This window comes from Escherichia sp. E10V5 (assembly GCF_004212315.1).
In the GTDB taxonomy this organism is placed as follows: Bacteria; Pseudomonadota; Gammaproteobacteria; order Enterobacterales; family Enterobacteriaceae; genus Escherichia.
Genome location: NZ_RHJM01000024.1, coordinates 1 through 57671 on the forward strand (window position 1 = coordinate 1; position 57671 = coordinate 57671).

General features: G+C 50.0%; 55 protein-coding genes (1 of these 55 running past the window's edge). 29 read left to right on the forward strand and 26 right to left on the reverse strand.

The window, feature by feature from the left end; genetic code table 11:
• Positions 1-1674 (reverse strand): DUF3300 domain-containing protein (locus tag D9738_RS17180; protein ID WP_130260720.1); only part of this gene is annotated, 1674 nt, incomplete at its 3' end.
• A gap of 354 nt (positions 1675-2028) precedes the next feature.
• On the opposite strand from D9738_RS17180, the gene acnB reads away from it, so the two are divergent.
• Positions 2029-4626, forward strand: a complete 2598-nt coding sequence (gene acnB / locus D9738_RS17185; RefSeq protein WP_130204951.1) for a bifunctional aconitate hydratase 2/2-methylisocitrate dehydratase — start codon at positions 2029-2031, stop codon at positions 4624-4626.
• Between the two features lie 175 nt (positions 4627-4801).
• Positions 4802-5164: a protein YacL gene (gene yacL, locus D9738_RS17190; protein ID WP_130260721.1), complete on the forward strand. Its 363-nt coding sequence runs from the start codon at positions 4802-4804 to the stop codon at positions 5162-5164.
• Positions 5165-5201: 37 nt separating this feature from the next.
• Here the strand turns inward: yacL and speD are convergent, their stop codons facing one another.
• From speD to D9738_RS17205, 3 genes are all read right to left on the reverse strand, one after another.
• Positions 5202-5996 carry an adenosylmethionine decarboxylase gene (speD, locus tag D9738_RS17195; RefSeq protein WP_130260722.1) on the reverse strand — a complete coding sequence of 265 codons (795 nt, stop codon included), beginning with the start codon at positions 5994-5996 and terminating at the stop codon, positions 5202-5204.
• Positions 5997-6011: 15 nt separating this feature from the next.
• Positions 6012-6878, reverse strand: a complete 867-nt coding sequence (gene speE / locus D9738_RS17200; RefSeq protein ID WP_130204953.1) for a polyamine aminopropyltransferase — start codon at positions 6876-6878, stop codon at positions 6012-6014.
• 105 nt (positions 6879-6983) lie between these two features.
• A complete protein-coding gene (locus D9738_RS17205; protein ID WP_000846617.1) occupies positions 6984-7331 on the reverse strand; it encodes a YacC family pilotin-like protein in 348 nt (115 codons plus the stop codon).
• Positions 7332-7495: 164 nt separating this feature from the next.
• Between D9738_RS17205 and cueO the strand changes: the two genes are divergently transcribed.
• Positions 7496-9046 carry a multicopper oxidase CueO gene (cueO, locus tag D9738_RS17210; protein WP_130260723.1) on the forward strand — a complete coding sequence of 517 codons (1551 nt, stop codon included), beginning with the start codon at positions 7496-7498 and terminating at the stop codon, positions 9044-9046.
• Between the two features lie 201 nt (positions 9047-9247).
• Here the strand turns inward: cueO and gcd are convergent, their stop codons facing one another.
• Positions 9248-11638, reverse strand: coding sequence for a quinoprotein glucose dehydrogenase (gene gcd, locus D9738_RS17215; protein ID WP_130204957.1), 2391 nt, complete (start codon positions 11636-11638; stop codon positions 9248-9250).
• A gap of 387 nt (positions 11639-12025) precedes the next feature.
• On the opposite strand from gcd, the gene D9738_RS17225 reads away from it, so the two are divergent.
• The 12 genes from D9738_RS17225 (at position 12026) to D9738_RS17280 (ending at position 21465) form a co-directional block, all read left to right on the forward strand.
• On the forward strand, positions 12026-13225 hold the full coding sequence (locus D9738_RS17225; protein ID WP_000986899.1) for a site-specific integrase: 1200 nt from the start codon (positions 12026-12028) through the stop codon (positions 13223-13225).
• 16 nt (positions 13226-13241) lie between these two features.
• The gene (locus D9738_RS17230) at positions 13242-14294 is read left to right on the forward strand and encodes a hypothetical protein (RefSeq protein ID WP_000174596.1); all 1053 of its coding nucleotides are present in this window, start codon (positions 13242-13244) and stop codon (positions 14292-14294) included.
• Positions 14295-14389: 95 nt separating this feature from the next.
• Positions 14390-14710, forward strand: coding sequence for an AlpA family phage regulatory protein (locus D9738_RS17235; protein ID WP_000194273.1), 321 nt, complete (start codon positions 14390-14392; stop codon positions 14708-14710).
• Positions 14711-14902: 192 nt separating this feature from the next.
• Positions 14903-15430 carry a host cell division inhibitor Icd-like protein gene (locus D9738_RS17240; protein WP_130260724.1) on the forward strand — a complete coding sequence of 176 codons (528 nt, stop codon included), beginning with the start codon at positions 14903-14905 and terminating at the stop codon, positions 15428-15430.
• Positions 15423-15605 (forward strand): hypothetical protein, encoded by a 183-nt coding sequence (locus D9738_RS17245; RefSeq protein ID WP_130260725.1) that lies wholly within the window; start codon positions 15423-15425, stop codon positions 15603-15605. Before D9738_RS17240 ends, D9738_RS17245 begins: the two co-directional genes overlap by 8 nt.
• A gap of 2 nt (positions 15606-15607) precedes the next feature.
• On the forward strand, positions 15608-15796 hold the full coding sequence (locus tag D9738_RS17250) for a hypothetical protein (protein WP_032235518.1): 189 nt from the start codon (positions 15608-15610) through the stop codon (positions 15794-15796).
• Positions 15793-16011, forward strand: a complete 219-nt coding sequence (locus tag D9738_RS17255) for a hypothetical protein (protein WP_130260726.1) — start codon at positions 15793-15795, stop codon at positions 16009-16011. Before D9738_RS17250 ends, D9738_RS17255 begins: the two co-directional genes overlap by 4 nt.
• A 67-nt stretch (positions 16012-16078) precedes the next feature.
• Positions 16079-16378: a hypothetical protein gene (locus D9738_RS17260; RefSeq protein WP_130260727.1), complete on the forward strand. Its 300-nt coding sequence runs from the start codon at positions 16079-16081 to the stop codon at positions 16376-16378.
• Between the two features lie 48 nt (positions 16379-16426).
• Complete coding sequence (locus D9738_RS17265; RefSeq protein WP_130260728.1) at positions 16427-19096, forward strand: toprim domain-containing protein; 2670 nt, start codon at positions 16427-16429, stop codon at positions 19094-19096.
• Between the two features lie 2 nt (positions 19097-19098).
• Positions 19099-20103: a tyrosine-type recombinase/integrase gene (locus tag D9738_RS17270; RefSeq protein WP_130260729.1), complete on the forward strand. Its 1005-nt coding sequence runs from the start codon at positions 19099-19101 to the stop codon at positions 20101-20103.
• A gap of 692 nt (positions 20104-20795) precedes the next feature.
• Entirely contained in the window at positions 20796-21068 is a 273-nt protein-coding gene (locus tag D9738_RS17275) for a hypothetical protein (RefSeq protein WP_130260730.1), read from the forward strand.
• A 214-nt stretch (positions 21069-21282) separates the two neighbouring features.
• On the forward strand, positions 21283-21465 hold the full coding sequence (locus D9738_RS17280; protein ID WP_001314430.1) for an ogr/Delta-like zinc finger family protein: 183 nt from the start codon (positions 21283-21285) through the stop codon (positions 21463-21465).
• Positions 21466-21515: 50 nt separating this feature from the next.
• Here D9738_RS17280 and D9738_RS17285 read toward each other — a convergent pair whose 3' ends face one another.
• Entirely contained in the window at positions 21516-21749 is a 234-nt protein-coding gene (locus tag D9738_RS17285) for a hypothetical protein (protein WP_130260731.1), read from the reverse strand.
• Between the two features lie 165 nt (positions 21750-21914).
• Between D9738_RS17285 and D9738_RS17290 the strand changes: the two genes are divergently transcribed.
• Together D9738_RS17290 and D9738_RS17295 are read left to right on the forward strand one after the other, a co-directional pair.
• Positions 21915-22625, forward strand: a complete 711-nt coding sequence (locus D9738_RS17290; RefSeq protein WP_130260732.1) for a hypothetical protein — start codon at positions 21915-21917, stop codon at positions 22623-22625.
• A complete protein-coding gene (locus tag D9738_RS17295; protein WP_130260733.1) occupies positions 22625-23896 on the forward strand; it encodes a P2 family phage major capsid protein in 1272 nt (423 codons plus the stop codon). The genes D9738_RS17290 and D9738_RS17295 overlap by 1 nt, the downstream gene beginning before the upstream one ends.
• Positions 23897-23939: 43 nt before the next feature.
• On the opposite strand, the gene D9738_RS17300 is transcribed toward D9738_RS17295, so the two are convergent.
• Together D9738_RS17300 and D9738_RS17305 are read right to left on the reverse strand one after the other, a co-directional pair.
• Positions 23940-24284 carry a type II toxin-antitoxin system PemK/MazF family toxin gene (locus D9738_RS17300; protein ID WP_000497967.1) on the reverse strand — a complete coding sequence of 115 codons (345 nt, stop codon included), beginning with the start codon at positions 24282-24284 and terminating at the stop codon, positions 23940-23942.
• Positions 24284-24532 (reverse strand): hypothetical protein, encoded by a 249-nt coding sequence (locus tag D9738_RS17305; RefSeq protein WP_001260304.1) that lies wholly within the window; start codon positions 24530-24532, stop codon positions 24284-24286. Before D9738_RS17305 ends, D9738_RS17300 begins: the two co-directional genes overlap by 1 nt.
• 262 nt (positions 24533-24794) lie before the next feature.
• On the opposite strand from D9738_RS17305, the gene hpt reads away from it, so the two are divergent.
• Positions 24795-25331, forward strand: coding sequence for a hypoxanthine phosphoribosyltransferase (gene hpt, locus D9738_RS17310; RefSeq protein ID WP_130260734.1), 537 nt, complete (start codon positions 24795-24797; stop codon positions 25329-25331).
• A 40-nt stretch (positions 25332-25371) separates the two neighbouring features.
• Here the strand turns inward: hpt and can are convergent, their stop codons facing one another.
• Positions 25372-26034, reverse strand: coding sequence for a carbonate dehydratase (gene can, locus D9738_RS17315; RefSeq protein ID WP_130204959.1), 663 nt, complete (start codon positions 26032-26034; stop codon positions 25372-25374).
• Positions 26035-26142: 108 nt separating this feature from the next.
• Here can and D9738_RS17320 point away from each other — a divergent pair, with 108 nt between their 5' ends.
• The 4 genes from D9738_RS17320 to D9738_RS17335 all read left to right on the forward strand — a co-directional run bounded on the left by D9738_RS17320 (position 26143) and on the right by D9738_RS17335 (position 29664).
• Positions 26143-27069, forward strand: a complete 927-nt coding sequence (locus D9738_RS17320; RefSeq protein WP_000150638.1) for an ABC transporter ATP-binding protein — start codon at positions 26143-26145, stop codon at positions 27067-27069.
• Positions 27066-27836, forward strand: a complete 771-nt coding sequence (locus tag D9738_RS17325; RefSeq protein WP_064525104.1) for an ABC transporter permease — start codon at positions 27066-27068, stop codon at positions 27834-27836. The genes D9738_RS17320 and D9738_RS17325 overlap by 4 nt, the downstream gene beginning before the upstream one ends.
• Before the next feature lie 104 nt (positions 27837-27940).
• A complete protein-coding gene (locus D9738_RS17330; RefSeq protein WP_130260735.1) occupies positions 27941-28381 on the forward strand; it encodes a PTS sugar transporter subunit IIA in 441 nt (146 codons plus the stop codon).
• Between the two features lie 56 nt (positions 28382-28437).
• Positions 28438-29664 (forward strand): polysaccharide deacetylase family protein, encoded by a 1227-nt coding sequence (locus tag D9738_RS17335; protein WP_130260736.1) that lies wholly within the window; start codon positions 28438-28440, stop codon positions 29662-29664.
• Between the two features lie 3 nt (positions 29665-29667).
• On the opposite strand, the gene panD is transcribed toward D9738_RS17335, so the two are convergent.
• Complete coding sequence (gene panD, locus D9738_RS17340; RefSeq protein WP_130260737.1) at positions 29668-30048, reverse strand: aspartate 1-decarboxylase; 381 nt, start codon at positions 30046-30048, stop codon at positions 29668-29670.
• A 273-nt stretch (positions 30049-30321) separates the two neighbouring features.
• Here panD and D9738_RS17345 point away from each other — a divergent pair, with 273 nt between their 5' ends.
• Entirely contained in the window at positions 30322-31254 is a 933-nt protein-coding gene (locus D9738_RS17345) for an Rpn family recombination-promoting nuclease/putative transposase (RefSeq protein WP_130260738.1), read from the forward strand.
• Positions 31255-31335: 81 nt separating this feature from the next.
• Here the strand turns inward: D9738_RS17345 and panC are convergent, their stop codons facing one another.
• The 15 genes from panC to thpR all read right to left on the reverse strand — a co-directional run bounded on the left by panC (position 31336) and on the right by thpR (position 45243).
• Entirely contained in the window at positions 31336-32187 is an 852-nt protein-coding gene (gene panC, locus D9738_RS17350) for a pantoate--beta-alanine ligase (RefSeq protein WP_130260739.1), read from the reverse strand.
• Positions 32188-32198: 11 nt separating this feature from the next.
• A complete protein-coding gene (gene panB, locus D9738_RS17355) occupies positions 32199-32993 on the reverse strand; it encodes a 3-methyl-2-oxobutanoate hydroxymethyltransferase (protein ID WP_130204969.1) in 795 nt (264 codons plus the stop codon).
• A gap of 134 nt (positions 32994-33127) precedes the next feature.
• On the reverse strand, positions 33128-34258 hold the full coding sequence (locus D9738_RS17360; RefSeq protein WP_130260740.1) for a fimbrial protein: 1131 nt from the start codon (positions 34256-34258) through the stop codon (positions 33128-33130).
• An 11-nt stretch (positions 34259-34269) separates the two neighbouring features.
• Positions 34270-34857 carry a fimbrial-like protein gene (locus tag D9738_RS17365; RefSeq protein WP_130260741.1) on the reverse strand — a complete coding sequence of 196 codons (588 nt, stop codon included), beginning with the start codon at positions 34855-34857 and terminating at the stop codon, positions 34270-34272.
• A 20-nt stretch (positions 34858-34877) separates the two neighbouring features.
• Complete coding sequence (locus D9738_RS17370; RefSeq protein WP_130260742.1) at positions 34878-35480, reverse strand: fimbrial protein; 603 nt, start codon at positions 35478-35480, stop codon at positions 34878-34880.
• 14 nt (positions 35481-35494) lie between these two features.
• Complete coding sequence (locus D9738_RS17375) at positions 35495-36052, reverse strand: fimbrial protein (RefSeq protein WP_130260743.1); 558 nt, start codon at positions 36050-36052, stop codon at positions 35495-35497.
• 13 nt (positions 36053-36065) lie between these two features.
• On the reverse strand, positions 36066-38666 hold the full coding sequence (locus D9738_RS17380; RefSeq protein ID WP_130260744.1) for an outer membrane usher protein: 2601 nt from the start codon (positions 38664-38666) through the stop codon (positions 36066-36068).
• A gap of 40 nt (positions 38667-38706) precedes the next feature.
• The gene (locus D9738_RS17385; protein ID WP_130260745.1) at positions 38707-39432 is read right to left on the reverse strand and encodes a fimbrial chaperone; all 726 of its coding nucleotides are present in this window, start codon (positions 39430-39432) and stop codon (positions 38707-38709) included.
• Between the two features lie 88 nt (positions 39433-39520).
• Positions 39521-40117, reverse strand: coding sequence for a fimbrial protein (locus D9738_RS17390; protein WP_130260746.1), 597 nt, complete (start codon positions 40115-40117; stop codon positions 39521-39523).
• Between the two features lie 347 nt (positions 40118-40464).
• Positions 40465-40944 carry a 2-amino-4-hydroxy-6-hydroxymethyldihydropteridine diphosphokinase gene (gene folK, locus D9738_RS17395; RefSeq protein ID WP_130260747.1) on the reverse strand — a complete coding sequence of 160 codons (480 nt, stop codon included), beginning with the start codon at positions 40942-40944 and terminating at the stop codon, positions 40465-40467.
• Positions 40941-42338, reverse strand: a complete 1398-nt coding sequence (gene pcnB, locus D9738_RS17400) for a polynucleotide adenylyltransferase PcnB (protein WP_205712960.1) — start codon at positions 42336-42338, stop codon at positions 40941-40943. The genes folK and pcnB overlap by 4 nt, the downstream gene beginning before the upstream one ends.
• 59 nt (positions 42339-42397) lie before the next feature.
• Entirely contained in the window at positions 42398-43294 is an 897-nt protein-coding gene (gluQRS, locus tag D9738_RS17405) for a tRNA glutamyl-Q(34) synthetase GluQRS (RefSeq protein WP_135383394.1), read from the reverse strand.
• Between the two features lie 66 nt (positions 43295-43360).
• Positions 43361-43816, reverse strand: coding sequence for an RNA polymerase-binding protein DksA (dksA, locus tag D9738_RS17410; protein WP_001155227.1), 456 nt, complete (start codon positions 43814-43816; stop codon positions 43361-43363).
• Positions 43817-43993: 177 nt separating this feature from the next.
• Positions 43994-44698: a DNA/RNA nuclease SfsA gene (gene sfsA / locus D9738_RS17415; protein ID WP_130204989.1), complete on the reverse strand. Its 705-nt coding sequence runs from the start codon at positions 44696-44698 to the stop codon at positions 43994-43996.
• Positions 44699-44712: 14 nt separating this feature from the next.
• Entirely contained in the window at positions 44713-45243 is a 531-nt protein-coding gene (gene thpR / locus D9738_RS17420; RefSeq protein ID WP_130204991.1) for an RNA 2',3'-cyclic phosphodiesterase, read from the reverse strand.
• 73 nt (positions 45244-45316) lie between these two features.
• Between thpR and hrpB the strand changes: the two genes are divergently transcribed.
• The 6 genes from hrpB (at position 45317) to fhuB (ending at position 56610) form a co-directional block, all read left to right on the forward strand.
• The gene (hrpB, locus tag D9738_RS17425) at positions 45317-47746 is read left to right on the forward strand and encodes an ATP-dependent helicase HrpB (RefSeq protein ID WP_130260749.1); all 2430 of its coding nucleotides are present in this window, start codon (positions 45317-45319) and stop codon (positions 47744-47746) included.
• Between the two features lie 162 nt (positions 47747-47908).
• Positions 47909-50431 carry a bifunctional glycosyl transferase/transpeptidase gene (gene mrcB / locus D9738_RS17430; protein ID WP_130257830.1) on the forward strand — a complete coding sequence of 841 codons (2523 nt, stop codon included), beginning with the start codon at positions 47909-47911 and terminating at the stop codon, positions 50429-50431.
• 218 nt (positions 50432-50649) lie between these two features.
• Positions 50650-52893 carry a ferrichrome porin FhuA gene (gene fhuA, locus D9738_RS17435; protein ID WP_130260750.1) on the forward strand — a complete coding sequence of 748 codons (2244 nt, stop codon included), beginning with the start codon at positions 50650-50652 and terminating at the stop codon, positions 52891-52893.
• Between the two features lie 50 nt (positions 52894-52943).
• Positions 52944-53741 carry a Fe3+-hydroxamate ABC transporter ATP-binding protein FhuC gene (gene fhuC, locus D9738_RS17440; protein ID WP_096319580.1) on the forward strand — a complete coding sequence of 266 codons (798 nt, stop codon included), beginning with the start codon at positions 52944-52946 and terminating at the stop codon, positions 53739-53741.
• A complete protein-coding gene (fhuD, locus tag D9738_RS17445) occupies positions 53741-54631 on the forward strand; it encodes a Fe(3+)-hydroxamate ABC transporter substrate-binding protein FhuD (protein ID WP_130260751.1) in 891 nt (296 codons plus the stop codon). The genes fhuC and fhuD overlap by 1 nt, the downstream gene beginning before the upstream one ends.
• Positions 54628-56610: a Fe(3+)-hydroxamate ABC transporter permease FhuB gene (fhuB, locus tag D9738_RS17450; protein WP_130260752.1), complete on the forward strand. Its 1983-nt coding sequence runs from the start codon at positions 54628-54630 to the stop codon at positions 56608-56610. The genes fhuD and fhuB overlap by 4 nt, the downstream gene beginning before the upstream one ends.
• A 235-nt stretch (positions 56611-56845) precedes the next feature.
• Here the strand turns inward: fhuB and hemL are convergent, their stop codons facing one another.
• On the reverse strand, positions 56846-57671 hold the 3' portion of the coding sequence (gene hemL / locus D9738_RS17455; protein ID WP_130260753.1) for a glutamate-1-semialdehyde 2,1-aminomutase. It continues 455 nt past the right edge of the window; the window shows 826 of its 1281 coding nt (coding positions 456-1281); its start codon lies off the right edge, out of view; the stop codon is at positions 56846-56848.

Genomic DNA, 57671 nt, shown 5'->3' on the forward strand with positions numbered 1-57671 from the left:
GGCATCTCTTTGCTGTTGATTCTGCGGGCTAGTCTGCATTTTCTCGCGGGCCGCCTGACGCTGCTCAGGCGAGGCCGACTGGATACGCTGACGCGCCGCCTCTCTTCGCTGCTGGTTCTGCGGGTTAGTCTGCATTTTCTCGCGAGCCGCCTGGCGCTGTTCAGGCGAGGCAGATTGATAACGCTGACGCGCCGCCTCTCTTCGCTGCTGGTTCTGCGGGTTAGTCTGCATTTTCTCGCGGGCCGCCTGGCGCTGCTCAGGCGAGGCAGACTGATAACGCTGGCGAGCGGTGTCCTTTTGCTGCTGGGTCAGTGGTTGGTGGCGGCTGAACTCGCGGAAGTCGTCATAATTGCCATAGTGTTCCGCTTCATTAAACCGCTGTGCCGCAGCCTGACGCTGGGTATCTCGCGTAGTGACTGGTGCTGCGTGTGTTCGTTGCTGAAACTGGCTTGCTGCCGCCTGGCGCTGGCTATCGCGCGTTGGGGCCGGTAATTGTGTGGCACTCATGCCGCCTTTAACATCGGTTTGGTGAAACCGTTTTGCCATATCCTGATCATGATAGGGCACACCATCGCGGTAGTTTGGATTGTGCCGCCATGCCATATTCTTGTCAGTAAGATGCTCACCAGTAATACGGTTGAAATTGTTGACGTCGATATTGATGTTGTCGCCGTTGTGTTGCCAGCCATTACCGTCACGATGACCGCCATCGTGGTGATTATAATCATCATCGTCATGATGATGATGGTCATGATCGTCATCGTCCCAGTCGATGCTGCTGAATAGTGCATACGTGGTAGCAACGCCCATGCTGTAGCCAAATCCGCGCACGAAGCTGTCAACAAACGGTTCTCCGGCTGGCGGCGACAGGTAAACCGGCGGATAAGCGGTATTGGCCCAACTGCCGTAAACCACGGTTGGGTTGTAGTTGGGAATATAAACTACATCCGGATTGGCGGGCTCAATGGTTATTACGGTCGGCGCAGGTTCAGCGACGACGGGGCTGGATGTAGAAACGGTATTTGATTGTGTAACAGGGGCGCTGGCGGGCTGATTTGCCGGTACGACTTTTTTCGTTGTCGTGATGACCTTTTGTTCAGTTGATGACTTCAGTGACCCGGTTTGTTGCGCCAGTTGCCGCAAACGTTGTACCGAGTCCATCACATCCTGCGGCTGCGCCAGAAACGCGTCGCCAAGATTTTGTACCCATTGCGGGTTTTCCCCCATCAACGCCATCAATTGCGGAAAAGCCACAAGTGATTTGACGCTGGCATCCCACGGTTGGTCGGATACTGCCTGAATAGCGGCATCACCTTGCTTGAGCGGGGTGTCGTGCGACCACTGCACGGCCTGGGCGACATTTGCCGGATAGGTCGATGCCATCAGCACCTGCGAAAGCAGAGCGTCGGGATATAGCGCGACGGGCGCGACCCATTGATCGATTTGTGCAGTGCTGAATGCGGATTTAACGACGGCAGGCGTTACGGGGGGCGCGGAAACCGTTGCAGGAAACGTAACTGCGGTGATGTCAGGCGCAGTCTGTTGTGTCGATTGCGGTTCCACAGGCGCTTCCACTGTGCGGCTTTTTATATATAGCCCGGCAGAGGCGGCACAAAGCCCGGCACTGCAAATTAGCGCCAGCACATGGGGTTTAAACGGCAAAGTCATTTTCATAATTCGGATCTCAAGGAAATCGCAATGGTCGGCGAACTGCCACCCGCAGGTGCTGTGAATCCGAGTATAAAGAGGCGGTAGTTTAAATTTTGACTAATCTTGGGATTCGTTGAGAAAGGTGATTATCACAATGCGAATTAACGAAGTTTTTACGGAGGGAAACAATCTCTAGACCATCCTTAACGATTCAGCCACTTTTTTATGTTGCTTTTTTGTAAACAGATTAACACATCGTCAAAATCCTGCTATTCTGCCCGTTGCGGTACTGGGCATTTACCCTACAAACTGCTGTCTCACAGGAGCGTGAAGAGAATCGCCTGCCGCACTATGACAATGAGAGCGAGGAGAACCGTCGTGCTAGAAGAATACCGTAAGCACGTAGCTGAGCGTGCCGCTGAGGGGATTGCGCCCAAACCCCTGGATGCAAACCAAATGGCCGCGCTTGTAGAGCTGCTGAAAAACCCGCCCGCGGGCGAAGAAGAATTCCTGTTAGATCTGTTAACCAACCGTGTTCCCCCTGGCGTCGATGAAGCCGCCTATGTAAAAGCAGGTTTCCTGGCTGCTGTCGCCAAAGGCGAAGCCAAATCCCCACTGCTGACTCCGGAAAAAGCCATCGAACTGCTGGGCACCATGCAGGGTGGTTACAACATTCATCCGCTGATCGACGCGCTGGATGATGCCAAACTGGCACCGATCGCTGCCAAAGCACTGTCCCACACGCTGCTGATGTTCGATAACTTCTATGACGTAGAAGAGAAAGCCAAAGCAGGCAACAAATACGCGAAGCAGGTAATGCAGTCCTGGGCGGATGCCGAATGGTTCCTGAATCGCCCGGCGCTGGCTGAAAAACTGACCGTTACCGTCTTCAAAGTAACTGGCGAAACCAACACCGATGACCTTTCTCCGGCACCGGATGCGTGGTCGCGCCCGGACATCCCATTGCACGCGCTGGCGATGCTGAAAAACGCCCGTGAAGGCATTGAGCCAGACCAGCCAGGCGCTGTTGGTCCGATCAAGCAAATCGAAGCTCTGCAACAGAAAGGTTTCCCGCTGGCGTATGTCGGTGACGTTGTGGGTACGGGTTCTTCGCGTAAATCCGCCACTAACTCCGTACTGTGGTTTATGGGCGATGATATTCCGCATGTGCCGAACAAACGCGGCGGTGGTCTGTGCCTCGGCGGTAAAATTGCACCAATCTTCTTTAACACGATGGAAGACGCGGGTGCACTGCCAATTGAAGTGGACGTCTCTAACCTGAATATGGGCGATGTGATTGACGTTTACCCGTACAAAGGCGAAGTGCGTAACCACGAAACCAACGAGCTGCTGGCGACCTTCGAACTGAAAACCGACGTGCTGATTGATGAAGTGCGTGCTGGTGGTCGTATTCCGCTGATTATCGGGCGTGGCCTGACCACCAAAGCGCGTGAAGCACTTGGTCTGCCGCAGAGCGATGTGTTCCGTCAGGCGAAAGATGTCGCTGAAAGCGACCGTGGCTTCTCGCTGGCGCAGAAAATGGTAGGTCGCGCCTGTGGTGTGAAAGGTATTCGTCCAGGTGCGTACTGTGAACCGAAAATGACTTCTGTAGGTTCTCAGGATACCACTGGCCCGATGACCCGTGATGAACTGAAAGACCTGGCGTGCCTGGGCTTCTCGGCTGACCTGGTGATGCAGTCTTTCTGTCACACAGCGGCTTATCCGAAACCAGTTGACGTTAACACGCACCACACGCTGCCGGACTTCATTATGAACCGTGGCGGTGTGTCGCTGCGTCCGGGTGACGGCGTAATCCACTCCTGGCTGAACCGTATGCTGCTGCCGGATACCGTCGGTACCGGTGGTGACTCCCATACCCGTTTCCCGATCGGCATCTCTTTCCCTGCGGGTTCTGGTCTGGTGGCATTTGCTGCCGCAACAGGCGTAATGCCGCTGGATATGCCGGAATCTGTTCTGGTGCGCTTCAAAGGCAAGATGCAGCCGGGTATCACCCTGCGCGATCTGGTACACGCCATTCCTCTGTATGCGATCAAACAAGGTCTGCTGACCGTTGAGAAGAAAGGTAAGAAAAACATCTTCTCTGGCCGCATTCTGGAAATTGAAGGTCTGCCGGATCTGAAAGTTGAGCAGGCCTTTGAGCTGACCGATGCGTCCGCCGAACGTTCTGCCGCTGGTTGTACTATCAAGCTGAACAAAGAACCGATCATCGAATACCTGAACTCCAACATCGTCCTGCTGAAGTGGATGATCGCGGAAGGTTACGGCGATCGTCGTACTCTGGAACGCCGTATTCAGGGCATGGAAAAATGGCTGGCGAATCCTGAGCTGCTGGAAGCCGATGCAGATGCGGAATACGCGGCAGTGATCGACATCGATCTGGCGGATATTAAAGAGCCAATCCTGTGTGCACCTAACGATCCAGATGACGCGCGTCCGCTGTCTGCGGTACAGGGCGAGAAGATCGACGAAGTGTTTATCGGTTCTTGCATGACTAACATCGGTCACTTCCGTGCTGCGGGTAAACTGCTGGATGCGCACAAAGGCCAGTTGCCGACCCGCCTGTGGGTGGCACCGCCAACGCGTATGGACGCCGCGCAGCTGACAGAAGAAGGCTACTACAGCGTCTTCGGTAAGAGCGGTGCGCGTATCGAGATCCCTGGCTGTTCCCTGTGTATGGGTAACCAGGCGCGTGTAGCAGACGGTGCGACGGTGGTTTCCACCTCTACCCGTAACTTCCCGAACCGTCTGGGGACTGGCGCGAACGTCTTCCTGGCTTCTGCGGAACTGGCTGCTGTTGCGGCGCTGATTGGCAAACTGCCGACGCCGGAAGAGTACCAGACCTACGTTGCGCAGGTGGATAAAACTGCCGTTGATACTTACCGTTATCTGAACTTCAACCAGCTTTCTCAGTACACCGAAAAAGCGGACGGGGTGATTTTCCAGACTGCGGTTTAATAAGTAAGCGCACGCGCTGCGCATAAACGACACAATGCCCGGTGAATGTGATTCCCGGGCATTTTTTTATCTCTAAACCACCGTCGCTCCGCTGTTTTTCTCCGATAAGGCTGCGATAATTACATCAATGGCGCAATGCGATTTCGGCGCATTGCCGGGAGCAGAGGAACACACTATGGATTACGAATTTCTGCGCGATATTACCGGAGTGGTAAAGGTGCGCATGTCCATGGGGCATGAAGTGGTCGGGCACTGGTTTAATGAAGAGGTGAAAGAAAACCTGGCCTTGCTTGATGAAGTGGAAGACGCCGCGCGCACGCTCAAAGGTAGCGAACGTTCCTGGCAGCGGGCAGGGCATGAGTACACGCTATGGATGGACAGCGAAGAGGTGATGGTTCGCGCCAATCAACTGGAATTCGCTGGCGATGAAATGGAAGAGGGGATGAACTACTACGACGAAGAGAGCTTGTCGCTGTGCGGCGTTGAGGATTTTCTTCAGGTAGTGGCGGCGTACCGTAATTTCGTGCAGCAGAAGTAAATAAATCAGGCGGAGCCTCCGTGCTCCGCCAGGGCCGTTAAACGGCGGGCATATTGCGCCCGTAATAAATCTCGCGCATTTCTTTCCACAGCGCAGCGGTAATTTCCTGGCGCTCGCTGTCGGTTAAATCTTCCGGTTTGGTGTGGAACATGTAGTGCTTAAGGTCGAACTCTTTAAGCAACATCTTGGTATGGAAGATATTTTCCTGATAGACGTTTACATCCACCATGTCATACAGCGTCTTTATATCTTCGGACATAAAGTTCTGAATCGAATTAATCTCATGGTCGATAAAGTGCTTCATACCGTTAATGTCGCGGGTAAAGCCGCGCACGCGATAATCAATGGTCACGATATCGGACTCAAGCTGGTGGATCAGGTAATTCAGTGCCTTCAGCGGGGAAATCACGCCGCAGGTAGAGACTTCAATATCGGCGCGGAAGGTACATAAACCGCCTTCAGGATGGCTTTCCGGGTAGGTATGTACGCAAATATGACTTTTATCGAGATGGGCAACGACCGTTTCTGGCAGTGGGCCGGGGTGTTCTGTTTTGTCGATAAGTTTTGGGTCGACCGGTTCTTCACTCACCAGAATAGTGACGCTGGCACCCTGTGGTTCGTAATCCTGGCGGGCGATGTTAAGAATATTGGCCCCGATAATGGAACAGGTTTCTGACAGGATTTCGGTCAGACGGTTGGCATTATAGAGTTCATCGATATAAGCAATATAACCGTCGCGCTCTTCGGCAGTTTTGGCGTAGCAGATATCGTAAATACAAAAACTCAGACTTTTGGTCAGATTATTAAAGCCATGCAGTTTCAGTTTTTTCAATTTCTTATCTTCTCCTTAGAGCGCCTGTGAAGCCAGTGCGTCTTGCAGATACTGAGGTAAGGCAAAAGCTGCCGAATGGACTGCCGGATTGTAATAACGGCATTTCAGGCCAGAGGCGAGAAAACGCGCCTGAATAATTTCGGTTGAGAGATGGCGTAAGGCGTCGTTATCTGTCGCCCATGCAAAGGTCATGATGCCGCCGTAATAGGTCGGGATCGCCGCCTGATAAAAGCCAACATCACTGAAGTAATGGCTGAGTTTACGATGGCTGCCGATGGCCTCTTCCTGCTGTAAAAAGCAGACACCGTTTTGTGCGACGAAGATACCGCCAGGATTCAGGCAACGTTTGCAGCCTTCATAAAATGCTGAGGTGAACAGACTTTCGCCGGGGCCGATAGGATCGGTGCAGTCGGAGATAATGACATCAAAGGTCTGGCTGGTTTGATTCACGAAATTGACGCCATCGTCGATCACCAGCTTAAAGCGCGGATCGTCGTAGCTACCGGCGTTGTGGTTGGGCAAATACTGACGGCAGAACGACACCACGCCCGCGTCGATTTCCACCATCGTGATTGACTCAACGTTTTTATGTCGGGTCACTTCACGCAGCATTGCGCCGTCACCGCCGCCGATAATCAGCACATGTTTCGCGTGACCGTGGGCCAGTAGCGGAACATGGGTCATCATCTCATGATAGATAAACTCGTCGCGCTCGGTGGTTTGTACTACGCCATCCAGCGCCATCACGCGACCAAATGCGGCGTTCTCAAAAATGATCAGATCCTGGTGATCGGTCTTTTCATGATACAGAACGTTATCTACCGCAAAGTACTGCCCAAACTGGTCGTGTAGCGTTTCATGCCACAGTTTATTTTCGGCCATGGGTTGATACCTCCTTTGTTAACACTCGTAAAAAAAGAGCGCAACATAATAGCTAACATTGACCGTGGTTGCACGGTCAATGTTTCTACAAAAAGGTATCAGGGATTATTTGACGTAGGCAAGCAGGCTTAAGGAATCGCGGGCCAGGGCTTTGCACTTTTTCGCGACGGGAATACCGATACCGCTGAGATCGCGGTAGCTGTCTTCACCGAGGGATTTCATGTCGAAGGTGTCGTAGTTGCTGAGATCCCACTGGTTTTGCTGGGCGAAAAAGACCAGTGCGCGACGAATTTGCCCATTAGGTAAGTTCTGGTAACCACAATCGTTCTTCAGAAAAACAAAAACTGCCGTTAAATCGGCCATATCTTCGGCTTCAGACTCGCTGAGCGCGTAACTGTTTGCGCAAACGGCCATCAGGCTGCCGAATAACACTGTTCTGAAAAACGTCTTCATTGCTTCTACCAGGACTTAAAGAAGATAAACGTTAGCACACTGTGAGCGAGGCGACGACCATTATTGTCGATTAAATTGTGTCTGCGGCTTGACCTTCCCGTAAGGGGAAGGGCTATGCTCAACGTTTGATTTTGTTTCGCCTGCTTGAGAATAAGGAAATAACTATGCAACGCCGTGATTTCTTAAAATATTCCGTCGCGCTGGGCGTGGCTTCGGCTTTGCCGCTGTGGAGTCGAACAGTTTTTGCCGCAGAACGTCCAACACTGCCGATCCCCGAACTCCTCACTTCTGATGTTCGTGGCCGCATAAGATTATCGATCATGCCAGGTCAGTCCACCTTTGCCGGGAAAACGGCGACCACCTGGGGCTATAACGGTAATCTGTTAGGGCCTGCGGTGAAGTTACAGCGCGGTAAAGCGGTAACGGTTGATATCTATAACCAACTGACGGAAGAGACGACGTTGCACTGGCACGGGCTGGAAGTGCCGGGAGAAGTGGACGGCGGCCCGCAGGGAATTATTCCGCCAGGCGGTCAACGCACGGTGACGCTGAACGTCGATCAACCTGCCGCTACTTGCTGGTTCCATCCGCATCAGCACGGCAAAACCGGGCGTCAGGTGGCGATGGGGCTGGCAGGTCTGGTGGTGATTGAAGATGACGAGATCCTGAAATTAATGCTGCCAAAACAGTGGGGTATCGATGATGTTCCGGTGATCGTTCAGGATAAAAAATTTAACGCCGACGGACAGATTGATTATCAACTGGATGTGATGACCGCCGCCGTGGGCTGGTTTGGTGATACGTTGCTGACCAACGGTGCAATCTACCCGCAACACGCAGCCCCGCGTGGTTGGCTGCGCCTGCGTTTGCTCAATGGCTGTAATGCCCGTTCGCTCAATTTCGCCACCAGCGACAATCGCCCGCTGTATGTGATTGCCAGCGATGGTGGTCTGCTGCCTGAACCGGTGAAGGTGAGCGAGCTGCCCGTGCTGATGGGCGAGCGTTTTGAAGTGCTGGTGGAGGTTAACGACAACAAACCGTTTGACCTGGTGGCGCTGCCAGTCAGCCAGATGGGGATGGCGATCGCGCCGTTTGACAAGCCGCATCCGGTAATGCGGATTCAGCCGATTGCCATTAGTGCCTCTGGTGCTTTGCCAGACACATTAAGTAGCCTGCCTGCGTTACCTTCTCTGGAGGGGCTGACGGTACGCAAGCTGCAACTCTCTATGGACCCGATGCTCGATATGATGGGTATGCAGATGCTGATGGAGAAATATGGCGATCAGGCGATGGCCGGGATGGATCACAGCCAGATGATGGGCCATATGGGGCATGGCAATATGAATCATATGAACCACGGCGGGAAGTTCGATTTCCACCATGCCAATAAAATCAACGGTCAGGCGTTTGATATGAACAAGCCGATGTTTGCGGCGGCGAAAGGGCAGTACGAACGTTGGGTTATCTCTGGCGTGGGTGACATGATGCTGCATCCGTTCCATATTCACGGCACGCAGTTCCGTATCTTGTCAGAAAATGGCAAACCGCCAGCGACGCATCGCGCAGGCTGGAAAGATACCGTTAAGGTAGAAGGTAATGTCAGCGAAGTACTGGTGAAGTTTAATCACGATGCACCGAAAGAGCATGCTTATATGGCGCACTGCCATCTGCTGGAGCATGAAGATACGGGGATGATGTTAGGGTTTACGGTATAAAAAGACCGTAATCGGAAATATGCCCGGATCTCTCCGGGCATTAAACTGATGGCAAACGCAAAACTGCCTGATGCGCTACGCTTATCAGGCCTACGTTACCTGTTCAATCCATTGATTTTGCACAATTTTGTAGGCCGGATAAGGCGTTCACGCCGCATCCGGCATGAACAACGTGCACGTTGTCAGCAATATGAGTCAATCTTACTTCACATCATCCGGCAACGCATAAGCCACAATATAGTCGCCCATCTTCGTACCAAATGAACCGTGACCGCCCGCGGAGATCACCACATATTGCTTACCATTCACTTCATAGGTCATCGGCGTTGCCTGACCACCCGCTGGTAAACGGCCCTGCCACAGTTTTTCACCGTTGCTCATGTTGTAAGCGCGCAGGTAGTTATCTGCCGTAGCGGCGATAAACAGCACGTTACCCGCCGTGGAGATTGGCCCGCCCAGCATCGGCATACCCATATTGAATGGCACCGGAACAGGCATCGGGAACGGCATGCTGTCCTGCGGCGTACCAATACGTTTCTTCCACACCACTTCATTGGTTTTCAGATCCAGCGCCGAGATATAACCCCATGCTGGCTGTTTACATGGCAGACCAAACGGTGAGAGGAACGGGTTGAGCGTGACGCCATACGGCACACCGTACTGCGGCTGAATGCCGGATTCCGTACCCGTGCCTTTGGCATCTTTCGGCTGTTCCATCGGATTACCCGGACCGCGCGGGATCAGTTTCGAAACAAACGGCAGTGCCATTGGGTTGGCAATCGCCACTTCACGATTCGGATCAACGGAAATCCCGCCCCATTCGAACATCCCCAGGTTACCCGGGAAGACCAGCGTACCCTGTTCAGATGGCGGGGTGAAAATGCCTTCATAGCGCATCTGGTGGAACATCACGCGGCACACCAGCTGGTCAAACATGGTGGCGCCCCACATATCCGCACCGCTCAAATCTTTCGTCGGACGGAAGCTCAGTTCCGAGAATGGTTGAGTAGGGGTAACGTAATCGCCTTTCGCTGCACCTTGTGGCACTGGTTTTTCCGGGGCCGGAACCACCAGTTCACCATTACGACGATCGAGCACAAAAATGTTGCCGGTTTTCGCCGGAGCATAAATGACCGGAACTTTCTGACCATTGACGGTGATATCCGCGAGCGTCGGCTGTGCCGGAAGGTCCATATCCCACAGGTCATGGTGAACGGTCTGGTAACTCCACGCCAGTTTCCCGGTGGTGGCATTCAGCGCCAGAATCGAGCTGGCATAACGCTCCTGTTCCGGTGTGCGATTACCGCCCCAGATATCTGGCGTAGTCACGCCCATCGGCAGATAAACCAGATCCAGCTTCGCGTCATAGGCCGCAGGCGCCCAGGAGTTTGGCGAGTTAAAGGTAAAGGTGTGCTCGTCAGACGGGATTGCGTTCGGATCTTTCGCGCCCGGATCAAAAGCCCATAACAGCTCCCCGGTGTTGACATCAAAACCACGGATCACGCCAGACGTTTCGCGGGTTGAGAAGTTGTCGGTAACTGAACCGGCCATCACGATGGTTTTATCGGTGATAATCGGCGGAGAAGTCGGCTCATACAGACCTGGTTTGGTGTCCGGCATATTGCTTTGCAGATTGAGCACGCCTTTATTGGCGAAGGTTTCGCACAGTTTGCCGTTTTCAGCGTTAATCGCAATCAGTCGACCATCATTGACCGGAAGAATGATACGACGCGGGCAATCCGCCATCACTTCCGGCGAAGCCGTTTCTGCTTTGGCTTCATGATAAGAGACGCCACGGCAGGTTACGTGCTGGAAAGACTCGTTAGTTTTCAGCTCAGGATCGTAATGCCATTTCTCTTTGCCGCTGGCGGCATCGAGCGCAAACAGGCGCTGGTGAGCGGTACACAGGTAAAGGGTGTCGCCCACTTTAATTGGCGTCACTTCATTGGTGATTTCGCCCGGATCGTTCGGCTGTTTCACATCGCCTGTACGGAATACCCAGGCTTCTTTCAGGTTGTGGACGTTATCGGCGTTAATTTGTTTCAGTGGTGAAAAGCGTTGACCTTCCTGATTGCGGCCATAGGCAGGCCAGTCCTGATCGGCAACGGGAGAAATGGCTTCTGCTGGTGTGGTATCGACGCTTAAAGTGCCGTTGATTTCTTGCGGATCGTGAAATCCGGCCCAGGTGAGGATACCGCCGCTAATCAACAGTGCGATTAACAGCGCAGCAACTGCGCCGCCAGAAGGAATGACCAGGCGACGCCAGACAAACGGCAGGATCAGCCAGATGCCGAAGAAGACCAGAATGTCACTGCGCGGAGTCAGCGCCCAGAAGTCGAAACCAACTTCCCAGACGCCCCAAATCATGGTGCCGAGCAGCAGAGCGGCATACAGCCAAAGCGCGGCGCGTTTACTGCGCCACAGCATCCAGGCGACGCCGAGCATCACAAGGCCTGCGATAGGGTAGTACCAGGAGCCGCCAATGGCGACCAGCCAGCCTCCGCCAATGAGAAGATACAGCCCGCAAAGCGCTGCAAATAGGGCGGTTAGCGTGACGAGTAATCGTCGCGAGCCGGGATTGTTAATTGCCATAAAGAAACACCATTTCAATTCATTAATATTTTAGTAGCAATTAATTATAGGTTTTAACATGTGTGATCGTCATCACAATTTGAGCTTTATTAACAGATTCCGCGAATGAATAGTTTTACTGGTATACTGCATGTCTTGCGCTTTGTTGCGGTGCTGAATCCCGCCCGTGCGAAGTGATTTGTTTTTAAATCATATGGTTAGAGATATGAAACATACTGTAGAAGTAATGTTTTTTATGTTCCTGACTTTTCTAGTGTTTACCCGTTGAATATAAAAAATCAATCAAAATCATTATGTTGTAGTGATTTTGTGTTCATGCTCGATTTCATTTTTTCTGGATATTAATATTTCACGTGTATCAATGCGTGTATCAATATCGGAACGGTGATGATGTCTGGAACGAATAAGCTCAGCGACAGGAAACTAAAGGCGCTGCAAGGAACGCATAGGGATCGTGTTGAAATGCTTGCTGACGGAGAGGGGTTAGGGGTCAGGTTATCAACTAAAGGGCATGTGAGCTGGGTTTTTTCATATCGCCTTGGAGGGCGTGAGAGTTCAGTTATTCGTCTTACTCTAGGGAATTACCCTGATATTAGTCTGAAAGATGCCAGGATGTGGCGTGAGCGTTGCCGTCAATGGTTGGCTAATGGTCTTGATCCAAAAATTGAACTCCAACTTTTTACTGAAGAATCCCGTGCTCCTGTTACTGTTCGAGATGCGTTGGAATATTGGTTGGTCAATTATGCAAGACATAAGCGCAAAGATGAGGAATTGATTAGGGCGCAATTCTGCAAACATGTCTACCCCAGAATAGGCCATTATCCGTTATCACGGTGCGATACTCGCCATTGGGTAAAATGTTTTGATGAGATTCGTGCTATAAGTTCAAAAACGGCGGGGCGTATGTTTCAACTCTCCAAGCAGGCATTGCGGTTTTGCAATGTTCGGCGTTATGCCATCAGTGATGCCCTTGTTCATTTAACGTTAACCGATGTAGGGGAATCTGCCGGACAGCGCGACCGTGTTTTGAGTGATGCCGAACTATCAGATCTTTGGTATTTTGCAAAGGAGAAACATCGGGATATTTATTTTTCTAGATTAATAAAGTTGCTTATTGTCTTTGGGGCTAGAACTGTAGAGATTCGCCGTTCTCATTGGATTGAATGGGATTTTAATGAATGGGTTTGGATTGTTCCAAGAAATAACAGTAAAAGCAACAAAAAGATTATTCGGCCAATTCCCGAAGGTATAAGAGACTGGTTAAAAGAGCTAAAACAGGAAACCGGGAGGACGGGCTTACTTTTGGGTGAGGAGAGAACGCATAGAGCTGTTTCTCTGAAAGGTCGCAGAATGTATAAAATATTCGGACATAATGAAAAATGGACGCTACACGATTTAAGACGGACATTTTCAACTGGGTTAAACAACATGGGGGTAATGCCTCATATTGTCGAGTCATTATTAGGTCACGTATATAATGCTGGCTCCGCAGAATTTAACTATAATCTTAGCCAGTATATCCCATTCAAATTAAAGGCTCTAAATGACTGGCTTGAATATTTAGAAAAAATGGTTAAAGATAAATAATATGTGAGCGAAAAGAATGACGTTACCACTAAGAGATTACTATCCTATTGAGCGCGCGGCAAAGTTATTAGACTGCGATATTGATGATCTTATTCATTGGGCTGTGACAGGCTGCATTCGTATTTGTATAAAAATTGAATCTGCATATGGAGTATTAAATATCCCAGATGAAAAAGATGTGGTTAATTTCGATTGTCTGCGTAAGTTTATGGATTCAGAACCATGTAAATCACGGTTATCTGACCTTGATGCCATTTCAGAAAGGGCGGCAGAACACCATGGTTTTAATTATATAAAAACCAAGTCGAGAATTATATTTGATTCAATGTGCGAATCTCTAAGCCATTCATATGTAGCGCCCAAATTTGGTGACATAGCAATTGATACTGCATTTGCTTTGTTAAATTATTATAACAGGGGGTTATATTATGGGGAAAATTATCACATATATAGTGTATATCGAATAGCAACGGATGAAAGAGCTGTGGCAGTTGTACCACCAGTATTTAAAGGTATTCAAGAAAAATACCATAAGTATTTTGTTGAAATAGGCGGTATTTTCGCTTTGGGGGGAAGTTTTTTTGCCAACTATGATTTTAATAAGAAGTTTAAAGCCAACCGAATAATTAATAGCAATATTATAATTGCTTCTGACGTTGATATACATATAGGAGTAATTGTTACTGAGGATGTTTCTTTTGATATTGGTGATTTATATATCTTAAAGAATGATTTTTTAAAAATACAAAATGCTACAAACTCCAATAGCGAGTTAAGAAAAGATTATGTTAGTCCATTGGCAGATACTTTATATTTGTGTGCGGGTAACAATATATTAAGTTCTGAGGATGGAGAGAAAGATATATGCACCAACAAAAACAATATAGAACGATTATCTAAAACAATGAAGGATTTTTTTCGTGCGATGCTTGTTATTCATTATAAAGAACTCGAAAACAATCCGGTAAAACTTGCTGATATATTGACCGCGGAAGCAAGAGAGGCAGGACTCAATATGCGCTTTGATAAAAGTACTATATCAAGATGGATTAAGGCATCATCTCAGTAAGACCAGCAAGCATCTTAATAAGACCTTTAATACTTGCTTTCAAAACTCCGTAAAACAAAAATCTCCCCCGAAAGTTTAGAAACATAGGGGGAAATATGACTCAATCCGCATTCATTCCACCAACTCCAGAACAGCGCCGCACCATACTCGCCGAGTATGGTTTTGACTGCGAAGAACGCATCAGGGAAGAGAAGTGTAAAAAGATGACCACGCTTTCACGCTCCCGGCGCTGGGAACTGGAGAAGATCGGTGCTTTTCCTCCTCGTCACTCTTTGGGGCGTTGCTCATGTACCTGGCTGTTAAGTGATGTTTTGTGGTGGCTACGTAATCCGCCAGTTATTGCCAAAGTGAATAACCCATACGAAAACGCCAAAAAGAAAAGAGAGAGGGAATCCGGTAGCGCCAGAGCTGAATAAGCGTTGGTGGTTTATTGCGTCCATCACTGGGTGGCAAAACTTACTGATCTGAACGTATTGCTACATGTGGGGAAAGGAGGCCAAGTACTGACAGCAGAGCAAAAAAAGAAGCTCGCTAAAGCTAGCGAGCCAACCAGTCAAGGATGTGCATTTAGTGCACCTGAAACCAACAATAAGAAACAATAGGCAGAAATGATTATGGCTTTTTTATTCTTTAAAATCAATCACTCAGCACAAGTGAGCAAAAATAATTTGCAATATTGCTTGACTCGCTTTTTTGTCATGGCGTATCGTTTGCCCGCACCTCATAAAGCGGGTGCCGGGTTTGACAGCCTGATAGTAGAAGCGGGTAGCCGCTATATTTCCGTAATGCGGTTTTTTTGTGCCCGTAATTCCACCCTACCCCGTATTATGGCGGGGCGTAATGGGGGAGCCTTTGCGCTCGCTGGTTTCTTCTACGCCAGTCTGTCAACCCTGTTACGTCCCGCCACCATGTTTGACAGCGTGCTGGCGAGACTCCGTAAATCAGTAGAAGGAGCCGCCAAAATGGCTATATCAACACGCCCTGATTTTATCTGGCGCTTTATGCAGTGCCACGGTAAAAATATCCGCCTTCATACCGTTACCGCTGCCAGTGAGCGCGAAGCGCGCGCCCTGCTTCCGGCATCCCGTCTGGTCTTTGTTGCCCGTATCCGTGTCCGGGAGGCGTGCCATGTTTAAGCTCCTTATCACCCTGATTAACTACCAGAACGGCGACGTTCGCCAGATGATTCATTCCCGGGAATATCCGACTTATGACGATGCATGGCGTGATGCCTGTCGTATGGCATATTCCCGCAATGACAAACAGGGGCGATTAACCCACAAATGCGCAGTAAAAATCATGGAGGGGTAACGATGTACGAGATTCATATTAAATTGCGTAATGTGGTAACAGGAGAGGAAGAAAACTACCGCACCACATATAAATATAAATCAAAAGGAAAAGCGGCAAGGGACGCTATCAGGTATACGGAAGAAATTGCGCCGAAATATCAATTGCCAGAAGAAGAACTCACAGCATCAGTGGTAAAGGTGAAGAAATGAAAAACCGTTCAACATCCCGTAAAAATAATGGCAGCGGTGAAAAACGTTTCTTTGTGCTGGGTTATGCCGTTAATAAACGTGGGTTAACCAAACATGCACATGCAACGGTATACGGAACGGGACCGGGCGAAGCCATACGCCGCGCAGCCGAAGGGCTGGAAGAGCTGGGAATGACACATTTCAAAGCGTTGAAGGTGACGCAACTTTCCGCCTGATTCCCGAATTATCCACTGATAACTGAATTAAATTTATATTTCGACCTTAACGGGTCGGGGAGTTTTTATGTCTGAAAATCAGAATGTCCGCAATATATACAAAAAAGAATACGCTGGCTTTTTCACAGAAGATTCCATTGGCAGTCTTGAGGATGTAATAAATGTTATTGCTCTTTTTTCAGCATTGACAGGTGAAATTAATACCAAAGAGCGAATTGCTGTACAAAGCGATGAAATGGAATCATTAACTAACATTCTTTATCGGGAATTACGAGCGATTAAATCAGGAATGCATCTTTCTGGCGGGATTTTTTCATGGCACAAAGCTGAAGCCGCAGGGATTGCTAAAGCAATAAGTAACGAGTAATTAATAAAAACCCCACTGCAAAAGATGCAGTGGGGTGGAGTTTTATATATGAAATCTGACATCAGGAAAGAGATTATTAACCGTCTTATCCGTGATTACAACTTCAAAGAAGAAAATAACTACCTCCGGTATGGTGTTTGTCCGCAATGTGGAAAGAAAGAGTTGTTTACCAGCCTTGAAAGGCCGTACATCGTACACTGCGGGCGTGAAAATAAATGCGGTGCAGACCTGCTGACCAAAGAACTTTACCCGGATGTGTTTTCATCATGGTCAGATCGCTATATCAGCACGAAAGACGAGCCATATGCAGCGGCGGCAGCTTACCTTCAGGAGGCGCGCAATATTGCTGTGGAGCCGCTGAAGGGGGCATTTACTCAGGAGCGATACCAGGACAAGGAAAACGGCGAACAGGCCGCTACTGTGCGTTTTACGCTGGCTGACGGCGTGTGGTGGGAGCGCATCATAGACCGACCGGAACGCTTCGCTCGCAAGGCGAATTTTTCCGGCAGCTACAAGGGGTTGTGGTGGGCTTATCCGGGAGCGGATTTAAGCAAGGCCAAAGAAATCTGGATTTGTGAGGGTATCTTTGATGCCATCAGCCTTAACCAGAATGGCATTGCGGCCGTTTCTGTCATGTCTGCCGTAAACTACCCGGATAAGGCGCTGGAAGAACTGGCGAAGCTGTGCGGTGATACCCCCCGTCCGGTTATCGTGTGGGCGCTGGATAACGGGCGTGCGGGTGAGCGTTACGCGAAAAAACATGCAGAACGCAGCGCCGAAGACGGCTGGAGAACGGCAGCGGCGTTACCGGGTGAAAACAACAATAAACGCGACTGGAATGATTTACACGTCGCCGGAAAGCTGCGTGGCCATGATGTGAAAAGATATCGTCATTACGGTGATTTATTGCTGGCGAAATCTCCGAGAGATAAGGCGCTGATAATATTTTCCTTTCGTGAGCGGAAGGAATTTCATTTTACTTTTGATAACCGTGTTTTCTGGTTCAAACTGGACATTGAGCGCTATATGAAGGCTGTTGAGCGTGCCAAGAATGAGCGAAATGTTGATGAGGATGAAGCGCGCAAAATTGCACTTAAGGAATCTGGTGCAGTAAAAGAAATCGCAAACTGTAACCCAGCGCCGCTTTATTACATTCGAAATAATGACACGGATGAAGCATGGTATTACTTCCGTGTTACGTTCCCGGATGGTGCTACGGTGAAAAACACCTTTACATCAGGACAATTAACATCCTCATCTGAATTTAAAAAACGCCTGTTACACGTGGCAAAAGGCGGTATTTATACTGGAACGACTACGCAGCTTGACGCATTAATAAAAAATGACCTTCCCGCAATAAAAGAGGTTATTGGTCAGGATTTTATCGGATACAACAAGGCGATTGGGGCATGGCTGTTTAATGATATTGCTGTTTACAAGGGAAAAACTTATGAAATCAATGACGAGGATTATTTTGAAATTGATGGCATAAACGCAAAACCATTAAGCGAAAAACCCACATTACAGATTAACTACAAAAAACCGGATGAGTTTACAGAGTCCTGGGTGGAAGATCTCTGGCTGGCTTTTGGTGAAAAGGGAATTATTACCCTGGCTTTCTGGTTGGGCTCCCTGTTCAGCGAACAAATCCGGGATAAAGAAGAATCCTTCCCCTTCCTTGAAGTCACCGGGGAGCCCGGAACGGGTAAATCAACATTGATTGATTTTTGCTGGCGGCTGTGCGGTCGTGACAACTATGAAGGCGTAGATCCAACCAAAGGATCAGAGGCGGGCTGGAAGCGCACCTTTGGACAGGTCGCCGGATTACCTGTTGTTCTGATTGAAGCAGACCGGGGAGACAATGCGCAAAAAAGAGGTGCGTTTGACTTCGATAACCTGAAAAGCCTCTATAACGGTGGCGGTATCGGTGTTCGTGGGGTTAAGGCCAACAATAACAACACCTATGACCCGGATTTTAAGGGCGCTATCGTGATTGCGCAGAATGCGCGGGTAAATGCCTCGCCGGCAATTATTGAGCGCCTGATACGCATATACACCGATAAAAAACGCCATTCACCTGATACCCGACTGGCGGCGAGACGGCTGGAACTCTACCCCGTCGAGAAGGTATCGGGGTTTATTCACCGGGCGGTAAGTCAGGAACGGGCGATTATGCAAACGTTCCTGGAAGTATCGCCCGCTGAAACGGAACGCCTTTGCGGATGCGAAAATATTCGCCATCCCCGTATTGCCAAAAATCACGCGCAACTTATCGCGCTGGTCAGGGCGCTGAAATGCGTTATCGATATCCCGGATGAATGGCTTGATGCCACATGTCTGGAACTGGAACAAATGGCAACGGCGCAGGTTAAAGCGGCGGCGGCTGACTTGCCAGAAGTGATGGAGTTCTGGGAGGCGTTCGACTTCCTGGACGGCATAACAAAATACGGTGTAAACCATTACGGCAAGGGATGCCGCGAAGGGATTGCTATCAGTATTCCGCAACTGGCACAGGCTGCCGCCATTCACCGCGTGGAGATCCGAACCGATCGCGAAATGATTGAGTTGCTCGGAGCCGGACGTTCCCGACCTTTGACAGGCCGCAAAACCATTCGTAGTGAGGTGTCCAGACAGGCAAACGCCGGAAAAGGAGTAGCCGAAGCCAGAGAACCAGAAGTACTGAAATGCAGGATATTCAGTTACAAGGAGGGGGCTTAAACATGTCGATCAGAAAACTGGATGATGGGCGATGGTTGCTCGATATCAGGCCATGCGGACGTAAAGGAAAGCGCGTCAGAAGAATATTTGACAAAAAATCGATAGCTACAGCAACTGAACGGTACATCATAGCGAACGCCGAAAAGCGCGAGTTTATACAGGGCTATCGCGACCGGAGAACGCTTAGCGATTTACTGGAATTGTGGTGGGTCTATCACGGTCAGCACAGGCGAAAGGCAAACACGGATAAACAGCAGCTTGGCAAAATTATTAATGAGCTTGGAGCTGACATGTTTGCGGTGGAGCTCGACAAATTAAAAATCATTGCATGGCGATCGCAGAAAATTGCAGAAGGATTAAAGCCGTCCTCAGCAAATAGATACATGAACAGATTATCGGGGATGTTTACAGCCCTGAGAAAGATCGGTTTGTGGGATGCAGAGCATCCGGTTCGTGGTATTCCTGTTCTTTATGTAAAGCAGCGGGAAATGGCCTTTTTATCAAAAAACGAGGTCACATTGTTGCTTGACGGGCTGAATGGAGATCAACGAAGGGTTGCGCTCTTGTGTCTTTGTACCGGAGCCCGCTGGAGTGAGGCCAGCAGATTGTATGGAGAGCAAATAGTTCATAACAGAATAACGTTTCTGGAAACCAAAAACGGTAGAAAAAGAACGGTGCCTGTGTCGCAGGAAATATGCGATGCCGTAAAAACAAAAGAAACCGGGCGACTGTTTGATGTGAAGTACAGAGAGTTTTGCCGGGCATTAAAAAAAATAAAACCCGATTTACCGAGGGGGCAGGCTGCGCATGTATTGCGGCATACATTCGCCAGTCACTTTGTGATGAACGGTGGCAACATTCTTGCGCTACAAAAAATCCTTGGGCATGCAACAATTCAGCAGACGATGACTTACGCGCATTTTGCACCGGATTACCTGGCAGATGCCATGAGATTTAACCCGGTAGCCAACATAGTGATCACCGAAGAAAAAGAGCCAGCAGAGTAACCCGCAGAACGCCGCATTCACAGCAAAAGAGGTCAGTTTCCCGCTGACCTTTTTTGTTGGCCAGAACCAACGGTAACAGCAATGCAATGGTGGCCATATTGCAGTGGTGCCGCCATCAATTTTTGGCTTCCCCTGATTATCAGAAAGAGTCAAACAGTGGCGAGATACATTTCAATCACAGAGAGTTAATGAGAGTGAGACAGAGTAAGTGGGTTTAATTAACATTTTAAAGGGTCGCGCTAAAGTTTGGGGGGGGATGCGCAAAGCGGTTACAACGGTTACAAATTTAAAATCACTTATTTTTGTATTATATATCAATACATTATAACTGGTCGGATGAGTTACAAAAGCGGTTACAACGCGGTTACATGTAACCGTTTTGTTAGGTTACAGGCGGTTACAGGTTAAGTTTTTAATTGATTGATAATAAAGTGCTTTTTGAAACCTGTAACCGTTGTAACCGCAGTGTAACCGCAAAGCGGTTACAAACAATATCCATTAAAATCATGCTGTTAAGTGGTGTTTTTGACTGTTGTAACCGTTGTAACCGCTTTGCGCACCCCCCACCGGATTATGAGGCAGAGCCCCAAAACAACTGGTCTAACCTCTAACAAAAATGCAACATCAATCATTGATTTTTTGGGGCTGTCAGTCACGGGGAGTTGCCCTGTTGTCTGGCAGAAAAATGAAGTATGTACATGCGCGGCGGGGGTGGTAAAAAACGTAATACACGCGGCGCAGTTGCCATAAAAAATCTCTCAAAAGCACTCTTTTTGACGCTATTGTTCATCTGCACAAAAGTGCACAAATTTGCACAATTTTTTAGAGTAACTTTTTGCCCATCCGGCCCAGTACTGGCGCGCCCGGAGGGCGATTTCGTGCGTGCACAAAAAACGGTGAGTTTTTCGCGCGCAGGTGACGGGGGAACAGCACGCGTTTCAGGGGGTAAATTACATTTACGCTAAAGACTGCGGGAATGCCCGACCGGGTTAGTTTTATCGCCAGTCAGAGCCGTTCTTACGGCAAGAGAGAACTGATACGGGGAATGTGACGAGTGAGCATGGGAACGGTGCGCCCGTGCGTAATACGCGGCGACTGCTGCGGGTTTATTTGATACGGCCAGAGGGGGCGGCAGAAGATATAATAGGTTAAATTTCACACCAGTAAGAGGAGCGTGATATGTCTTTCCCTTGCCCGGCCTGTGGCGCTTCAGCCCGCACCCGTGGTCGTTCGTTGGAAGAACACGAACAAAACATCTACAAAACGTATTACCAGTGCAATAATATTGAGTGCGGGGCCTGTTTTTGTACGCTTGAGTCGTTTGTACGCATCACTAAGCGCAGGAAGTCGAAAACTTCATAGTGATTTGTATAACACAGCCAGCGAGTGTGACCGGCTGCGTTATTTCTGTATTACGTCGTGTGGTTCTGGTCATTTGCCCAGGCCCACACATCCCCCGCCACATTGCGCCCGTTGCGGTCTTCTTCCTGCTTTTCCCCGGCCTTAATTCCCTGACTGATAAACATTCTGACGCACTGGGAGTAGTTCATCTCTCTGTCCTCACATATCTGATTTATTTTATGGTCGATTTCGAGCGGGATACGAATACAGCGTAATACGCATCGCATTTTCTTTTGTTTTTTCATCGTGTTGCCTCCCTGATTATTTATGCCGGGATTTAACACCCGCGATATAAGAAAGCGTAATACAACAGTATTGTGAGCGTATTACGAGAACAAAATCGGCTGGAATGTATTACGCAATATGGAAAAAATCGGCGTAAGTAAAAAAATGTATTACAGGAGCAAATAATGGATATAACTCAGGCAAGCGCTGAACATCAGGTATGTAAAGCACAGTTTGATACAGCCAGGGCAAAACTCAGTGAACAGGAATCATTAATCACCAATCTGGAAGCGACTATCGAACAGACGAAAAGGGAACTGGAATCTCTCGATCGTGACTGGCAGAACTCAATCCTGTCTGCGCTGGGCGTAAAAACGGAAGCCTCCGCGAAATTATCCATTCAGGCGGGTGTGGCGCGAGAAAATCTTGAGCGTCTGCGGGTACTGCATGATGAGGCGCGCATCAGGCTACTGGAGTGTCGTTATAACGCGGCAGAGGCTGGCTGTGCTTACGAAAGCATTGATAACAAGTTGCGGGCAGAGATATTTGCAAAAGCGCTTCCCGAACTGATTAACGAGCTGACCCCTGCTCTGTTATTGATTCGTGGTTTATGTGAGCTGCTTGGTCAGCCACTGTATAGCGCAGAAAAGAAAATATGCGAAACACTGAAAGCGGCAGATACTGCTGAAAGTGTCGGAATGATTCGCGGCCGGATTAACGATACCGAAAGCGACACCTCCAGCCCGCTGCGTTATTGCCCGGAGAAACTCCCGGATTCAGTAAACTGCGCAATCAGGAACGCCCCTTCACCTGTACAATGGAGCGCGGCGCGACAGAATCCAGAAAAAATGCGCGACCTTGCGGAGGGCAGAGAACTTTGCCGGGGGTGGCAGTAATGAGCGGTCTGAATACTCCACATTTGCACGGCGCTGATATAGTGAGCCGACTCAGGGAATTAATGTCCCGGAATCGCCTGAAAGCAAACACAGCAAGCATAAGCGATGAGACGCGTCGCGCGCTGGACAATGAATATCAAAAACTGGAGCGTGAGCTTGAGCTTCACACCCTGCATACTGCAAGCGGTGGGGGTAATAACGACGGCATTGAGCGTTATAATTGCACTGCTGATTCTGTTGTATCACAACGAAATCAACAGTCTCAGATGGTTTTCAATTGCGCTATCGAGTCGATAACCGGAAAGCATCCGAAGGATTTGCACTTTTCCGGTGATACTGCGCGCTATTCGTCAGAAGTTGAACCCGTTCCTCGCCAGAGTGCAACGCTTGCCAGTGGATGGCAGGCAAATTTCCTTGCTGAAATAACTCCCGTGCCTGTTACGGATATATCAGGTCAGGTTGTGCTGATAGACGCTTCGGGGCCGTTGGCACGTACATCGCCACCTCACGAGCGCCGTTCGCCACTACAGGCGCATTCACTGGTTTCAAGGGGCTACCGCTGCGAGCAGGTTAATTTTGATTTTGCGTTGAGCTACGACAATGCCGATGCTCACGCATCCGCAAACGGCCTTGAAGGAAGTGCGCGGGCCGCTTTTGAGCGCCGGAAATGGCTGGATTTAATTCAGATTGGTTTTAACGGCACACATTATGCCGCCGAATCTGACCCTGAAACATATCCGGGGCGTGACGATTGCGGCGTGGGCTGGTTGCAGAAGTTTCGAAATGAAGCGGCGGGAAGGGTTATCAGCGGCCTTTCTGTTTCATCACCGAAAAGTAATACACGCGGCACACACCATACGATAGATGCGCTCGTTCTGGATGCCTGGCAATCCATGATTGATGAACAGTGGCAGGAAGGCATTGTGGCCGTATGCAGTCACAATATGCTGGTCCGTAAGCAATGGCCTTTGATAAACCGTCTTGATCCATCGCAGATGAATCAGGAAATTTTGCTTAACGAGGAAATCATTAAAAATCCTGTTCTGGGGAATCTCCCGGCTGTGACCGTTCCATTTTTCCCGGACAATGCTGTATTGATCACACCTCTTGCCAATCTGTGTCTGTACTGGCAGCGTGGTTCCGTTCGTGGCCTGGTAAAAAACGAGCCTCAGTATAATCGCCTCGCGTTCTATGAGTCCTGTAACCTTGACTGGGTGGTGGGGCAATATGAAGCAGGGTGCTTACTGGATGGGATTGACTGGAAAGAATAGCAAGGAAATTTCCGGTAACGTTGAGGGCTTCTCAGCCCTCCTTTTACTTAAGCAGATGCTCTCCGCCAATCAGGGTAATGACTCTTTCAAGCACATCATTAAATACCCCATCTTCTGCCTCTGTGATTAAGCGCGCTTTCCGCTGACGCCAGTCAAGGGTTTGAATGAGTGTGGTTGCTACAACGCTGGGGGCGTCCAGATTTGTTACCGGAACTTCTGTGGGAGCATTTCGTATGCTCGTACTTATGGGGCAGCATATGACAAGCCCGGTGAGTCGGTTATATTGCTCATGGGACAGTATGAGTGCCGGGCGATACTTTCCGATCTCTTTTCCTTTCTGCGGCTCAAAATCCAGCCAGCAAATATCACCACGCTTAGGTACAAACATCAGTAATCAACCTCCTCATTGAATGGGGTGGCAATTTCGTCCGCGTGCGCTGTAACTGGCGTTATCCCGGCGAGTAATTCGGCTTCACTCAGGCGACGGCGTGCAGGCTTTTCTACAAAAAGCCCCTTTTCACTAATTTCAACGTTGACGATATCACCCACTGAAAAACCCGGAACGGTTTTAAGGTTTCCCGTTAGTCGAAGGGCAATGCTATTACCCCATTTTTGCAATACAACCTGTGTGCGCATGTGGGTTAACTCCTGTATCTATTGTGTGTCTACAGTGAGGATAGGCGAGTAATTATTCTGTGTCTACAACAAAGATACATTAAAAGCGTTAGTGAGCTTTTATGGGATCGGGTACAATCCCGACTCAATTTGTTGTTCTCTTATTTTCTGTCATTTTTTTTGTGCCGTTCTCTGTTTGTGTATCAATCGGTGTATCAATATTGTTTTTTTAAGCATGAAAAATGATGGTTATTTCATTAATAATCAATTGGTTATTTGATAGATGAAACATTATGTAGAAGTAATGATCCCCGAAGCGGAGATTAAAGCGCGTATCGTCGAACTGGGTCGTCAGATTACTGAGCGTTACAAAGACAGCGGCAGCGATATGGTGCTGGTAGGTCTGCTGCGTGGCTCATTTATGTTTATGGCGGACCTGTGCCGTGAAGTTCAGGTATCTCATGAAGTCGATTTTATGACCGCCTCCAGCTACGGTAGCGGCATGTCCACCACCCGTGATGTGAAAATCCTCAAAGATCTGGATGAAGATATCCGTGGCAAGGACGTGCTGATTGTTGAAGATATCATCGACTCGGGGAATACACTGTCGAAAGTGCGTGAAATCTTAAGCCTGCGTGAACCGAAGTCGCTGGCGATTTGTACGCTGCTGGATAAACCGTCCCGTCGTGAAGTGAACGTCCCGGTAGAATTTATCGGTTTCTCGATCCCGGATGAGTTTGTGGTGGGTTACGGCATTGATTACGCACAGCGTTACCGTCATCTGCCATATATCGGCAAAGTGATTCTGCTGGACGAGTAAGTGTAAAGTTGCCGGATGTGTTGCATCCGGCATAGCATATTTATTTGTGGTTGGCGTGTTTCAGCTTGAGGTTGGAAATCCCGTGACGGTAACGTTGCTCAAGGGTTTCGCGGTTGGTGGCAGTAACATCCAGATCACGCAGCAAGCCGTCGTGAATGCCGTAGGCCCAGCCGTGAATGGTCACTTTCTGCCCGCGTTTCCACGCTGATTGCATAATGGTGGAGTGGCCCAGGTTATACACCTGTTCCATGACGTTCAGTTCACACAAGGTATCCAGACGGCGCTCTGGCGGCATTTCGCCGAGCAATGAGCTATGTTTGAACCAGATATCGCGGATGTGCAGCAGCCAGTTGTTGATAAGCCCCAGTTCCGGGTTTTCAACTGCGGCTTGTACGCCGCCGCAACCGTAGTGGCCACAGATAATAATGTGTTCAACTTCGAGAACATCCACTGCATACTGAACCACGGAAAGGCAGTTCAGGTCGGTGTGAATGACCAGGTTAGCAACATTACGGTGAACAAAGAGTTCGCCCGGCTCAAGACCGGTTAAACGTTCTGCAGGAACGCGACTGTCGGAACATCCAATCCATAGAAAGCGCGGTTTTTGCGCTTGTGCCAGTTTCTCAAAAAACCCGGGATCCTCTTCCACCAGCATTTTTGACCATAGTGCATTATTGCTGATGAGTGTATCTATGTCTTTCATGGAGGTTAACGACCTGTAACCAAATAATTACGTTTGGCTAATATAGGGCAACTCCGGGACGATTTAAACCACAGATAAAGTGTAAGAACGTAAGGTAAGTAAAAATTTATGACCATTGCACTGGAACTTCAACAGCTTAAAAAAACCTATCCAGGCGGCGTTCAGGCGCTTCGTGGGATAGATTTGCAAGTCGAAGCGGGTGATTTTTATGCGCTTCTCGGGCCGAACGGGGCCGGAAAATCAACCACTATCGGTATTATCAGCTCTCTGGTAAATAAAACCTCCGGGCGGGTCAGCGTATTTGGTTACGATCTTGAAAAAGATGTCGTCAACGCTAAACGTCAGTTGGGACTGGTGCCACAGGAATTTAACTTCAACCCGTTTGAAACCGTACAGCAAATTGTGGTGAATCAGGCGGGGTACTACGGTGTAGAGCGCAAAGAAGCGTACATCCGCAGCGAAAAGTATCTTAAACAACTCGATTTGTGGGGAAAACGTAACGAACGTGCGCGTATGTTATCTGGCGGGATGAAGCGCCGTTTAATGATCGCCCGTGCGTTAATGCATGAACCTAAACTGCTGATTCTGGACGAGCCAACGGCAGGCGTGGATATCGAACTTCGTCGCTCAATGTGGGGCTTTTTGAAGGATTTAAACGACAAAGGCACCACCATCATTCTTACCACGCATTACCTGGAAGAAGCAGAAATGCTGTGCCGCAATATCGGCATTATTCAGCACGGCGAACTGGTGGAAAATACCTCGATGAAGGCACTGCTGGCAAAGCTGAAATCAGAAACCTTTATTCTCGATCTCGCACCGAAAAGCCCGTTACCGAAGCTCGATGGCTATCAGTACCGACTGGTAGATACCGCCACGCTGGAAGTTGAAGTGCTGCGTGAGCAGGGGATCAACAGCGTATTCACGCAGTTAAGTGAGCAGGGCATTCAGGTATTAAGTATGCGTAACAAAGCTAACCGTCTGGAAGAGTTGTTTGTTTCACTGGTTAATGAAAAACAAGGAGATCGCACATGATGCATCTTTACTGGGTGGCGTTAAAAAGCATCTGGGCGAAAGAGATCCATCGCTTTATGCGTATCTGGATACAGACGCTGGTGCCACCGGTTATCACCATGACCCTTTACTTTATCATCTTCGGTAACCTGATTGGTTCGCGTATTGGCGATATGCATGGCTTCAGCTATATGCAGTTCATTGTTCCGGGGCTGATCATGATGTCGGTAATCACCAATGCCTACGCCAACGTCGCTTCATCATTTTTTGGCGCCAAGTTCCAGCGTAATATTGAAGAACTGCTGGTCGCTCCGGTTCCGACTCACGTCATTATTGCCGGATATGTCGGCGGTGGCGTAGCGCGCGGACTGCTTGTTGGTATGCTGGTGACAGCAATTTCGCTGTTCTTTGTACCGTTTCAGGTGCATTCGTGGGTATTTGTCGCTTTAACGCTGGTGCTCACGGCGGTGTTGTTCTCTCTTGCCGGATTGCTTAATGGTGTGTTTGCCAAAACGTTTGATGACATCAGCCTGGTACCAACCTTTGTGTTAACGCCACTCACGTATTTGGGCGGGGTGTTTTACTCACTGACCTTGCTGCCACCGTTCTGGCAGGGGCTGTCGCATCTCAACCCAATCGTTTATATGATCAGTGGATTCCGCTACGGCTTCCTCGGCATTAATGATGTGCCGCTGGTTACTACTTTTGGTGTGCTGGTTATTTTTATTATTGCGTTTTATCTGATCTGCTGGTCGCTGATCCAGCGCGGACGCGGTCTGCGCAGCTAAGGCTAGTTCCTCTCCTCTGGATTCGGGGGAGAGGAGTTTTGACGACTATCACCCTTTATCAACAATGGTCAGGGTAGACTGATTTTCAGCTAAGGAGGAAGGTAATGTTAGGTTGGGTAATTACCTGTCACGACGACCGGGCGCAAGAGATGTTGGATGCGCTGGAAAAAAAACATGGCGCACTTATCCAGTGCCGGGCGGTGAATTTCTGGCGCGGATTAAGTTCCAATATGCTCAGCCGCATGATGTGCGATGCTCTGCATGAAACAGATTCTGGCGATGGGGTTATCTTTTTAACCGATATTGCAGGTGCTGCGCCTTATCGTGTTGCATCGTTATTAAGCCACAAACATTCCCGTTGCGAAGTGATTTCTGGTGTCACGTTACTGTTAATTGAGCAGATGCTGGCCTACCGTGAAACGTTATCCAGTGCGGAGTTTCGCGAGCGAATTGTCGAACTGGGTGGGCCTGAAGTCAGTAGTCTCTGGCACCAACAACAAAAAAATCCCCCCTTTGTCCTCAAGCATAATTGGTTCGAGTATTAAATCGCATTCCGATTTTGCTACACTAACGGCGCTGTTTCTCGCCTGGTAGTTTTCTCATGATTAAAAAGATTATTTTTTTACTGCTGCTGGTTTCATCTGGTGTCGGCGCAGCGCTTCCCGCGCGTTATATGCAAACCACTCAGGATGCAGCTATCTGGGGAAAAATTGGCGACAAAACGGTAACCGTCGGCAACATTCGCGCCGGGCAGATTATTTCGGTCATCCCAACCGCTGCCGATTATTATGAATTCAATTTTGGTTTTGCTACGGGGTATATTGATAAAGGGCATCTGGAACCTGTACAAGGGCGGCAAAAAGTTGAAGATGGTCTGGGGGATCTGAATAAGCCACTGAGTAACCAAAATCTTATTACATGGAAAGATACTCCGATATACAACGCGCCTGATGCGGGTAGTGCGCCATTTGGCGTGTTGGCCGATAATTTGCGTTATCCCATTATTAATAAATTAAAAGATCGCCTGAATCAAACCTGGTATCAAATTCGTATTGGCGAACGACTGGCCTATATCAGTGCACTGGATGCGCAGCAGGATAACGGTATTCCTGTATTGACCTACCATCATATTTTACGCGATGAAGAGAACACCCGTTTTCGTCATACTTCGACCACGACGTCGGTGCGAGCTTTCAATAACCAGATGACCTGGTTACGCGATCGTGGATATACCACGTTAACCTTGTATCAACTGGAAGGGTATCTGCGTAATTCGTTGAATCTTCCGGCTCGCGCGGTGGTGCTGACGTTTGATGATGGCTTGAAATCAGTGAGTCGTTATGCATATCCCATTCTGAAAGAATACGGTATGAAGGCGACGGCATTTATTATTACCTCTCGCATCAAACGTCATCCACAGAAATGGAATCCGCAGTCATTACAGTTTATGAGTGTTTCTGAACTGCTTGATGTCAGCGATGTTTTTGATTTCCAGTCACATACTCATTTTTTGCATCGGGTAGATGGATATCGCCGACCCATATTACTCAGCCGCAGTGAGCATAATATTCTGTTTGATTTCGAACGCTCTCGCCGGGCGCTAAACCAATTTAATCCTCGAGTCTTGTATCTTTCGTATCCATTTGGTGGATTTAATGACAAAGCGGTAAAGGCGGCAAATGATGCCGGATTTCATCTGGCGGTGACGACCATGAAAGGTAAAGTAAAACCGGGGGATAATCCGTATTTATTAAAGCGGCTGTATATTTTAAGGACAGATTCGCTGGAGACGATGTCGCGGCTGGTGAGTAACCAGCCGCAGGGGTGATTATCAGGCAACCTGTACCGGAATCGCTTTCGCGGTACGTTTCATTTCATTGTCGCCTTCAAAGTAGGCAACGTTGGGGCGCCAGGTACGGGCTTCTGCATCTGGTATAGTGACGAAGCTGGCGATGATGACAATATCGCCGACGCTGGCACAGTGGGCCGCCGCACCGTTGACAGAAATGATTCTCGAACCGCGTTCTGCCGCGATGGCATAGGTGGAGAAACGCTTGCCGTTGGTAACATTCCAGATATCAATGGCTTCGTTTTCGAGAATACCGGCTGCGTCAAGAAAATCCTGGTCAATGGCGCAAGAACCTTCATAGTGCAGGTCCGCATGAGTCACTTTCACGCGGTGGAGTTTGCCCTGCAGCATCGTGCGAATCATAACTTCTACCTTTCTACCCTGTCGTTAACGAAGCAGGCGATGCCTGCTTTGAGGAAATTCTCACGCAGTATTGCCCGATTTTTGATAAGTGTCTACTGATCTGGTGGCATTTGCACCAGCAGTTTGCGTACCGCGCCGAAGCTTGCCATGTAACGCCTGTAACCAATTGAAATTTCTCTGAACGCTGCTCGGTAAACAATAAAGAGGTGGCTGACGACGGCACGCCTTGACTGGATACTGCCTTCACTCAGGGCCACACGGAAGGCAGGGAAGATGGACGCACCGAGTACCACACCGCATGACGCGGTATTTAAACAATTTTTAATGCATGCGGAGACGGCTCGCGACTTCCTGGATATCCATTTGCCAGTGGAATTACGCGAACTTTGTGACCTCAACACGCTTCATTTAGAGTCGGGGAGTTTCATTGAAGAGAGCCTGAAAGGACACAGCACGGACGTGCTCTATTCCGTGCAAATGCAGGGCAATCCCGGTTATCTGCACGTTGTGATTGAACACCAAAGCAAGCCGGACAAAAAAATGGCCTTTCGCATGATGCGTTATTCTATTGCTGCCATGCACCGGCATCTGGAGGCGGATCACGATAAGCTGCCGCTGGTGGTGCCGATTCTGTTTTATCAGGGCGAGGTCACACCTTATCCACTCTCAATGTGCTGGTTTGATATGTTTTACTCACCGGAGCTGGCGCGACGCGTCTATAACAGTCCATTCCCGCTGGTGGACATCACCATCACACCGGATGACGAAATCATGCAACATCGGCGGATTGCGATTCTCGAACTGCTGCAAAAACATATTCGCCAGCGCGACTTAATGTTATTGCTGGAGCAACTGGTCACGCTGATTGACGAAGGGTACACTAGCGGAAGTCAGTTAGTTGCCATGCAAAACTATATGCTGCAACGCGGTCATACTGAACAAGCGGATTTGTTTTACGGTGTGGTGAGAGACAGGGAAACAGGAGGGGAGTCTATGATGACGTTGGCGCAGTGGTTTGAAGAGAAAGGGATTGAGAAAGGGATTGAGAAAGGGATTCAGCTGGGAAGACAGGAAGGGAGACAGGAGGCAAGACAAGAAGAAAGGCAGGAATTCGCCCAGCGTCTTTTGAGTAAAGGGATGTCTCGAGAAGACGTTGCAGAGATGGCAAATTTACCTCTTGCTGAGCTTGATAAGCTGATTAACTAAGTTGTCTACGATATGAACAATCGCTTACAAATATCGTGGCAATGAATAACTGGCGCCATCAGCTGTAGCGCCAGTTAAGTATTACGCCAGCTCGACCATTTTGTTGTCGATCAGGCGAGCATCGCCAAGCCAGGCGGCTACCAGAATTACTGCCCGTTTGCTGTTTTCAGAGACTTCCAGCAGCGTGTCGGCATCGCGAATCTGAATATCATCAGCGCGGAAGCCTTTTTCATTCAGTTCTTGCCCTGCAATGGCAATAATTTCATCGAGATCCCGCTCGCCAGCCTGCAATTTGTCGGCAATCGAACTTAAAACTTTGTACAGACCGGGCGCAATTTTGCGTTGTTCTGCCGTCAGATAACCGTTACGGGAACTCAGCGCCAGACCGTCTTTCGCACGCATAATCGGTACGCCGACAATCTCAATATCGAAGCCCATATCGGCAACCATTTTGCGGATCAGCGCCAGTTGCTGAAAGTCCTTTTCGCCGAAGCAGGCGATGTCCGGCTGGACCAGGTTAAACAGCTTGCTGACGATAGTCGAAACGCCGCGAAAATGTCCCGGACGGCTGGCACCTTCCAGCATGGTCGAAAGGCCAGGAACATCAACATAGGTGTGGGTTTCAGTACCGTTCGGGTAGATCTCTTTTACCGAGGGCGCGAAAACCAGATCGACTTTGCGCTTGTTCAGTTTTTCGCTGTCTTCTTGCAAAGTGCGTGGATAGCGAGCCAGATCTTCCGGGCGGTCGAACTGCATTGGGTTAACGAAAATACTGACCACTACCACATCGGCGCGGGCTTTGGCTTCGTCGACCAGTTTCATATGGCCATCGTGCAGGTTACCCATGGTTGGCACCAGCGCCACGCGCTTACCTTCCATACGCAGGCGGCGAATTTGCTGACGCAGCAGCGGCAGGGTTTCGATAATTAACACAACGTCACTCCTTAATGGAAACTGTGTTCTTCGCCCGGATAAACGCCGGACTCCACTTCAGCCATATACTGCCGCACGGCAGCACGGATGTCGCCCGTTTCAGCGAGGAAATTTTTAGCGAATTTAGGAATGTGACCGCCGGTAATGCCAAAGGCGTCGTGCATCACGAGGATCTGCCCGTCAGTGACGTTGCCTGCACCAATACCAATAACCGGGATCGCCAGTGCCTCGGTAATGCGTTTTGCCAGCTCAACCGGCACACATTCCAGCACCAGCAGTTGTGCACCAGCGGCTTCTAAGGCTAATGCATCGCTGAGCAGTCGATCGCCCGCTTCATCGCCGCGCCCCTGTACTTTGTAGCCGCCGAAAATATTCACTGACTGCGGCGTTAAACCTAAGTGACCACATACAGGAACTGCGCGCTCGGTAAGCATTTGTACCGTTTCAACAAGCCACTCACCGCCTTCAATTTTGACCATATTGGCACCGGCACGCATAACCGTTGCGGCGTTTTCAAAGGCTTGTTCCGGCGTGGCATACGCCATAAACGGCAGGTCAGCCAACAGCAGGCAGTTTGGCGCGCCGCGACGTACCGCAGCGGTATGGTAGGCGATATCAGCAACGGTAACTGGCAGGGTGGAGTCATGCCCCTGAACCGTCATGCCCAGTGAGTCGCCTACCAGCATGACGTTAAGCCCTTCATCAGCAAACAGTTTCGCGAAGCTGTAGTCGTAAGCGGTGATGGTTGCGAAACGTTTTTTTTCCTGTTTGTACTTCTGCAGTAAGGAGATGGTGGTCGGTTTCATAACGTATCCTGATGGCTAAAGTTAGATCCATTCGCATTCTAGCAGTCGATATCAGGCGGGCAATGGTTTTTAGTGTTATGAGGATATTCGCACCAGTGCAGAGTTCTGGTGCGAAATGGGGAGAAATCGCTTAATTATTCATAGGAAAAAGAGAAGGTTGCTTTACCCGTAAAATCACCCACGTCAACAACCCCACTTCCTCCATCTTTTACTAACTGTGCAGTGAAAGGAAAATACAGAAGATTGTTAGACCAGTTAGTGTAATTAAGAACCACAGCGTTGCTACCATCAGCATTTAATTGAAGTTTATTGTCATTGGCGGTCGAATAAATTTTGACACCAACTCCAGTTGCTGAGCCGGATGATTTTCCTATCAGTTTTTTATCAGGAGCCGCATTTTTCGCATTCAATTTAACAGTAATTTTGTTTGCGTAACAGAAATCTCCACGAATGGAAAAGGGTACTTCTCTGGTAATACCCTCGTTAATTTCAGAAATATATGAATCTCCTAAACTAACTTCATTGCCTTTAATATTTCCTTTTGTTGGATCCAACGCAATAGTAGTACAGGTAGGCTCTTCTACAGTAAAGTTTAATGAATCACTTTGCATAAGAAACCGAATGGTTGGTTGGAAACTAGGACCAATACGCCATAGGGCAATTGGCCCCGGCATAATCTTTCCACTGGAAACACCTTCCTGGGGTTTAAACTCAGGCGTATAATAGAGACGAAAACGTAGTGACCAATTATAATCGGTATCTGCCCACACCCACCAAACATCAGGGTTTGGTGTAAAGTTATCCTCTCCAGAAGGCAGGAGACGTAAATCAAGATTGATATTCGGTTTTTCACGTTGACCACAATTTGTACAGAGTAATTCTACTGAGTATGCAATCCCTTGAACAGTGGTTTTTAATAATGCAGCACCAACTTCATTAACATACCCCGTTTGCAAAGTGGCATCTGCAATATCAATAAAATGCACTGACTCATCACCAGCTGAGACTGCTTTACAGCCAATGCCTCCTCCTCTAAGAACAATAGGCACATCCCAGACCCCATCAGCCATTTCTGAAACGGAAGTTACCTGTTTCGTTACGACGTGATAGATTGAAGGGGAGATATCCATCGTATAATCCCCATTAGAACCATTTTCTATATAACACTCGGCCCCAGTATCAGCAAAAACATACCCAGAAAATATCAAAAAAAGAAGTATTGCATGGCATAGTTGAAGTAATGGATTGTTATTGTTTCTTTGCATAATGATCCTTATTATTCGTAATAAACGTTAACGACGACCTGACTTCTCACCATACCCGCTGTCGGGGGAGTGGTATCATCAATGCGCTGCATACGGGAATAAAACGTCCAGATTGATGGAATCACTTGATTTGACTGAATTGAATAAATGGCTTTTGATTTTCCGTCCGTACCCCGAACGTTGAATGTCTGTTCATTGGGTTGTGCTGAAAAAATAACAACGCCAACATTTTTTGCCCCGGTAGATTGCAACTCATATTCATTGCTAAAAACCTGATTATTTACCGAAGCAAAAGCCCCAACTTGTGGTTGAAAATCTAGTTTAATTTGCGACTGTGTGGTTTGTAGATTATCACAGGAAATAACTTTAACGGTGAATGTCTTGCCACCGGCATAGTCAGTTTCTGGTGTCACATTGTCGGAAAAATAGTCCAGTGTCACGGTACCGAGATCGACAATATTATTGTCTACTGTCACCTGACAGGTACTGGAGATGATCTGTGCTGTGAGATCTACATCCTGACCTGCACTGCAAAAAGGAGCGCAGAGGGCTGTCGTCAGCCCTAAATAAAGTGCGAAATTATTATGCCTATTAAGCATTATAATATCCTTATCCATTGTTACTGATAAGTGATAGTAAAGGTCGCTGGAGAGAGGAAATCTCCAGGAGTGACATTTGCTACTGGCCCATTATCAGCAATAACCATTCGGGCACTTAAAATATAATCATAAGGTTTTGTCATGGTGGCATCAGAAAGATCGGCTGTCAGGGCATTGGCGCTAAAACAATTGAACGGCTCACTACCAGATCCCTCAGGAATATTGCTTGTCCATACTTCAACGGCAGCATTTGTTGCCGGACCATTGCTGGATTTATTGGCAAACGCAGCTGTGTTAGCTCCACTGCCTGCGCACCCTGGTGTCCTCGGGGTTAATTTTACTTTAGCACTTTTCCCTGGAATACCAGCACAACCGCTGAAACGAATTTTGAATACTTTAACTTTGCTTTTTGCGTAAAGTTCAGAAATATAAACATCACCAAATGCAATGGTAGATATAGAATTATTACTCGCATCAAGCAAGGTAGTGGTACAAGTACCCATCGTAATTTCACTATTTACTGTCAGGGAGGCTGAAGGCGTACCAGCCTCAGCGACATTTACAAAAGTAACGCCACTAACGATAACAGTACCAATCATTGTAGCTATAATTTTTATTTTCATGGTTGCGGTTCCTGTTATTCGTAGGTGAAGTTGAAGGTGGCCTTAGCCCGAAAAGTACCGGTATTCCCCATTCCTGCTGTAGTTTCGCGTAGCGCAACAGTAAGAGGTAGGCCATTGGCTTTATTGTCCGCTGACCATTCAATACTGAATGTATTATTTGGTGTTATAAAGGCAGAATCTGCGGTATCCCTGAGTTTGATGCCCATACCTATATTGGCTGCCGCTGAGGTAGTCGCTTCATTTTTTATTAATTTACCTGAAATTGATGCGCCCGATAGTTTTGTGTAAATCTTTTGATAACCGCTACTACACCCCGAAGCCACTAACTTAAAGTTGGCTTGTGCTAGTGTATTACCGGTGACTATGTTATCCAATCCAACGCTGGCAATAGTCAGACTATAATTATCGCCACCATCAGCATTAACTTTGGGGCCACCATCTTGAACGATAGTAATCGTACATGTAGTGGCTAATATGTTTGCAGTAAAATCGACATCAAGCCCATCTGCCGCAAAACTTATAGTAGGTAATCCAAAGCCTATTAGTACGGATGTTTTTAATATCCTTCTCATAAAATATTCCATATTAGTGGTTAGCCAACTGGCAGGTTAGATTATTCAATGATAAAGTATTGGTACTACCCAGCGTTTGCGGTTGTGCCGGGACGCGATACGGTAATTTGCAATCGATGGTGTGATTATTTTCAAACCAGCGCACAATTAATTCTCCGCTATCATTAATTCCGCGGACAAATGCCTGGCCACCCTGACCCATACTGCCGATCATTATGTCATCCTGGTAAACTTCTGCTGCAAACGGAATAGATTTTCCATTATTAGTGATGATATTTAATACGGCAGAACGCCCCTGATCCGTTTCAAAACTGGTCAGGATAATAGAACCACTGCGTGGAATTGTGGTGGCGCTGGTACTTTTAAGTTCTACGTCATTTTCCATTGTTTCAATATTCAGACCTACCTGGTTTTCCCGGTATGGGCTGACAGAAGACGTAATGGCATACCCCCAGCGATCAATTTCATCATTACTGTTATTAACTCGCGCACCCTTAGCACCCGGTGCTTTAATAACAACCAATGTGTCATTGCTGCTGAAACTATTATTGGTGTATGTCAGGCCACCACTGTGCAACACAAATCCACCATCGGTGCTAATTGAATATTGTTGATTATTGTCGCTGGTGGCAGACGCCGATGCGGAAATCCCTCCCCATGCAGACTCATAGCTGAGGTATCCCCCCAAAGAGGCAACATCACCGGATGCATTATCCAGACTATATCCGGTATTAACGCTGTAGCTCATTAAATGGTCTTCGCTGCTACCAGAACTACTGACGTTCATTTGATGAGAACCATTAAAGTCGGTATTGACCTGAGTATTCAGATTGCGAAAACCAGATGCACGACGTTTGCCACCAAAAATATTCTCCAGTGGAACACTTACGTTCAGGTACATTGCGTCGTCTTTATCGCCATCAGCATTCCAGCTACGTTGCAAGTTGACGCTGAAACTTCCCCACGGGACACTTTTACTGTAGCCCACGTTATATTCAGTGTGGTTATTGGCAGCGGCCCAATAATCTGTCCAGCTACCAGATAAATAGAGTGAACCGTAGTCTTCATAAGCAATATTCAGTGGCTGGTTTATACTGATGGTAAACTGATTTTTCATCCGCGAATAATTTCGCATGGTATTTTTATCTTCATCACCAGATGAATGATTTGCATCATCGATTAATGTCAAGGCATCATGCAGACCAAGATAATTCTGTGTGGAGTAACGATAGGCAGCAAGGTTAAATGAAGTGCCTGTTCCCTCGAAGAGTTTATTCCAGGTGATACGATAACTTTGCCCCTGATAGGTTTTATCATCGGGGATATCGGTACGGGAGTGAGTTACGTCTACTGCAAAAGCACCAATACCCGTATTGATCCCCAGGCCCAATAATCCGGCGATATAATCATTGTCAGTAACTTGTACTCCGGTATAGCCCGTTAACAGGTTATTAATACCATAGTAAAACGATGCCTGCGCCATGTTGGGTTCATGGTACAGGTTGTCATCAATGACCTGACCAGCACTGAAATCCCAACGTCCGACTCCTGGACGTTGCATCTGTACAACGGAGGAGAACGGTTGAGTAAATGAACGCGTAGAGCCATCGGCCTCTTCAATGGTGACAACCAGTTCACTACCAAACCCGGACGGGCTAATATCATCAATGGTGAATGCACCAGGCGGAACGGTTGCCTCATAGATTTTATACCCGTTCTGGGTAATGGTGACTTTAGCGTTAGTGTTAGCTACACCGCGGATAGTTGGTGCATAGCTGGCTAATACGGAGGGCAGCATACGGCTGTCACTGTAAAGGCGTAACCCGCGCACATTGACTGAGTCAAAAGTTTCACCGGTAGTGTAGGCATCACCAAGAATTATCTGTGAACGGATCGCTGGGATGTCGCGCTGAAGGTAACGATCCTGAAAATCAAAGTTGCTTCCGCCATCTTTTGACCAGTTATAGTTGCCGCGTGCGCGCAGATGCCAGGCACCTAAATTAATGCCAGAATTGAATGCGCCATAGATACTGTCTCTGTCTCGATTATCTGAATCGGTGTGGTACATGTTCAGTGAATAGGAGAGCATGGCAGCGTTTATCCCTGATTCCCACAAAGAAGGATCGACGTAACCGCCATAGCTTTTATACACATAAGCCTGAGGAACGGAGAGCTCCAGAAATTGCTCCCCACCGTCATAACGGATCTCTGCCTGATCAATTGATTTTACCAGATCCAGACAATCTCCTTCTTCGCCCTCTCTGGCTAGCAGGGTAACAGGTTGTTCTGGTTGCTTAATGTGCATCTGTGCAAGATTTTTACGGGTAATACAGGCAGCAGCGCTATTTTCACCAATATCAACAAAGGGCAGCTCTAAACTAGCGACAGATTTTTCATTTACAAATACACGGACGTTATAAACACCCGGTGGTGTTGGGTTTCCTTGTGTGTAACGTTTCACATCGATTGTTGATGATCCTGCTCCCATCAAAAACGAACTGTCATACTCTACACTTTCTGTTGCCGCGCCATTACCGCTATAGAACAAGGCGCAGCAGGCAGCTAGTATCGTCTTTTTCGGGGCACGGTTTTTATGATGAGTAAGCTTATACAAGATTGCATTCCTGGCGATATAAAAAGAATCCGTTTGGTTATTAGAGTGATGCAGAACCATCAATATTGCCGCCATAGTCATTGATGGCTTTGTAGACTATTTTTCCTGATGACACGTTACCTGCCAGCCCGGTAACGGCGAAGCTAGCCTGACTAAAAGGAGCGACCATGCTGGAGTCTACGGTGTAGGTTTTGCCGCCGCTCTCCAGAGTGGTATCGTTGAATGAAACGTAGTAAGGCGTTGGGTTATTTACCTGTACCTGTGCGTTGCTTAACTTCCATGTCAGTTTTGCGGGCGCTTCGGCTGGTTCACCCTGTAAGCCACTGGGGCGATAAAAGAGTTTGATGCGGGTACGGAAAGCTAGTTGTAATAAGTTTTTGTCAGACTCTGCATCTTTTGGTTTAGGCGGTACTTCCAGCACGTTAAACCAGAAAACACTTTCTCTGTCCGCAGGAAGTGTTGTTGCCCCGGTAAACATCACTTTTACTGTTTGTCCGCGTTTGGGTTCAACACGTGAAACTGGCGGTGTGGCGGTAAACGGTACTTTGATTTGGCTGGGATCTGCATTGTCGTCACCTGTATCCAGCCAGTTTTGAATTAATAAAGGACGATTTCCTTTGTTTTCCAGGCGAACGTTAACATCTTTTTTATCAGCGTTATAAATGATACGCGTACCGGAAATAATAATATCGGCAAATACTGGAGTACTGGCTAAGAGAGTACTCATAAATAATGCACTAACGGTTTTTTTTACGAAGGGAAACATAAGCACTCCTTGCCTCAATGTAGGTATACACATAAGAGAAAAATAAGGTTTGCCTTTCAGGCAAACCTTATACTCAGATAATGAACTATTACTGGTAAGTAATGGTGTACAAGGCATTAGTGGTAACGTGACCTGCAGTAACATCCTGGCTGTTCGGCGCTTTTACATAGGAAGCATTGAACTTGTACTGACCATCACCTTCTGAATCTAAATTCAGCAGGTGTTTTTCAGCAGAATTGTTCATGTTGACCAGTTTAGTATCAGCGCTACCATCCTGTTTTTGCATATTATGCACAGCAATATTGACGTTTTTTGACGGCTGAATACCGTTAACAGTCACGTTCATATTGTTATTCAGTGTACCACTTGTGTTTGCGTAGCTGGCTGAACCCATGGTTAAAGCTGCGACATTGACAGTGCCTGGTGCACAATCAACGGTAATCATAAATTCTTTAGGCAGTAAACCAACGGTGTTTGCACTTACTTCTGCAAACGTATCGCTGACGTTAGCAGTATCCAGCGTAACTACGCCATCGGTAGTGATGCTGTGTTTGCCTTCATCAACAACACCGACTTTACAGGTTCCGGATTGCACCAGACCGTTAAAATCGATATGACCACCATCTACAGCCAGTGCAGATCCTGAAGTGAAAACCAGAGTGGCCGCGAGAAGTGCTTTTTTCATTACATGTATCCTTACAAAAAATATTAGTTAATGTAGCTGGCGGATAATACTGATTATGTGGTTGTTATGTAAGAGGGGGGTGATTATTATTTGGTTGAATGTATTTATTTAATTTATTGGTTTGTTTGTTTTAATTGATTTTTTAGTGAAATGTAATTGAATTTATTTGTTTTTTGTATGATTAATGATGTCAAGTTAGATAATTTGAAAGGTGATTGTAGAATAATTAATGTGGGAAAATTCAAGTTTATGTTTATGATAAGAAATAATTTCTTTTGGGAAGGGATGGTATATCTACTATCATCAACTACTTTTTGTAGTTTATTTGTAAATATAAATTATTCAAATTACCAGATTGCAGGTTGTGAAGTGTTCAGAATATTAAGTATATTTTGCAACGATGCGCCATCAGGAAAAACCAGCTCCGGCGCAATCTCAAACAGCGGCCACAGCATAAATCCACGATTCTTCATATCGTAGTGCGGAACGGTGAGTCGTTCGGTATTAATCGTTTCATTACCGAATAACATAATGTCGAGGTCCAGCGTGCGTGGCCCCCAGCGTTCAGCTTTGCGGACGCGACCTTGCTGCAACTCAATACGCTGTGTGTGATTGAGTAACTCTTCAGGGGCAAGAGCGGTTTCCAGCGCTACGGCTGCGTTTAAGTAATCGGGTTGATCTTGCGGCCCCAGCGGTGGGGTACGGTAAAATGAAGAAACGGCAAGAATGCGGCTTTCCGGAATGTCACCTAATGCTTTCACGGCAGCATTGACCTGCTCCAGCGGAGAGGCCAGATTGCTGCCTATGGCAATATACGCCACCGTCATGCGGTACCCTCGCGACGCGGCGCGCGTTTGCGCGGACGGCGAGTACGACGGCGCGGTGCTGGATCTTCATCCAGCTCGTTGAGCATCCCTTTTTGGTCTGGTGGCGCAGAAACCTGGAACTCACCCCACCATTTCGCCAGACGTTGCAGCTCGGCGTTGCGTTCCACTTCAGCACGCAGGGACAGCAGGTCGTAGGCGGCGCGGAATTTCGGATGCTCCAGCAGTTTCCATGCCCGTTTGCCCTGACGACGGGACATACGCAGCTGCAACTGCCAGATATCGCGAGTTAGCGTAGTCAGACGTTTCGGGATTGCCAGTGAACGGCAGGCTTCGTCCAGCACGTCGTTCATCGCCAGCGCGAAAGCGTCGTGATAGGTCAGGCCGCTTTCCTGAGCAATTTTCTGCGCTGTTTCCAGCAGTGGATACCAGAACATGGCGGCAAACAAAAACGCCGGGTTAACGCGCATATCGTTATGAATACGCGTATCGGTATTCTTCAGTACCTGCTCAATGATCCGCTCCATTGGGCTGTCGCCATTTTCCGTGAAGTAACGGGTAATGGTCGGGAACAGCGGCTGGAACAGATTATATTCACACAGCAGTTTATAGGTTTCGTAACCGTAGCCCGCTTGCAACAGTTTAAGAGACTCTTCAAACAGGCGTGCTGGCGGAATATCGTTGAGCAGAGTAGCAAGGCGTGGGATCGGCTCGGCAGTTTCTGGGCTGATGCGCATCCCCAGTTTCGCGGCAAAACGTACTGCGCGCAGCATACGTACCGGATCTTCACGGTAGCGCGTTTCCGGGTTCCCAATCAGGCGGATAACACCGTCTTTCAGATCCTGCATGCCACCAACGTAATCACGGACGGTAAAATCCGCGACGCTGTAATACAGACTATTAATAGTGAAATCGCGGCGCTGGGCGTCTTCTTCGATGGAGCCGAAAATGTTGTCGCGTAGCAACATGCCGTTTTGCCCGCGCTGAGAAGTCGTGCGGTCGCTGACATTGCCTTCGTGGTGACCTCGGAAGGTGGCGACTTCGATAATTTCCGGGCCAAACATCACATGAGCTAGACGGAAACGGCGACCTACCAGGCGGCAATTACGGAACAATTTGCGCACCTGCTCAGGCGTGGCGTTGGTGGTCACGTCAAAATCTTTCGGCTTTTTGCCAAGTAACAGGTCGCGTACGCCGCCGCCAACCAGCCAGGCTTCGTATCCCGCTTTATTGAGCCTGTACATTACCTTCAGGGCATTTTCACTGATATCTTTGCGGGAAATAGCATGCTGCTCGCGCGGGATCACCGTCACCTGTGGACGGGCGACTGCCTGTTCAGCTTCGCTCTCCTCGCGGCTCAACACCTTGCGGCAAAAATTAGCGACTCGGGTAAAAATAATACACCTCGGTAGTGTCAAACATCATTCAGGACAAAAAAATAGCGGCTAATCATAGCTCAGCATGACGCATTTGAGAATGTTGAATTTACAATTGCCGACTCTGGCACGGCGGTCAGCGTCCAGTTTTTGACGGCTGACTGAAGGATTTGCTCTACGCTGTAATCCTGCCAGTGCGCTTCTGCCTGCTGACCCAGAAAATGAAGTGCCGCGATTAGCACAGGGCGCGGATCGCCTTTCGGTAACGCAGGCGCATGATTCTGCTTGGAAAGTTTAGTGCCTTGTGCGTTTAGCGCCAGCGGTAAATGAATGTAATCTGGCACCTGCCAGCCAAAAAGCTGGTACAGCGAGATTTGCCGCACTGTCGGTTCAATTAAATCTGCCCCACGAACAATTTCTGTGACGCCCTGGAAGTGATCATCGACCACCACCGCCAGGTTATAGGCAAACAAACCATCACGACGATGAATAATAAAATCTTCTCGCGCCAGTTTTTCGTCGGCGTGAATAATTCCGCGTAGTTGATCAGTAAACTGCGTGACCGGATACAACTGCCGAATACGCACAGCCGCGTTGTCTGGTCCATGATGCAATGTTCGGCAATGACCGTCGTAAATACCGCCAATGCTTTGGATACGCGCACGCGTGCAGGTGCAGTAATAACTTAGCTCTTGCTCATGTAACCAGGCGAGTGCTTCGCGATAGGCGTCGTGACGTTGGGATTGCCAAAGAACATCGCCGTCCCAGTGCAGGCCGTAATGTTCCAGCTGGCGCAGGATAGTTTCTGCGGCACCGGGAACTTCACGAGGCGGGTCGATATCTTCAATGCGTACCAGCCAGCGACCTTGCCGGGCGCGAGCCTGCAAATAGCTGCCAAGCGCAGCGATCAGAGAACCAAAATGAAGCTCGCCGGAAGGAGAGGGGGCGAAGCGACCAATATACTGTGTGTCTGTCATCTCTTTGAACAAAAAATAAGGCGGGAGTATTTCCCGCCTGTGGTAAACGTGATGGAACGGCTGTAATTAGCCAGCCATCTGTTTTTCGCGAATTTCAGCCAGCGTTTTGCAGTCGATGCACAGATCGGCTGTCGGGCGCGCTTCCAGACGACGAATACCAATTTCAACACCGCAAGATTCGCAGTAGCCGAAATCTTCGTCTTCCACTTTTTTCAGCGTCTTCTCGATCTTTTTGATCAGCTTACGCTCGCGATCGCGGTTACGCAGTTCGAGGCTGAACTCTTCTTCCTGGGCTGCACGGTCTACCGGGTCCGGGAAGTTGGCTGCTTCATCCTGCATATGTGTAACGGTGCGATCGACTTCATCCCTGAGTTGATTACGCCATGCTTCCAGAATACGACGGAAGTGCGCCAGCTGGGCTTCGTTCATATACTCTTCGCCCGGCTTCTCCTGATATGGCTCCACCCCAGCGATGGCGAGAATACTCAGGGACGATGTTTTACGGTTTTGCCCTTCTTGCATGTTGCTTCTCCTTAACACGCACTATCGATCCCCATGTTCGGGGGAAAAATGAGGCCGCTATAAATAGCAGATGCTTTTCCGGATAGCAATTATCTAAACGTAACACTTGACAACTGTGTGAGGAAAAGCGTATTTGCGCACGCGACCAGAATGTAAATTAACCAGTTACTTACACTACTACAATGTAACAGGCAGTGATTTTTTAAGAGCCATACCTTCAGCAGAAAGTTCCGCTTTATAAGCCAGAATTTCTACTCCCCTCTGTTGTGCTTCTGACAATAGTTGCGCGTATTTCTCATCGATGTGGCGCGCGGGTGAAAACCGTGTAATGGCTGAATGCAGTACAGCGAAAAAAATCACCGCTCGTTGGCCTTCAGCCGCTACGCTCATCAACTCCCGAAGATGTTTCTGCCCACGTTGGGTAACGGCATCGGGAAAGTAACCTTGCTCATTTTCCGCTAACGTAACCGATTTCACTTCAATATAGCAGTCAGGTCGAAACCTCGCCTGTAACATGAGGTCAATACGACTGCGCTCGGCACCGTATTTTACTTCGCTTTTCAGCGAGCTATAGCCTGATAGCTCCGAAATTTCCCCATTAAGGATAGCCTCTTTCGTCAATCTATTCGCCCAAAGCGTATTAACGCAAATAAATGCGCCGCTTTGGCTTTGGGTTAATTCCCAGGTGTGCGGGTATTTCCGTTTTGTATTGTCGGAAGTCGAATACCAGACGGTATCGCCAGGCGTTGCACAACCGGTCATCGCGCCAGTGTTGGGGCAGTGTAGCGTCAATTCACGACCATCAGGTGTGATCACATCGGCTAAAAAGCGTTTATAACGCTGAATTAGCGTGGCGCGCTGTAAAGGAGGAGAAAATTCCATTATGACAATCCTTTTTATTGCGTCAGCGTCCAGCGTTTGAGCGGTGTGTAGCGTGTACGCCCACGGGCAAACGAGGAAGCATAAAGAGTGAACTCCTTCACCTCATATGACCAATTAAAACCAGGCGGTGGGATTGTTACCGCCTCGCTGGCGTCGCGCAATAAGGTGATATGCGGATGAAATGGTCGATTGCTTTGAAAACAACCACTGCGTGCTGCCTGAGAACGAAGCATATTCGCCAGTTGGATTAAGCCGCGCGGCGGCTGGCGCATACCCAACCATACCACGCGTGAACGCAGCCACTGACCTGCGTCATCAAGCGTGAGTGTAAAACCGGGTTGACGAATTCGCCCGGCCAGCAGTGAGAGCGCCTTCTCTTTGTCTGCGCTTACTTCGCCTAAAAACGCCAACGTCAGATGCAAATTCTCAGCAGCAACCGGGCGGCCCGCTTCAGGTGGAAACTGTGCGGCGCGCCAGTGAATAATCTGTTCGCGGATTTCAGCAGGTAGGTCAATGGCAAAGAACAGCCGTTGCGGTTCAGACATGTCAGGCACTCGGTTATGAATTACCGCGATGCTACAATGTGGCGCGAAGAATGTTAACCCTCTGGAGCGTTTTGTGTCGTCGTTACCCGTTGCAGCCGTCTTACCTGAATTACTTGCCGCCCTCGATTATGCGCCGCAGGTGTTATTAAGTGCGCCGACCGGAGCCGGAAAATCGACCTGGCTACCGCTGCAACTGCTGGCGCATTCAGGGATTCACGGGAAAATCATCCTGTTGGAGCCACGTCGACTGGCGGCGCGTAACGTTGCGCAACGCCTGGCGGAGCTGCTGAACGAAAAGCCTGGCGACACAGTTGGCTACCGGATGCGTGCGCAAAACTGCGTCGGGCCGAATACTCGTCTGGAAGTGGTCACCGAAGGCGTGTTGACGCGCATGATCCAGCGCGACCCGGAACTGAACGGCGTGGGGCTGGTGATCCTCGATGAATTTCATGAACGCAGTTTGCAGGCGGATTTGGCGCTGGCGTTGTTACTCGATGTGCAACAAGGTCTGCGCGATGACTTAAAGCTGCTAATTATGTCGGCTACGCTGGATAACGATCGCTTGCAGCAGATGCTGCCAGAAGCGCCCGTTGTTGTTTCCGAAGGGCGCTCGTATCCGGTGGAGCGCCGCTATTTGCCGTTGCCTGCACACCAACGCTTTGACGAAGCAGTAGCTGCCGCTACCGCCGAATTGCTGCGCCAGGAAACTGGGTCATTACTGTTATTTTTACCTGGTGTCGGAGAAATTCAGCGCGTGCAGGAACAATTGGCGTCACGTATCGGCAGTGATGTGTTGCTCTGCCCGCTGTATGGCGCGTTGTCGCTGAACGATCAGCGAAAAGCTATCCTCCCTGCGCCGCAAGGAATGCGCAAAGTGGTGCTGGCGACCAACATCGCTGAAACCAGTCTAACCATCGAAGGTATCCGTCTGGTGGTGGATTGCGCCCAGGAAAGGGTAGCGCGCTTTGATCCGCGTACGGGTCTTACTCGGTTGATCACTCAGCGCGTTAGCCAGGCGTCGATGACCCAACGTGCCGGGCGTGCCGGGCGTCTGGAGCCAGGTATTTGCCTGCATTTAATCGCTAAAGAGCAGGCGGAACGCGCCGCAGCGCAAAGTGAACCGGAGATCTTACAAAGCGATCTCTCCGGTTTGTTGATGGAATTACTGCAATGGGGATGTAGCGATCCGGCACAGATGAACTGGCTGGATCACCCGCCAGCGGTGAATCTACAGGCGGCGAAACGTCTGTTACACATGCTGGGGGCGCTGGACGGTGAACGGCTTAGTGCACAAGGGCAAAAAAAGGCGGCGCTGGGTAACGATCCGCGTTTAGCGGCAATGCTGGTGAGTGCGAAGAGCGACGATGAAGCGGCTACCGCCGCAAAAATTGCCGCCATACTCGAAGAACCGCCACGGATGCGGAATGGCGATCTTGGCGTGGCGTTCTCGCGTAATCAACCAGCCTGGCAGCAACGTAGTCAGCAACTGTTGAAACGCTTAAACGTTCGCGGCGGTGAGGAGGACAGTTCGCTTATTGCGCCGCTACTCACCCGAGCGTTTGCCGATCGTATTGCTCGTCGGCGTGGGCAAGATGGTCGCTATCAACTGGCGAACGGCATGGGGGCGATGCTGGATGCCGACGACGCGTTAAACCGCCACGAATGGCTGATCGCTCCGTTATTATTGCAGGGCAGCGCCTCGCCGGATGCGCGGATTTTGCTGGCGCTGCCGGTCGATATTGATACGTTAGTAGAACGTTGCCCGCAACTGGTGCAGCAGTCTGACACTGTGGAGTGGGACGACGCTCAAGGCACGCTGAAAGCCTGGCGTCGGCTGCAAATTGGCCAGCTCACGGTAAAAGTGCAGCCACTAGCGAAACCTTCGGAAGAAGAATTACATCAGGCGATGCTTAACGGTATACGCGATAAAGGATTAAACGTCCTCAACTGGACGCCAGAAGCGGAACAGCTACGCCTGCGTTTACTGTGCGCTGCGAAGTGGTTACCAGAGTATGACTGGCCAGCGGTCGATGACGCGAGTTTATTGGCGACGCTTGAAACGTGGTTGTTGCCGCATATGAGCGGCGTACATTCGCTACGTGGCCTGAAATCAGTCGATATTTACCAGGCGCTGCATGGATTACTCGATTGGGGAATGCAGCAACGTCTGGTGAGTTCCCTGCCTGCGCATTACACTGTGCCGACGGGAAGTCGGATCGCCATTCGTTATCATGAAGATAACCCGCCTGCGCTGGCAGTAAGAATGCAGGAGATGTTTGGCGAAGCCACCAATCCGACAATCGCCCAGGGGCGTGTGCCACTGGTGCTGGAGTTGCTTTCACCCGCCCAAAGGCCGCTGCAAATCACGCGTGATTTGGGGGCCTTCTGGAAAGGGGCGTATCGTGAGGTGCAAAAGGAGATGAAAGGGCGTTATCCCAAACACGTCTGGCCGGACGACCCGGCGAATACCGCACCAACGCGGCGGACGAAAAAGTATTCGTAAGGTTGGTAAACGGGCATAGGGGCAATGTGCGCGCTGATGCCCTCACCCCGGCCCTCTCCCACAGGGAGAGGGAGAAAAGCATTTTGAGAGATATCTTCTTCTGTATTGCAACAGAAGAACAGAAAATCGGGCTTTTGCGCCTGAATATTGCGGAGAAAAAGCATGGCCGGGAATGACCGCGAGCCAATTGGACGCAAAGGGAAACCGACGCGTCCAGTCAAACAAAAGGTAAGCCGTCGTCGTTACGAAGACGATGATGATTACGACGATTATGATGACTATGAGGACGAAGAACCGATGCCGCGCAAAGGAAAGGGCAAAGGAAAAGGGCGTAAGCCTCGTGGCAAACGCGGCTGGTTATGGCTGCTGCTAAAACTGGCTATCGTTTTTGCCGTGCTGATCGCCATTTACGGCGTTTATCTCGATCAAAAAATTCGTAGCCGTATTGATGGCAAGGTCTGGCAGTTGCCAGCGGCGGTCTATGGCCGAATGGTTAACCTTGAACCAGATATGACCATCAGCAAGAACGAGATGGTGAAACTGCTGGAGGCGACCCAGTATCGTCAGGTGTCGAAGATGACCCGTCCTGGCGAATTTACCGTGCAGGCCAACAGCATTGAAATGATCCGCCGTCCGTTTGATTTCCCGGACAGTAAAGAAGGGCAGGTGCGTGCGCGTCTGACTTTTGATGGTGATCATCTGGCGACCATCGTCAATATGGAGAACAACCGTCAGTTCGGTTTCTTCCGTCTTGATCCGCGCCTGATCACCATGATCTCCTCGCCAAACGGCGAGCAGCGTCTGTTTGTGCCGCGCAGTGGTTTCCCGGACTTGCTGGTAGATACTTTGCTGGCGACAGAAGACCGTCATTTCTACGAGCATGATGGCATCAGCCTCTACTCCATTGGACGTGCGGTGCTGGCGAACCTGACAGCCGGACGCACGGTGCAGGGGGCGAGTACACTGACGCAACAGTTAGTGAAAAACCTGTTCCTCTCCAGCGAACGTTCTTACTGGCGTAAAGCGAACGAAGCCTATATGGCGTTGATTATGGATGCGCGTTACAGCAAAGATCGCATTCTTGAGCTGTATATGAACGAGGTGTATCTCGGTCAGAGCGGCGACAACGAAATTCGTGGCTTCCCGCTGGCGAGCCTGTACTACTTTGGTCGCCCGGTAGAAGAGTTGAGCCTTGACCAGCAGGCGCTGTTAGTTGGCATGGTGAAAGGCGCGTCGATCTACAACCCGTGGCGTAATCCGAAACTGGCGCTGGAGCGACGTAACCTGGTGCTGCGTTTGCTGCAACAACAGCAGATTATCGACGGCGAACTGTATGAAATGCTGAGTGCGCGACCGCTGGGCGTACAGCCACGCGGCGGAGTAATCTCTCCTCAGCCAGCCTTTATGCAGCTGGTGCGTCAGGAGTTGCAGGCGAAACTGGGCGATAAGGTGAAAGATCTCTCTGGTGTGAAGATCTTCACTACTTTTGACTCAGTGGCCCAGGATGCGGCAGAAAAAGCTGCCGTAGAAGGCATTCCTGCACTGAAGAAACAGCGTAAGTTGAGCGATCTGGAAACGGCGATTGTCGTCGTTGACCGCTTTAGTGGCGAAGTCCGTGCGATGGTTGGGGGGGCTGAACCGCAGTTCGCGGGCTATAACCGTGCGATGCAGGCGCGTCGTTCGATTGGTTCACTGGCAAAACCAGCGACTTACCTTACGGCGTTAAGTCAGCCGAAAATCTATCGCCTGAACACGTGGATTGCTGATGCGCCAATCGCGCTGCGTCAGCCGAACGGTCAGGTCTGGTCACCGCAGAACGATGATCGTCGCTATAGCGAAAGCGGCAGAGTGATGCTGGTGGATGCGTTGACCCGTTCGATGAACGTGCCGACGGTGAATCTGGGGATGGCGCTGGGGCTGCCTGCGGTTACGGATACCTGGATCAAACTGGGCGTGCCGAAAGACCAGTTGAATCCAGTTCCGGCAATGTTGCTGGGAGCGCTGAACTTAACGCCAATAGAAGTGGCGCAGGCGTTCCAGACTATCGCCAGCGGCGGTAACCGCGCGCCGCTTTCTGCGCTGCGTTCGGTAATCGCGGAAGATGGTAAGGTGCTGTATCAGAGCTTCCCGCAGGCGGAACGCGCAGTTCCGGCGCAGGCGGCGTATCTGACGCTGTGGACCATGCAGCAAGTGGTGCAACGTGGTACAGGACGTCAGCTTGGGGCGAAATATCCAAATCTGCATCTGGCAGGGAAAACGGGTACTACCAACAACAACGTTGATACCTGGTTTGCGGGCATTGACGGCAGCACGGTGACCATCACCTGGGTAGGCCGCGATAACAACCAGCCGACTAAGCTGTACGGTGCCAGCGGGGCGATGTCAATTTACCAGCGTTATCTGGCTAATCAGACACCAACGCCGCTGAATCTTGTACCGCCGGAAGATATCGTGGATATGGGCGTGGATTACGACGGTAACTTTGTTTGCAGCGGTGGTATGCGTACTTTGCCGGTCTGGACCAGCGATCCGCAATCGCTGTGCCAGCAGAGTGAGGTACAGCAGCAGCCGTCAGGCAATCCATTTGATCAGTCTTCACAGCCGCAACAGCAACCTGCTCAACAGCAGCAGAAAGACAGCGACGGCGTGGCAGGCTGGATCAAGGATATGTTTGGTAGTAATTAACGTCTAAGCGTGACATACCGGATGGCGAGTAGCCATCCGGTAAAATAACATCCCTCCAAAAGCATTAACCCTTTCTTTTCATCTGGTTATTTATTGACCCTTTGGTTGGATCTCTGATGGGTACTGCTTGCTATCGTCTCGCCGTTTCGAATATTATTTTATCTTTATAATAATCATTCTCGTTTACGTTATCATTCACTTTCATCAGAGATATACCAATGGCGCGTTCCAAAACTGCTCAGCCAAAACACTCGCTGCGTAAAATCGCAGTTGTAGTAGCCACAGCGGTTAGCGGCATGTCTGTTTATGCACAGGCAGCGGTTGAACCGAAAGAAGACACTATCACCGTTACCGCTGCACCTGCGCCGCAAGAAAGCGCATGGGGGCCGGCTGCAACTATTGCGGCGCGACAGTCCGCCACCGGCACCAAAACAGATACGCCGATTCAAAAAGTGCCACAGTCTATTTCTGTTGTGACCGCCGAAGAGATGGCGCTGCATCAGCCGAAGTCAGTTAAAGAGGCGCTTAGCTACACCCCTGGCGTTGCCGTGGGAACCCGTGGCGCATCCAACACTTACGATTACCTGATCATCCGCGGATTCGCCGCTGACGGCCAAAGTCAGAACAACTATCTGAATGGCCTGAAGATGCAGGGCAACTTCTATAACGATGCGGTTATCGACCCGTATATGCTGGAGCGCGCTGAAATCATGCGTGGCCCGGTATCTGTGCTGTACGGGAAAAGCAGCCCTGGTGGCTTGTTGAACATGGTCAGCAAGCGCCCGACCACCGAACCGCTGAAAGAAATTCAGTTTAAAGCTGGGACTGATAGCCTGTTCCAGACCGGTTTTGATTTCAGCGATGCGCTGGATGATGATGGCGTTTACTCTTATCGTCTGACCGGACTTGCGCGCTCTGCCAATGCCCAGCAAAAGGGCGCGGAAGAGCAGCGTTATGCTATTGCTCCAGCTTTCACCTGGCGTCCGGACGATAAAACCAATTTCACCTTCCTTTCTTACTTCCAGAATGAACCGGAAACCGGTTATTACGGCTGGTTGCCGAAAGAAGGGACCGTCGATACGCTGCCAAACGGTAAGCGTCTGCCGACTGACTTTAACGAAGGGGCGAAGAACAACACCTATTCTCGTAATGAGAAGATGATTGGCTACAGCTTCGACCACGAATTTAACGACACCTTTACCGTGCGTCAGAACCTGCGCTTTGCTGAAAACAAAACCTCGCAAAACAGCGTTTATGGTTACGGCGTCTGCTCCGATCCGGCGAATGCTTACAGCCAGCAGTGTGCAGCTTTAGCGCCAGCGGATAAAGGCCATTATCTGGCGCGTAAATACGTCGTTGATGATGAGAAGCTGCAAAACTTCTCTGTTGATACCCAGTTGCAAAGCAAATTCGCCACTGGCGATATCGACCACACCCTGCTGACCGGTGTCGACTTTATGCGTATGCGTAATGACATCAACGCCTGGTTTGGTTACGACGACTCTGTGCCACTGCTCGATCTGTACAATCCGGTGAATACCGATTTCGATTTCAATGCCAAAGATCCGGCAAACTCCGGCCCGTACCGCATTCTGAATAAGCAGAAACAAACGGGTATTTACGTTCAGGATCAGGCGCAGTGGGATAAAGTGCTGGTCACCCTGGGCGGTCGTTACGACTGGGCAGATCAAGAATCTCTTAACCGCGTAGCGGGAACGACAGATAAACGTGATGACAAACAGTTCACCTGGCGTGGTGGCGTTAACTACCTGTTTGATAACGGCGTAACACCGTACTTCAGCTATAGCGAATCGTTTGAACCTTCTTCACAGGTCGGGAAGGATGGTAATATTTTCGCACCGTCTAAAGGTAAGCAGTACGAAGTCGGCGTGAAATACGTACCGGAAGATCGCCCAATTGTGGTGACTGGCGCGCTGTATAATCTCACCAAAACCAACAACCTGATGGCGGATCCTGAGGGTTCCTTCTTCTCGGTTGAAGGTGGCGAGATCCGTGCGCGTGGCGTAGAGATCGAAGCAAAAGCGGCGCTGTCGGCGAGTGTTAACGTGGTCGGTTCTTATACCTATACCGACGCGGAATACACCACCGATACCACCTACAAAGGCAATACGCCTGCGCAGGTGCCAAAACATATGGCTTCTCTGTGGGCTGATTACACCTTCTTTGACGGTCCACTTTCAGGTCTGACTCTGGGTACTGGTGGTCGTTATACTGGCTCCAGCTACGGCGATCCGGCGAACTCCTTTAAAGTGGGAAGTTATACGGTCGTGGATGCGTTAGTGCGTTATGATCTGGCGCGAGTCGGTATGGCTGGCTCCAACGTAGCGCTGCATGTTAACAACCTGTTCGATCGTGAATACGTCGCCAGCTGCTTTAACACCTATGGCTGCTTCTGGGGCGCAGAACGTCAGGTCGTTGCAACCGCAACCTTCCGTTTCTAATTTTCTCTTTGGGGCACGGATTTCCGTGCCCGCTTCACAAGTTGGCTGTTATGCAGGAATACACGAATCATTCCGATACCACTTTTGCACTGCGTAATATCTCCTTTCGTGTGCCAGGGCGCACGCTTTTGCATCCGCTGTCGTTAACCTTTCCTGCCGGGAAAGTGACCGGTCTGATTGGTCACAACGGTTCTGGTAAATCCACTCTGCTCAAAATGCTTGGCCGTCATCAGCCACCGTCGGAAGGCGAAATTCTTCTTGATACCCAGCCGCTGGAAAGCTGGAGTAGCAAAGCGTTTGCCCGCAAAGTGGCTTATTTGCCGCAGCAGCTTCCTCCGGCAGAAGGGATGACCGTGCGTGAACTGGTGGCGATTGGTCGTTACCCGTGGCATGGTGCGCTGGGGCGCTTTGGCGCGGCAGATCGCGAAAAGGTCGAAGAGGCGATTTCGCTGGTTGGCTTAAAACCGCTGGCGCATCGGCTGGTCGATAGTCTCTCCGGCGGCGAGCGTCAGCGAGCGTGGATCGCCATGCTGGTGGCGCAGGACAGCCGTTGCCTGCTGCTGGATGAACCGACCTCGGCGCTGGATATCGCCCACCAGGTTGACGTGCTGGCGCTGGTGCATCGTTTAAGTCAGGAACGTGGTCTGACGGTCATTGCTGTGCTGCACGATATCAATATGGCGGCGCGCTATTGTGATTATCTGGTCGCCCTGCGCGGTGGTGAAATGATTGCTCAGGGAACGCCTGCTGAAATTATGCGCGGCGAAACCCTCGAAATGATTTATGGCATCCCGATGGGGATTTTGCCGCATCCGGCGGGTGCTGCACCTGTGAGTTTTGTTTATTGATGAGCGGTTTACTTCTTATTTCGCGCCGCCGACTGTTAACGGCGATGGCGCTTTCTCCGTTGCTATGGCAGATGAATACCGCCCGTGCGGCGGCTATTGATCCACATCGCGTTGTGGCGCTGGAGTGGTTGCCGGTGGAATTACTGCTGGCGCTCGGCATCGTACCTTACGGTGTGGCAGACACCATTAACTATCGCCTGTGGGTCAGCGAACCGCCATTGCCAGATTCGGTGATTGACGTTGGTTTGCGTACAGAACCTAACCTTGAACTGCTGACCGAAATGAAACCGTCGTTTATGGTCTGGTCGGCGGGATATGGCCCTTCGCCAGAAATGCTGGCACGCATTGCGCCGGGACGCGGATTTAACTTCAGCGACGGCAAACAGCCGCTGGCGATGGCGCGTAAATCGCTGACGGAAATGGCGGATTTACTTAATCTACAAAGCGCAGCAGAAACGCATTTAGCGCAATATGAAGACTTTATCCGCAGCATGAAACCCCGCTTTGTGAAGCGTGGAGCGCGCCCGTTATTGCTGACGTCGCTTCTCGATCCGCGCCATATGCTGGTCTTCGGTCCAAACAGCCTGTTCCAGGAAATTCTCGATGAATACGGCATTGTGAATGCCTGGCAGGGAGAAACCAATTTCTGGGGCAGTACTACCGTCAGTATCGATCGTCTGGCGGCGTATAAAGATGTTGATGTGCTCTGTTTTGATCACGACAACAGCAAAGACATGGACGCGCTAATGGCAACCCCGCTGTGGCAGGCCATGCCGTTTGTCCGCGCCGGACGCTTTCAGCGCGTACCCGCAGTCTGGTTTTATGGTGCGACGCTTTCGGCAATGCACTTTGTACGTATTCTGGATAACGCCATCGGAGGTAAAGCGTGAGTAAACGAATTGCGCTTTTCCCGGCGTTATTGCTGGCGCTGTTGGTGATTGTCGCTACGGCGCTGACCTGGATGAACTTTTCGCAGGCGCTGCCGCGTAGCCAATGGGCGCAGGCTGCCTGGTCGCCGGATATCGATGTCATCGAGCAGATGATTTTTCACTACAGCTTGCTGCCGCGTCTGGCGATTTCGCTACTGGTGGGCGCGGGCCTGGGGCTGGTGGGCGTGCTGTTTCAGCAAGTGCTGCATAACCCGCTGGCGGAACCGACGACGTTGGGCGTTGCTACAGGCGCGCAACTGGGGATTACCGTCACGACGCTCTGGGCGATCCCCGGCGCGATGGCGAGCCAGTTTGCTGCGCTGGCGGGCGCTTGTGTCGTTGGCTTAATCGTTTTTGGCGTCGCGTGGGGGAAACGGCTTTCGCCGGTAACGCTGATCCTCGCGGGGCTGGTGGTGAGCCTTTATTGCGGGGCAATTAATCAGCTACTGGTTATCTTCCATCACGACCAGCTGCAAAGCATGTTCCTGTGGAGCACCGGAACGCTGACGCAAACCGACTGGGGCGGCGTTGAGCGTTTATGGCCGCAGCTGCTGGGCGGCGTGATGCTGACGTTACTGCTACTTCGCCCGTTAACCCTGATGGGGCTTGATGATGGCGTGGCGCGCAATCTGGGGCTGGCCTTGTCGCTGGCGCGTCTGGCGGCACTGTCGCTGGCGATTGTCATCAGTGCGCTGCTGGTGAACGCGGTGGGGATTATCGGCTTTATCGGCTTGTTCGCGCCGCTGCTGGCAAAAATGCTGGGCGCGCGGCGTCTGCTGCCGCGACTGATGCTGGCGTCGCTGATTGGGGCGCTGATCCTCTGGCTTTCCGATCAAATCATCCTCTGGCTGACTCACGTGTGGATGGAGGTTTCTACCGGTTCGGTCACTGCGTTGATCGGTGCGCCGCTGCTGCTGTGGCTGCTGCCGCGTTTACGCAGCATTAGTGCGCCAGATATGAAAGTGAACGATCGGGTGGCGACTGAACGTCAACATGTGCTGGCGTTTGTCCTCGCTGGCGGTGTGCTGCTGTTGATTGCAGTGGTGGTGGCGTTATCGTTTGGTCGTGATGCGCACGGCTGGACGTGGGCAAGCGGGGCGTTGCTCGAGGATTTGATGCCCTGGCGCTGGCCGCGAATTATGGCGGCGTTGTTTGCGGGCGTCATGCTGGCGGTGGCGGGCTGTATTATTCAGCGGCTGACCGGAAACCCGATGGCAAGCCCGGAAGTGCTGGGGATTAGCTCTGGCGCAGCGTTTGGCGTGGTACTGATGCTGTTTTTAGTGCCGGGTAATGCCTTTGGCTGGCTGTTACCCGCGGGAAGTCTCGGCGCGGCGGTGACGCTGTTGATCATTATGATCGCCGCCGGACGCGGTGGATTTTCCCCACACCGCATGTTACTGGCGGGGATGGCGTTAAGCACCGCGTTCACCATGCTTTTGATGATGTTGCAGGCGAGCGGTGACCCGCGAATGGCGCAAGTGCTGACCTGGATTTCTGGTTCGACCTACAACGCGACCGATGCGCAGGTCTGGCGCACCGGAATTGTGATGGTGATTTTGCTGGCGATTACCCCGCTGTGCCGCCGCTGGCTGACCATTTTACCGCTGGGCGGTGATACCGCTCGGGCCGTGGGGATGGCGCTAACGCCGACGCGAATTGCACTGCTGATGCTAGCGGCTTGCCTGACGGCGACCGCGACAATGACCATTGGACCGTTGAGTTTTGTCGGTTTAATGGCACCGCATATTGCGCGGATGATGGGCTTTCGACGGACGATGCCACATATTGTGATTTCGGCGTTGGTGGGTGGGTTGCTGCTGGTGTTCGCTGACTGGTGTGGGCGGATGGCACTGTTTCCGTTCCAGATCCCGGCGGGGCTGCTGTCGACCTTTATCGGCGCGCCATACTTTATCTATTTGTTGAGAAAGCAGAGCCGTTAATTTGCCCATATAACGGCGCTGAACCCCAGGTCGGATAGGGCGTTCACGTCGCATCCGGCAAACAATGCCCGATGCGACGCTGACGCGTCTTATCGGGCCTACAAACGGCCCTGCACTCCAGGTCGGATAAAGCGTTCACGTCGCATCCGACAAATAATGCCCGATGCGACGCTGACGCGTCTTATCGGGCCTACAAACGAAGGCGTTCACGCCGCATCCGGCAAACAATGTTGGATCACAACTTCGCAAACACCCGACGTGCAGCATCGATGGTGTTATTGATATCTTCCATGCTGTGCGCCACGGACATAAAGCCCGCTTCAAACGCTGACGGTGCCAGGTAAACACCTTCGTCCAGCATCATATGGAAGAAACGCTTGAAGCGCTCGACGTCACAGGACATCACATCCTGGTAGCATGTTACGGACTCGGCGTCGGTAAAGAAAATACCGAACATGCCGCCAACGTGGTTAACGACCAGCGGAATTCCCGCTTCTTCCGCCGCTTCCAGCAGACCTTCTGCCAGACGTGTTGTCAGCTCATTCAGTGTCTCGTGAACGCCCGGCTGCGCGACTTCATTCAGACAGGCGAAACCGGCGGCCATCGCAATCGGGTTACCGGAAAGCGTACCCGCCTGATAGACCGGACCAGTCGGGGCCAGCGCATCCATTACATCACGACGACCACCGAATGCGCCTACCGGCATTCCACCGCCGATGATTTTGCCGAGGCAGGTTAAATCTGGCACTACACCGTAATAATCCTGTGCGCCAGCTAGCGCTACGCGGAAACCGGTCATCACTTCATCGATGATCAGCAACGCGCCAAATTCGTCGCACAGCGCGCGCAGACCCGGCAGGAACTCTGGCAGCGGCGGAACACAGTTCATATTGCCTGCCACCGGCTCGACGATAATACAGGCAATCTCTTGCGGGTATTGCTCAAACGCGGCGCGTACAGAAGCCAGATCGTTATAAGTACAGGTTAAGGTATGTTTGGCGAAATCTGCCGGAACACCCGGCGAGTTTGGCTGGCCTAACGTGAGTGCGCCAGAACCGGCT

Bases quoted from the DNA above. Each gene is read 5' to 3' on its own strand.
- D9738_RS17245 (WP_130260725.1), top strand. From the start codon at position 15,423: ATGTTTAAGCTCCTTATCACCCTGATTAACTACCAGAACGGCGACGTT.
- D9738_RS17280 (WP_001314430.1), top strand. From the start codon at position 21,283: ATGTCTTTCCCTTGCCCGGCCTGTGGCGCTTCAGCCCGCACCCGTGGT.
- panD (WP_130260737.1), bottom strand. From the start codon at position 30,048: ATGATTCGCACGATGCTGCAGGGCAAACTCCACCGCGTGAAAGTGACT.
- D9738_RS17235 (WP_000194273.1), top strand. From the start codon at position 14,390: ATGACTCAATCCGCATTCATTCCACCAACTCCAGAACAGCGCCGCACC.
- gcd (WP_130204957.1), bottom strand. From the start codon at position 11,638: ATGGCAATTAACAATCCCGGCTCGCGACGATTACTCGTCACGCTAACC.
- D9738_RS17240 (WP_130260724.1), top strand. From the start codon at position 14,903: ATGATTATGGCTTTTTTATTCTTTAAAATCAATCACTCAGCACAAGTG.
- folK (WP_130260747.1), bottom strand. From the start codon at position 40,944: ATGACGGTGGCGTATATTGCCATAGGCAGCAATCTGGCCTCTCCGCTG.
- D9738_RS17345 (WP_130260738.1), top strand. From the start codon at position 30,322: ATGGACGCACCGAGTACCACACCGCATGACGCGGTATTTAAACAATTT.
- D9738_RS17330 (WP_130260735.1), top strand. From the start codon at position 27,941: ATGTTAGGTTGGGTAATTACCTGTCACGACGACCGGGCGCAAGAGATG.
- D9738_RS17335 (WP_130260736.1), top strand. From the start codon at position 28,438: ATGATTAAAAAGATTATTTTTTTACTGCTGCTGGTTTCATCTGGTGTC.
- D9738_RS17265 (WP_130260728.1), top strand. From the start codon at position 16,427: ATGAAATCTGACATCAGGAAAGAGATTATTAACCGTCTTATCCGTGAT.
- D9738_RS17230 (WP_000174596.1), top strand. From the start codon at position 13,242: ATGACGTTACCACTAAGAGATTACTATCCTATTGAGCGCGCGGCAAAG.
- D9738_RS17205 (WP_000846617.1), bottom strand. From the start codon at position 7,331: ATGAAGACGTTTTTCAGAACAGTGTTATTCGGCAGCCTGATGGCCGTT.
- D9738_RS17325 (WP_064525104.1), top strand. From the start codon at position 27,066: ATGATGCATCTTTACTGGGTGGCGTTAAAAAGCATCTGGGCGAAAGAG.
- D9738_RS17300 (WP_000497967.1), bottom strand. From the start codon at position 24,284: ATGTTTGTACCTAAGCGTGGTGATATTTGCTGGCTGGATTTTGAGCCG.
- D9738_RS17360 (WP_130260740.1), bottom strand. From the start codon at position 34,258: ATGCAAAGAAACAATAACAATCCATTACTTCAACTATGCCATGCAATA.
- fhuC (WP_096319580.1), top strand. From the start codon at position 52,944: ATGCAGGAATACACGAATCATTCCGATACCACTTTTGCACTGCGTAAT.
- D9738_RS17305 (WP_001260304.1), bottom strand. From the start codon at position 24,532: ATGCGCACACAGGTTGTATTGCAAAAATGGGGTAATAGCATTGCCCTT.
- panB (WP_130204969.1), bottom strand. From the start codon at position 32,993: ATGAAACCGACCACCATCTCCTTACTGCAGAAGTACAAACAGGAAAAA.
- D9738_RS17275 (WP_130260730.1), top strand. From the start codon at position 20,796: ATGTACATGCGCGGCGGGGGTGGTAAAAAACGTAATACACGCGGCGCA.
- fhuD (WP_130260751.1), top strand. From the start codon at position 53,741: ATGAGCGGTTTACTTCTTATTTCGCGCCGCCGACTGTTAACGGCGATG.
- yacL (WP_130260721.1), top strand. From the start codon at position 4,802: ATGGATTACGAATTTCTGCGCGATATTACCGGAGTGGTAAAGGTGCGC.
- gluQRS (WP_135383394.1), bottom strand. From the start codon at position 43,294: ATGACAGACACACAGTATATTGGTCGCTTCGCCCCCTCTCCTTCCGGC.
- D9738_RS17270 (WP_130260729.1), top strand. From the start codon at position 19,099: ATGTCGATCAGAAAACTGGATGATGGGCGATGGTTGCTCGATATCAGG.
- D9738_RS17385 (WP_130260745.1), bottom strand. From the start codon at position 39,432: ATGTTTCCCTTCGTAAAAAAAACCGTTAGTGCATTATTTATGAGTACT.
- can (WP_130204959.1), bottom strand. From the start codon at position 26,034: ATGAAAGACATAGATACACTCATCAGCAATAATGCACTATGGTCAAAA.
- D9738_RS17320 (WP_000150638.1), top strand. From the start codon at position 26,143: ATGACCATTGCACTGGAACTTCAACAGCTTAAAAAAACCTATCCAGGC.
- speE (WP_130204953.1), bottom strand. From the start codon at position 6,878: ATGGCCGAAAATAAACTGTGGCATGAAACGCTACACGACCAGTTTGGG.
- D9738_RS17255 (WP_130260726.1), top strand. From the start codon at position 15,793: ATGAAAAACCGTTCAACATCCCGTAAAAATAATGGCAGCGGTGAAAAA.
- dksA (WP_001155227.1), bottom strand. From the start codon at position 43,816: ATGCAAGAAGGGCAAAACCGTAAAACATCGTCCCTGAGTATTCTCGCC.
- D9738_RS17250 (WP_032235518.1), top strand. From the start codon at position 15,608: ATGTACGAGATTCATATTAAATTGCGTAATGTGGTAACAGGAGAGGAA.
- hpt (WP_130260734.1), top strand. From the start codon at position 24,795: ATGAAACATTATGTAGAAGTAATGATCCCCGAAGCGGAGATTAAAGCG.
- fhuA (WP_130260750.1), top strand. From the start codon at position 50,650: ATGGCGCGTTCCAAAACTGCTCAGCCAAAACACTCGCTGCGTAAAATC.
- mrcB (WP_130257830.1), top strand. From the start codon at position 47,909: ATGGCCGGGAATGACCGCGAGCCAATTGGACGCAAAGGGAAACCGACG.
- thpR (WP_130204991.1), bottom strand. From the start codon at position 45,243: ATGTCTGAACCGCAACGGCTGTTCTTTGCCATTGACCTACCTGCTGAA.
- cueO (WP_130260723.1), top strand. From the start codon at position 7,496: ATGCAACGCCGTGATTTCTTAAAATATTCCGTCGCGCTGGGCGTGGCT.
- sfsA (WP_130204989.1), bottom strand. From the start codon at position 44,698: ATGGAATTTTCTCCTCCTTTACAGCGCGCCACGCTAATTCAGCGTTAT.
- D9738_RS17225 (WP_000986899.1), top strand. From the start codon at position 12,026: ATGATGTCTGGAACGAATAAGCTCAGCGACAGGAAACTAAAGGCGCTG.
- D9738_RS17295 (WP_130260733.1), top strand. From the start codon at position 22,625: ATGAGCGGTCTGAATACTCCACATTTGCACGGCGCTGATATAGTGAGC.
- D9738_RS17260 (WP_130260727.1), top strand. From the start codon at position 16,079: ATGTCTGAAAATCAGAATGTCCGCAATATATACAAAAAAGAATACGCT.
- D9738_RS17285 (WP_130260731.1), bottom strand. From the start codon at position 21,749: ATGAAAAAACAAAAGAAAATGCGATGCGTATTACGCTGTATTCGTATC.
- D9738_RS17370 (WP_130260742.1), bottom strand. From the start codon at position 35,480: ATGAAAATAAAAATTATAGCTACAATGATTGGTACTGTTATCGTTAGT.
- D9738_RS17390 (WP_130260746.1), bottom strand. From the start codon at position 40,117: ATGAAAAAAGCACTTCTCGCGGCCACTCTGGTTTTCACTTCAGGATCT.
- D9738_RS17375 (WP_130260743.1), bottom strand. From the start codon at position 36,052: ATGAGAAGGATATTAAAAACATCCGTACTAATAGGCTTTGGATTACCT.
- D9738_RS17365 (WP_130260741.1), bottom strand. From the start codon at position 34,857: ATGCTTAATAGGCATAATAATTTCGCACTTTATTTAGGGCTGACGACA.
- D9738_RS17290 (WP_130260732.1), top strand. From the start codon at position 21,915: ATGGATATAACTCAGGCAAGCGCTGAACATCAGGTATGTAAAGCACAG.